Origin of the sequence: Paraburkholderia phenoliruptrix (genome assembly GCF_902859825.1) — a bacterium.
GTDB lineage: Bacteria > Pseudomonadota > Gammaproteobacteria > Burkholderiales > Burkholderiaceae > Paraburkholderia > Paraburkholderia phenoliruptrix.
Map to the genome: position 1 here is coordinate 56579 of NZ_CADIKB010000013.1, position 55974 is coordinate 112552.

Genomic DNA, 55974 nt, shown 5'->3' on the forward strand with positions numbered 1-55974 from the left:
ACCGCGACGCGCTGCGGCTCGATCCGATATCGGCGGAAGCGCACTTCAACGCGGGCAATGCGCACAACGCGCAGGGCGAGCACGAGGCGGCGGTCGCCAGTTTCGAGCGCGCGCTCGCGCTGCGGCCGGATTACGCCGAGGCGCACGTCAACCTGGGCAGTGCGATCGGCAAGCGCGGCGACTATGCCGGGGCCGAGGCGCATTACCGGCGCGCCGTTGCGCTCAAGGCTAATCCGACGAACCTGGTGTGCCTCGGCGGTTCGCTCGGCGCGCAGGGGCGCCTCGACGAAGAAGAGAAGTTCTATCGCGAGGCGCTGGCGCAAGACCCCGGTTACGCGGACGCGCATCAGAACCTCGCGTGGCTGCTGCTCAAGCGCGGCGACTATACAGAAGGATGGGCCGAGTTTGCGCTGCGCTGGCGCAAGAGCGACTACGACGCATTGGCCGTCGCGGGCGTGGCCGAATGGCGCGGCGAGCCGCTCGACGGGCGGCGCCTGCTGATCGTCGGCGAGCAGGGTTTCGGCGATCACTTCCAGTTTCTGCGCTACGCGCGCGTGTTGCACGAACGCGGCGCGCGAGTGGATGTGTGCGTGCGCGAGCCTTTGCTGCGGCTCGTCCAACGCATGCCGGGCGTGCATCGCGCGTTCGCCGGCAAACCGGACGCGCCATACGACTTCTGGGTCCCGATGATGAGCGTGCCGTCCTGCGTCGGCACCGAACTGGCCACGATTCCGGCTGAGCTGCCCTACCTGTTCGCGGACGAGACAAAGATCGAAGCGTGGCGCAGCAAACTCGCCGCGAGCAGCGGCGCAAACCGCAAGGTCGGCCTGGTGTGGGCGGGCAGTCCGACATTCGGCAACGACCGCTACCGGTCGATGGCGCTCGCCGATCTGCACCCGCTTGCGGATGTCGCCAACGTGAGCTGGTATCCGCTGCAACAAGGCCCGGCGCACGCGCAGCTGGCCGGCGCACCGCAAGCGTTGCGCGGGCACGATTTCACCGGCGAACTGGGCGACTTCGAGGACACCGCCGCGCTCATCATGAACCTCGACCTGGTGATTGCCGTCGACACCGCCGTCGCGCATCTCGCGGGCGCGCTCGGCAAGCCGGTGTGGCTGCTGCTGCCGGCCAATTCCGACTGGCGCTGGCTGCAAGCGCGCAGCGACTCGCCGTGGTATCCGGGAATGCGGCTTTTCAGGCAGCAGGTGTTGGGGGAATGGGCGGGCGTGGTGGGAGACGTGCTACACGCTCTCCAAACGGAGGAGCGGGAATGAAAACACCCCGCTTCAAAGCTTGATGTACCGCACGGCCGGCTGTCGCGTCGCAGTAATGTGCTACATTTGTTGCACATTCACGGCTCGGCAGCGAGCGGAGAAGAGACCATGGCCGTTACATCGAAAATTCGCAGGCAGGGCGGAGCACTTGTCATGACGATCCCGCCAGCGCTTCTCAAGTTGCTGCACGTAGACGCCGGAGATCACATGTCCTTGGAGGTCCAGGACGGACAGTTGATCGCCCGGCCCGCGTCGTCGGCGACAAAACGCTATACGCTCGCCGAACTGCTGGAGGGCTCTGAAAGTATCGCGGAGTTGACCGCAGAGACCGCCTGGGCACGAGACGGCGGCCCTATGGGAAGCGAGCTGACATGATGGTCGAGCGGAATACGCCACGGCGCGGCGACGTCTACTGGATCCACCCGAACCCCGTAGCGGGCAAGGAGATGAAGGACCGGCACCGCTTCGTCGTGATCACGCCCGCCGAGATCAATGCGCTGGGTGTATGTATGACGGTGCCTATCACCACCGGCGGCAACTTCATCCGTCACGCCGGCCTTGCCGTCCACATTTCCGGACACGATACGACCGGCATAGCGGTATGCAATCAGGTTCGCACTTTCGACATCAATGCTCGCGTAGAGCACGGTTCTGCTCGCTACGTAGAGACGCTCGACAAGCAAACAGCCGACGAGATCGTTGCGCGAGTAGTCAGCGCAATCGACCCCGCGCCGTGACTCGGCATTTCACACCCGCTATCAACCCGCCTCCACGACAAACCCATGCTGCCGCAGCAACTGCAGCACACCTTTGCGTCCGCCCAGATGCAACGCGCCGATTGCCACGAACACCGGCTTATTCGGCGCGGCGATCAGCAGCATGCGCGAGACGAAGCGCCGGTTGCGCGCGTAGACGATTCTGTCGTCGATCGAATCCGATACGCGCTTGTCACGCGCGAGTTTCTCCGTTTTCGCGGCTTCCCACGCGGCGATTGCGTCGGCGTCGCCAACCCGCCATAGGCGATGCAAGGTGCGCACGTCCTCGACATTTTGCGCGGGCGTCTGCACCAGATCCTGCGCGAGCATCTCGCGTTGCTGCGCGAGCGAGAGGCCGGTGAACGCGCGCATCTGCTGCGGCAGCGTCTCCAGTCCGACAATCTTGCCGCGCGTGCGCAAATAAACGTTCTGCAATTGCGCCTCGGTGCCGTATTCGGTCTGCAAACCGGCGCTGAGCGAATCGTAGGTTTCCACCAGCAGCGAGGCGAGCCACGGCCGCGTCTTCTTGATCTCATCCAGCGCGGCGGGATTGCCGCGCAGACGGAACGCGAGCTTGCGCCACAGCGGCTCGGGCAGCAAGCCAGGCAGGCAGTCGCGGCGGCATACGCCGTATTTCGAGACGTCGTCTTGCGAGACCAGCAGCTCGTCCGGCGAGAGTTCCAGCGCCAGTGTCGGCGACGCCGCCAGCGCGCCCATGATCGGAGGACGGAACGGCTGAGCCGCCGGGTAATCGGCGGGATCGCCGACGTGCAGCGTGCCGAGCACGTAGAGCGTGGTGGTGCCGCGCGTCGCGACATAGAACGGCATGTGCGCCGGTTGCAGCCGCACAGGACCGCTCGCGGTCGTGCCGGGTGTGGCGGGCGGCGGATTGAAGCCGGGCAGCGCGGCGCGCGGCGGCGCCGGCGTCTGCGGCACCGGAACGCTCGGGTGCGCGCCTTTGGCGCTTGCCTCGGTGGATACGGCGGGCGTATTGGCCGCGGCACCAGCGGCATACGCGGCGCCGGGCAGTCCGACATAAAAACAAAAAACGCCGACAAGCGCGGCACCCGTCAGTGCACGCGCCCGCAAGCGTCGCGTGAAGGCGGCGTGGCGGCCGCCATCACGCGAGCGGCGCGCAAGACGACGCGCCGCCAGCGCATCAGGCATCCACGTCCCCCACCTCCTCGGCACGGTGACACGACACCAGACGGCCATCCACTTCACGCAGCTTCGGTTCCTCGCTGCGGCAGCGGTCGATCACATACGGGCAGCGCTGATGAAACGTGCAGCCCGACGGCGGATTCAGCGGTGACGGCATTTCACCCTGCAGCTTGATTTTGATGGTGCGATCCGCCTCGAAGATCGACGGCGTCGCCGACATCAACGCACGCGTGTACGGATGACGCGGCTTCGAGAAAATCCGCTTCTTGTCACCGAGTTCGGCCACGCCGCCGAAGTACATCACCATCACGTCGTCGGCAATATGCTCGACGACTGACAGATTGTGCGAAATGAACACGTAGCTGGTCTTGAACTGCTGCTGCAGATCCATGAACAGATTCAGAATTTGCGCCTGGATCGACACGTCGAGCGCCGACACCGGTTCGTCGGCCACGACGATCTGCGGATCGAGAATCATCGCGCGCGCAATCGCCACACGCTGACGCTGGCCGCCCGAGAACATATGCGGATAGCGCTTCGCGTGTTCGGGACGCAGGCCGACGGTGCGCATCATCTGGGCAATGCGCTCGGCGCGTTCCGTCGCGCTCAGCTGCGTGTTGATCGCGAGCGGCTCGCCGAGCGTCTGCTCGACCGTCTTGCGCGGATTGAGCGACGCGAACGGATTCTGGAACACCATCTGCACGCGCCGCCGCAGCGCGGCAATCTTCGCGTGATCGGCGCCGGCGACGTCTTCACCGTTGATCAGCAAGCGGCCCGCACTGGGCGACTCGATCATGGTGAGCTGGCGCGCCAGCGTCGATTTGCCGCAGCCGGACTCGCCGACCACCGCGAGCGTCTTGCCGCGCTCGAGTGCGAACGACACGCCGTTCAGCGCTTTCACCGTGCCCGTTGCGAACATGCCGCGCTTGACGGTGTAGTAACGTGCGAGCTTGTCGGCGACCAGCACGTGATCGCCCGCATGGTCCGACTGGCGCCGCGTTTCGGGTACTGCATTCATCGTGCGCCTCCATGGGTATGAACGTTCGCGTCGCCGGCGAGGTTCAGGGGTTTGATGCAACGCACGCGCGCCACGTCGGCGTGGCCTGGCATGGGCGCGAGCGCGGGGCGTCCCTTGTTGCAGTCGTCGACCATGTACTTGCAGCGCGGCGCGAAGAGGCAACCCTTCGGACGATCGTCGCGGCCCGGCACCATGCCCGGCAACGCGGCGAGCCGCACGGCGCCCACGTTGTGCTCGGGAATCGCCGCGAGCAGCGCTTCCGTGTACGGATGATGTGGCGCGGCGAAGATATCCGGCACCTTGTTGGTCTCGATCACTTCGCCAGCGTACATGACCGCGACGCGCTGCGCGACCTCGGACACCACCGCGAGGTCGTGCGAGATCAACACGAGCGCCATGCCGCGCTCCTTCTGCAGGCGCATCAGCAGCTCCATGATCTGCGCCTGGATGGTCACGTCAAGCGCGGTGGTCGGCTCGTCGGCGATCAGCAGCTTCGGGTTGCAGGCAATCGCCATCGCGATCATCACGCGCTGGTTCATGCCGCCCGACATCTGATGCGGAAACGCGCCAATGCGATTCTTCGCGTCCGGAATGCCGACCTGGTCGAGCAGTTCGAGCGCGCGTTTGTCGAGCGCGCTGCCGCGCAAGCCTTCGTGCAGCTTCAGCACTTCCTTGATCTGATAGCCGACGGTGTAGCTCGGGTTCAGGCTGGTCAGCGCGTCCTGGAACACCATCGCGATCTCTTTGCCGATGATCTTGCGGCGTTCCTTCGCCGATGCCTTCAGCAGATCGCGTCCGTTGAAGGTGATTTCGTCCGCCGTGACCTTGCCCGGCGCGTCGATCAGACCCATCAGCGCCATCATCGTCACGCTCTTGCCCGAGCCCGATTCGCCGACGACGCCCAGCACTTCGCCCGGCGCGACGTCGAGGTTGATACGGTCGACGGCCGGCAAGCCGTTGAAGTTCACCGCGAGATTGCGGATGGTCAGTAGGTTGTTGCTCATTTATGCCATCCGTTTGAGTTTCGGATCGAGTGCGTCGCGCAGCCCGTCGCCGAGCAGGTTGATGGCGAGCACCGAGATCAGGATGGACAAGCCAGGCATGGTGACGATCCACCACGCACTGTCGATATAGTCGCGCGCCGAGGCGAGCATCGCGCCCCACTCCGCCGACGGCGGCTGCACGCCGAGGCCGAGAAAGCCGAGCGCGGCCGCGTCCAGAATCGCCGACGAAAAGCCGAGCGTGGCCTGCACGATCAGCGGCGCCGTGCAGTTGGGCAGCACTTGCGAGAACATCAGGCGCAGCGTGCCGGCACCCGCTACGCGCGAAGCCGTCACGTATTCCTTCTGCAGCTCGCCTTGTGCCGACGCGCGCGTCAAACGCACGTAGCCCGGCAGCGCGACGATCGCAATCGCCAGCATCGTATTGACGAGGCCCGGACCGATGATGGCCACGACCGCCACCGCGAGCAGCAGCGAGGGCAGCGCGAGCAGCACGTCCATGATGCGCATGATCGGCGTGTCGGCCCACTTGTCGAAGAACGCGGCGATCAGCCCGAGCACGATGCCCGGAATCAGCGCGAGCACGACGGAGATGAAGCCGATCCAGAACGACAGCCGCGCGCCGTACATCAGGCGCGAGAGGATGTCGCGGCCCGCTTCGTCGGTGCCGAGAATGAACTTCCAGTTGCCGCCTTCGAGCCAGGCGGGCGGAATCTTCACGAAGTCGCGGTATTGCTCGATCGGGCTATGCGGCGCGATGAGCGGCGCGAATATCGCCACGACGATCAACAGCAGCACGACGATGCCGGCGCCGACCGCGCCGCGATTGCGCGAAAAATTGGCCCAGAACTCGCGGGCCGCGATGGCGCGGCCGCTCGGCGGAGTCACCGACTGGGGAACGGTGTTTTGAATGTCTGCCATGTCCAGTTACCTCGTATGGCGGATGCGCGGGTTGAGCACGCCGTACAACAGATCGACGACGAGGTTCACGAAGATCACGAGCGTGGCGATCATCAGAATGCCGCCTTGCACGACCGGATAGTCGCGGCGGCCGATTGCGTCGATGAGCCACTTGCCGATGCCTGGCCACGAAAACAGCGTCTCAGTCAGCACCGCGCCGGCCAGCAGCGTGCCGACCTGCAGGCCGATCACGGTCACGACCGGAATCAGCGCATTGCGCAATGCATGCACGACGATCACCCGCGCCGGCGACAAACCCTTCGCGCGCGCGGTGCGGATGTAGTCCTCACGCAGCACTTCGAGCATCGACGAACGCGTCATGCGCGCGACGACGGCGAGCGGAATGGTGCCGAGCACGATGGCCGGCAGGATCAAATGGCTCAATGCGGACTTGAATGCGCCTTCGTCGGTGGACATCATCGCGTCGATCAGCATGAAGCCGGTCACGTGCGGAATGTCGTATTCGACGGCGATGCGGCCCGACACCGGCGTCCAGCCGAGCTTGACCGAAAACACCATGATGAGGATCAAGCCCCACCAGAAGATCGGCATCGAATAACCGGTGAGCGCCGTGCCCATCACGCCGTGATCCACCGCCGTGCCGCGCCTGAGCGCCGCGAACACGCCCGCCGGCAGGCCGACGATCAGCGCAAAGAGCATCGCGCAGATCGACAGCTCGACGGTGGCGGGGAAGCGGGCGAGGAATTCGCCCATGACGCTGGTGTTGGTGATGATCGAGGTGCCGAGGTCGCCATGCAGCGCGCGGCCAATGTAATGGACGTACTGCATCGGCAGAGCTTCGTCGAGTCCGAGCCGGTGCATTGCCGCGGCATGCATGGCCGGATCGACGCCGCGCTCGCCCATCATCACTTCGATGGGATCGCCCGGTATCAGGTGAATCAGCGCGAATGCAAGGATCGTGATGCCGATGAAGGTCGGTATCACCATGCCGATGCGGCGCAAAACAAAGCGGAACATGGTTCGTCCCTATGGTCTTGATGAAGAAAAAACGCAACCGGCGACGAGGGCTCGTGACCCCGGTCGCCGGACCATTTCGACCAGTTTTCTAACCGTGCGAAAAGCGTACTGCGCGAATTTTACGACTTGCCCGACACGTGGCCGGGTGCCTTACTTGACGCTGACGCCGTCGAAGCGGGCATAGCCGAGCGGCTCGATGCGCATGTCGACCACCTTCTTGCTGACAGGCTGATAGACGGTCGAGTGAGCGATCGGCGAGAACGGCAGTTGCTGCGCGAAAATCTGCTGCGCCTGCATGTAGGCCGTGGTGCGCGCGCCCTGATCGGACGTGGAGCGGCCCTTCTGGATCAGGTCGTCGAACGGCTTGTAGCACCACTTCGAGAAGTTGTTGCCGTTCACCGCTTCGCAGCCGAGCAGCGTGCCGAGCCAGTTGTCCGGATCGCCATTGTCGCCCGTCCAGCCGATCAGCATCGTGTCGTCCTCACCAGCGTGGGCGCGCTTGATGTACTCACCCCACTCGTACGTGACGATCTTCGCCTTCACGCCGATCTTGGCCCAGTCGGCCTGGATCATTTCCGCCATCAGGCGGGCGTTCGGGTTGTACGCGCGCTGCACCGGCATGGCCCACAGCGTGATGTCGAAGCCGTTTGGATAGCCGGCCTTCGCGAGCAGCGACTTGGCCTTTTCCGGATCGTACGAGGCGGCCTTCAGGTTCTTGTCATAGGACCATTGGGTCGGCGGCATCGGGTTCGTGGCGGCCTGGCCGGCGCCCTGATACACCGATTCGATGATCGCCTTCTTGTTGATCGCCATGTCGAGCGCCTGACGCACTTCGACCTTGTCGACCGGCTTGTGCGACACGTTGTACGCCAGATAGCCGAGGTTGAAGCCCGGTTGCGACGGCATCGCAATGTTGGCTTCCGACTTCAGCGGCGCGATGTCGGCCGGACGCGGATAGCTCATCACCTGGCATTCGTCGCGCTTGATCTTCTGCACGCGCACGCCGGCGTCCGGCGTGATCGAGAAGATCAGCTTCGAGATCTTGACGGTGTTCGGCTTCCAGTAATCAGGATTGCCGTCGAAGCGGATGGTCGCGTCTTTCGTATAGCTGCGGAAGATGAACGGCCCCGTGCCGACCGGGAACTGGTTGATGTCGGCGGCCTTGCCGGCCTTCAGCAGTTGGTCGCCGTATTCCGCGGACAGGATCGACGCGTATTCCATCGCCATGTTCTGGATGAACGGCGCGTTGACTTCCTTCAGCGTGAATTTGACCGTGTACGGATCGACTTTTTCGACCTTCGTGATCAGCTTGTCGAGGCCCATGTCCGTGAAGTACGGAAACTGCACGGGGTAAGCCTTGCGGAACGGCTGATTGGTGTCGAGCATGCGCTCGAACGTGAACACGACGTCGTCCGCGTTGAATTCGCGCGTCGGCTTGAAGAACGACGTGGTCTGGAACTTCACGCCGTGACGCAGATGGAACGTGTAGGTCTTGCCGTCGGCAGAGACATCCCACTTTTCGGCGAGGCCCGGCTCGACCTTGGTGCCGCCGCGCTCGAATTCGACCAGACGGTTATAAACCGTGAACGTGTTGGCCGTGAAATCGGTGCCCGTGGTGTATTGGGCCGGATCGAAACCCGCGGGGCTGCCTTCTGAGCAGTAGACGAGGGTCTTGTTCGGAATCTCAGCACGGGCGACGCTCGCGCCCAGCATCGATGCCGCTGCAGCAGCGACGAGCGTCGTAACACGCGCGGCGCGCAACAGATTGTTTTGCTTCATGTTTCCTCCAGGTTCGGGGCCGGCTGTCGCCAGCGTAGCGCGATATTACTGAGCTTTCCCCGGTGTCACAAGCAGAGGAAATTATCCGCGACGCCGCATCCGGCGCGCCTCCGCGGTTATTTAGAGGGCTCTTTCGAATGACTTTCAGGGTCGGGCAGTTGGGGGAGAGGGGGGAGTTGGCAGGACGCGCCGGTTGTGAACCCGGCAAGAAGACGGTTGAGGGAACAGCCGCCAGACTCGCCGCACATGTGCCGCACGGCGAGTCTGGCGAGAACCGACAAAAGGCATGACAGCCAGCGCTTCGGCCGGTCAGCCCTTCAACCGCTCACAAATCGCTCTCGTCGCCGCCGCGCCATTAAGCGTGTAGAAGTGCAGACCGGGCACCTTCGCGTCGATCAGACGAGCGCACAAATCCGTGACCACATCCAGCCCGAAGGCGCGGATCGACTCGCGGTCGTCGCCGAAACTCTCCAGCCGGCGCGCGATCCAGCGCGGCACTTCGGCGCCGCACATCTCCGAAAAGCGCATGAGTTGAGAGAAGTTCGTGATCGGCATGATGCCCGGCACGATCGGCACGTCGACGCCGAGCTTGCGTGCCTCGTCGACGAAACGGAAGTAGGCGTCCGCATTGAAGAAGTACTGCGTGATCGCGGAGTTGGCGCCCGCCTTCACCTTGCGGGCGAAGTTTTCCAGATCGTGACGCGGCGAGCGCGACTGCGGGTGGTATTCCGGATAGCCGGCCACCTCGATCCAGAACCAGTCGCCAAACTCGGCGCGGATAAAGCTCACCAGCTCCGACGCATAGCGCAGCTCGCCGACTTCGCCCATGCCGGACGGCAGGTCGCCGCGCAGCGCGACGATATGGCGGATGCCGTGCGCGCGGTACTGGTTGAGAATCGCGCGCAAGCTCTCCTTGGACGAGCCGATGCACGACAGGTGCGGCGCGGCCTCAAGCCCTTCCTTCGCCATTTCGACGACGGTATCGAGCGTGCCCTGTTGCGTCGAGCCGCCAGCGCCGAACGTGACGGACACGAATTTGGGCTTGAGCAGCGCGAGCTGCGCGCGCGTGGCCCGCAGCTTGTCGACGCCTTCCTGCGTCTTCGGCGGGAAGAATTCGAATGAAAGTTCGATCGGGTTCATGATTCAGTATGTCAACCGAGACTGCGGTTGCCGAAAATGAGCGCGGACAGCAGCCATGAAACGATGCTGTACAGGATCGAGCCGAAGAACGCCGACCAGAACCCCGACACCTCGAAACCCTTCAGCAGCGACGCGCACAGCCAGAAGCACAGCGCGTTGACCACCAGAATGAAGAGCCCGAGCGTCAGAATCGTGACGGGCAGCGTCAGCAGAATCAGCACCGGCCGCAGGATCGTATTGATCAGGCCGAGCACGACCGCGACGATCAGCGCCGTCCCGAAGCTGCGGATGTGAATCGACGGAACGAGGTAGGTGATGATCAGGAGCGCCAGCGCATTGATCAGCCAGGTCAGCAGCACGGTCATGTCAAGCTCCTTGCAGGCAGAATGTCCGTTAGACAATGGGAAGCGGACATGGCGAAGAAAGCGGCGCCTGCGCGCCGCCACGTCGTCATGCCGTCATGCTTGCCGGCCGCCCGCGCGCTTGCGCGCAAGCGGGCGTGCCGCAACGCATGGGCTTAGTAGCGGTAGTGATTCGGCTTGAACGGACCGTTCTTTTCGACGCCGATGTAGCTCGCCTGCGCGTCCGACAATTCGGTCAGCTGTGCACCGATGCGCGCCAGATGCAGGCGCGCGACCTTCTCGTCCAGATGCTTCGGCAGCACGTACACGCGGTTCTCGTACTTGTCGCCTTGCGTAAACAGTTCGATCTGCGCGAGCGTCTGGTTCGTGAACGAGTTCGACATCACGAACGACGGGTGGCCCGTCGCGCAGCCGAGGTTCACAAGGCGGCCTTCGGCCAGCAGGATCACGCGCTTGCCGTCCGGGAAAATGATGTGGTCGACTTGCGGCTTGATGTTTTCCCACTGGTACTGGCGCGTCGACGCCACGTCGATTTCCGAATCGAAGTGACCGATGTTGCAGACAATCGCGTTGTGGCGCATTGCCTTCATGTGATCGTGGTCGATCACGTGGTAGTTGCCGGTGGCCGTCACGAAGATGTCGGCCTTGTCGGCCGCATATTCCATCGTCACCACGCGGTAGCCTTCCATGGCCGCCTGCAGCGCGCAGATCGGGTCGATTTCCGTGACCCACACGGTCGCGCCCAGACCGCGCAGCGATTGCGCGCAGCCCTTGCCCACGTCGCCGTAACCGGCCACCACCGCGATCTTGCCCGCGATCATCACGTCGGTCGCGCGCTTGATGCCGTCCACGAGCGACTCGCGGCAGCCATACAGGTTGTCGAACTTCGACTTGGTGACCGAGTCGTTCACGTTGATCGCCGGGAACGGCAGGCGCCCTTCCTTTTCCATCTGATACAGGCGATGCACGCCGGTCGTGGTTTCTTCCGTCACGCCCTTGATGTGCGAAAGGCGCGTGGAATACCACGTCGGGTCGGCGTCGAGATGACGCTCGATCGACTTGTACAGCGCGACTTCTTCCTCATTGGTCGGCTTGGCGATGACCGAGCGGTCCTTTTCCGCCTTCGAGCCCAGAATGAGCAGGAGCGTCGCGTCGCCGCCATCGTCGAGAATCATGTTGGCGAATTCACCGTTCGGCCATTCGAAGATGCGGTGCGAGAACTCCCAGTATTCGTCGAGCGACTCGCCCTTGAACGCGAACACCGGCGTGCCGGCCTTGGCGATGGCCGCGGCCGCGTGGTCCTGCGTCGAGAAGATGTTGCACGAAGCCCAGCGCACGTCCGCGCCGAGCGCGGTCAGCGTCTCGATCAGCACGCCGGTCTGGATGGTCATGTGCAGCGAACCGGCGATGCGCGCGCCTTTCAACGGCTGCTGCGCCTTGTATTCGTCGCGCGTTTGCATGAGACCGGGCATTTCGGTCTCGGCAATGGTGAGTTCCTTGCGGCCCCAGTCGGCAAGCGACATGTCGGCAACGAGGTAGTCCTGGGAATTTTGGGAATCGATAACTGCGGCGTTCATCACGCCCTCCTTTCTAAGTAGTGACTAGAAATTTGACGTGAGCGCGGTTCGATGCGGTGGCTGGGACAGCGCGATTGCGCATCCGGGTCCTCCGATTGAAGCCTTCGAGCCTGGCGGGCGGCCGGCGAATATGCGGAATTCGCGGTACCCGTCGCAACGCTCCTCGAAGACGAACGGCGATTGTAGCAAATCGGGATGACTGTGGGGCGCGGGGATTGGGCGGCGCGGAGGCTTGGGATTAGCGCGGTGGGGGCCGTTGGGGCTGTTTCGCCCGCAGCCTCCGGCGCGCGGTGCGGCGCGGCGCGGCGGGTGCTACGGCGCTGCTTTTACATCGCGCTTAGCTCATCAGCGCGTCACGGCTGGGCGTGTTGAGTTTGCCGCTTCTGCCTCGGCCAGCCACGCGTGGCGCAATTGGCCGATGCCCGCTCGCGCCGACTCCACAAACCGCTGCGAGAAGCGAAAAGCGTCGGCGACATCGGTGGGATCGGGCGTTTGCCAGCCGAACGCGATGCGAAAGTAGCGCTCAGCGTGTATGCCGGCGTGGTAATGCATGCGCACGCGCCTCGCGTCGTGCAGACGCGGATTGCCGAAAACTTCGCGCAACGCCCACGAAAATGCGCCATCTTCTCCGCCGATGCGTCGAAAGGCGTCGTCCATTGGAAAGCCGCCGAGCGCGGTGTAAGCCGCCCGTCGCACGACGAGACTGCTCGGCACCGTGTTGCTCAGCGTCGCCGCATGCCGCGCGAAGTCAGGGTGCGCGGTGATGTCGGCCGGGAAGCCGGCATAGTCGACGTCGAGCCGCACCGACATTTGCGCCGGGTTCCGCGCGAGGAATGCGCTCGCCGCCGCCAATGCGCCGGGCAGGTATTCGTCGTCGGCGTCGAGAAAGGCGAGCACATCGTGCGATGCATGCAGCGCGCCCCAGTTGCGCGCGCGCGCCGCGCCGCCGTTGCACGGCATACGCAGCAACTGGACGCGCGGGTCGGAGCGGGCGCTTTCAAGCACGAGCTCCGCGGACGAATCGCCCGAGCCGTCGTCCACCACGATGATCTGCGCCGCCTCGGGCTGGCAGCGGCAGCTATCCAGCGCGCGAACGAGTGTTGACGCGGCGTTGTAACAGGGAATCACGATGCAGATGCCGGAAAGAGGCGTCATAAGACAGTGCGGACGAGCAAAGCGCCGATGGTAGCGCCCGCCGCGAAGCGCTCGTCTTGATAAAGCGCGGCACGTGGACCTGTGTCGACAGGCCGGCGCCCCGCCCTCGCCGCCATAAATCGCATGACTTACAATCGTCCGATTCATTCCAATCTGGAATCCGGAGCCGACTGTGGAACTGCGTGCGCTGCGCTATTTCGTCGAAGTCGTTCGTCAGCAGAGCTTCACCGTCGCCGCCGAGCAGATGTTCGTCACCCAACCCACCATCAGCAAGATGGTGAAGTCGCTCGAAGACGAGATCGGCTCGCCGCTGCTCCTGCGCGACGGGCGGCAGATGGTGCTCACCGACGCGGGCCGCATCGTCTATCAGCGCGGCCAGGAGGTGCTCGCCGCGCACGCGCAGTTGCAAGCCGAGCTGAACGACCTTGACGCGCTCGGCCGGGGCGAACTGACTATCGGTATTCCGCCGATGGGCGGCTCGCTCTTCACGCCGGCCATCGCCACATTCCGGCAGCGCTATCCGAAAATCGAGCTGAAGCTGTTCGAACAGGGCTCCCGAGCCATCGAAACGGCGCTCATCAATGGCGAACTCGAGCTCGGTGGAGTGCTGCAACCGGTGGATCCGCACAATATCGACGTGCTGCCGATCACGCGCCAGCTGCTGTGGCTCGTCGCGCGCACCGGCTCGCGTTGGGACGACTTGCGCGAGGTGCCGCTCGCGCAGCTTGCGGACGAGCCGTTCGTGTTCTACGGCGAAAGCCTCGCGCTCAACGACGTCGTGCTGAGCGCCTGCCGGGCTGCGGGCTTTGCGCCGACTATTGTCGGACGCAGCGGGCATTGGGACTTCATGGCGGCGCTCGTGCTCGCCGGGGTCGGCATTGCGCTGTTGCCCGCGCCCTACTGCCGGCGGCTCGATGCCGCGCAGTTCACATGCCGGCCGGTGGTCGAACCGGAGATTCCGTGGGAAATGGCGATCGGCTGGCGCCGCGACGGTTATCTGTCGCATGCCGCGCGCGCCTGGCTGGAGGTCGCTCGCGAGACGCTGCCCGGCCGCGCCGGCGACGATCTGATGCTCGGCCTGACCGGCATCGCCGCGCCGCTCCGGGTGCCGCGGCAGGAATGAGGCGCTGCCCGTCTCTCATGCCGCACTGGCAGTGGCCGCCGCCGCACCAGGCCATTCCACCGCTTGCGGCTCGCGCCGGCTTGCCGCGATCAGATCGGCCGCGCGTTCCCCGATCATGACAGTCGGCGAATTCGTATTGCCGCCGATCAGCGTCGGCATCACCGACGCATCCACAATCCGCAGCCCCGCGACACCGCGCACCCGCAATTGCGGATCCACCACCGACCGCGCGTCGCCGCCCATCCTGCAAGTGGCGACCGGGTGATAGATCGTGTCCGCGTGCCCGGCAATGGTCTGGCGCAGTTGTTCGTCGGTCTGCCCCGGCCGCGTGTACAACTCGCGCCCGCCGCACAGCGCAAGCGACGGCGCGTCGAGAATCCGCCGCGCCATCTGCACGCCTTCCACCAGCAGATCGAGATCGCGCGCATCACTGAAAAAACGCGGATCGATCACGGGCGCCTCGCGCGCGTCCGCGCTCGCGAGCGTCACGGTGCCGCGGCTGAACGGCCGCAGCACGCACACATGCAGCGAATAACCATGGCCCCAATGCATGTGACGGTTATGGTCGTCGACGAGCGCTGCGCAAAAATGCAACTGCAGATCGGGGCGCGCGAGCGTCGGTTTGCTCTTCAGAAAGCCGCCGGCCTCCGCGACATTGCTCGACAGCATGCCGCGGCCATGGCGCATGAACGTGATGAACTGCGGCACCATCCGCGCGATGCCGCGCACCGAAAAGCCCGTCGGCTCGATCGACGACACGCGCTTGTTGATCGTGAAATCGACGTGGTCGATCAGGTTCCGGCCGACGTCCGGCGCATCGTGCAGCACCTCGATGCCGTGCGCCTGCAGGTGCGCGGCCGGCCCGATGCCGGAGCACATCAGCAGTTGCGGCGAATTGAAGGCGCCTGCCGCGAGCACGACTTCGGCGCGCGCCGTCAGCGTCTCGCGACGGCCGCCGCGCACCACGTCCACGCCGCACGCGCGCTTGTCCCTGAAAAGCACGCGCAACACCGTAGCGTCCGCGATGGTGTGCAGATTGGCGCGCTCACAGTCGTAGATATAGGCGCGCGCGACGCTGCAGCGCCGGCCGTGGCGCTGCGTCACCTGATAAAAGCCGATGCCTTCCTGATCCGCGCCGTTGAAGTCGTCGTTCGGTTTGTAGCCGGCTTCCATCGCGGCCTGCACAAAACGCTTCGAAAACGGGTTCCGGTAGCGTAAGTCCGACACGGTCAGCGGCCCGCTGTCGCCGTGCCACGCGTCAGCGCCGCGCTCGTTGCCCTCGGCGCGGCGGAAATACGGCAGGACCTCCTGCCAGGACCAGCCCTCGCAGCCCAGTTGCGCCCACTCGTCGTAATCCAGCGGATGACCGCGCGTATAGATCATCGCGTTGATCGCACTCGATCCGCCGAAGCCGCGCCCGCGCGGCTGATAGCCACGCCGCCCGGCGAGGCCCGGCTGCGGCGTCGTCAGATAGCCATAATTCGTCCTGAGCTTGTTCGGCACCACCGCCGCCACGCCCACCGGCATATTGACCAGCAGGTTGCGGTTCGTGTGCGGGCCGGCTTCGATCAGCGCAATCGCCGCGTCGGGACAGCTGTCCGCGAGACGGCTCGCGAGCGCGCAGCCGCCCGAGCCGGCACCTACGATGATGTAGTCGTATTCCATCGCTCCTCCTGATGGGCCGCGTTGTCGGCGGGCCCTGTCTCGTGCACACTTGTCTACGTGTGTTGTCCACGCATTGTAGGGAGCGTTCGCAGGCCGCGGCGGCCCGACGTCAGAGCGATTACTCTAAACGTAAGCGCTCCCGCGCCCCTATGATGAAAGACCCGCGCGCGCCCGCCGGACGGCCGCTCGCCGGCATTCAAACAGCGGCCGCGCGGCGCGCGCCTTCTAGCCGTGGCGCACACGCGGCGATCAAACAGCGCCGCGCGAATTCGTGCCGACGAGCCGGGATGAAGGGTTAACGAAGAGCGCAGGAAGGACCCGGAAAAGCGCCCGCACACGCAGGCAGGGCGCGAAAAGGAGCCTACGCCGCGCGCCGAAAACGCGCCGGCGAGCGTGCCGCGAACACGCGGCGAAGGGAGACAGCAGATGCAACGCCATAGCTTCGGCCAGACTCACGAGGTCACCAATCAGGTGCCGCCGCTCGCGGATTACAACCTTTTTTCCACCGATGCCGCGTTGTCCGCCGCCGTGGAGCGCGAAGGCGCCGCATGGCACCGCGACGCGCTGCTGCGCCACGGCGCCGCGCTCACCCCACCCGAGACTCTCGCGCTCGCCGAGTTGGCCAATCGTCACACGCCCGAACTCGTCACTCACAGCCCGCGCGGCGAAAGGATCGACGCGCTCGAATTTCATCCCGCGTGGCATACGTTGCTTGCGCTGCTGCGCCGCGAGGGGCTGCATGCGCTGCCGTTCTCCGATCCGCGGCCCGGCGCGATGGCCGCGCGCTGCGCCGGCTACTTCCTGCATGCGCAGATCGAATCCGGCTCGCTGTGCCCGTTGACCATGACCTTCGCGAGCATTCCGGTGTTGCAGCGCGAGCCGCAGCTCTTCGACACGTTGCGCGACAAGCTGTACGCGCGCGAGCACGATCCGCGCGACCTGCCGCTTGCGCACAAGACTTCCGCGATGATCGGCATGGGCATGACCGAGAAACAGGGCGGCTCCGATGTGCGCAGCAATCAGACGCAGGCGCGCGCGATCGCCGCCGGCGGTCGCGGTGGCGCCTATGAGCTGGTCGGCCACAAATGGTTTTTCTCGGCCCCGCAATGCGACGCTCATCTGGTGCTCGCCCGCACGCACGATCACGTCGGCCTGTCGTGCTTCTTCGTGCCGCGCTTCACGCCCGACGGCAGCAAGAACGCCGTGCAGATCCAGCGTCTGAAAGACAAGCTCGGCAACCGCTCGAACGCGAGCAGCGAAGTCGAATTCCTTGACGCGTTCGGCATCATGATCGGCGACGAAGGGCGCGGCGTGCCGACCATCATCGAAATGGCGAACTACACGCGGCTCGATTGCGTGATCGGCAGCGCGGCGCTGATGCGCGCGGCGCTCGTGCAGGCCATTCACCACGCACGCCATCGCAGCGCGTTTGGCCGCAATCTCGTCGACCAACCGTTGATGCGCAATGTGCTCGCCGACCTCGCGCTCGAATCCGAAGCGGCGACCGTGCTGTTCATGCGGCTTGCGCACGCATTCGAGCAATCCGCCGATGCCGCCGCGACGTCCGCTGCAACTTCGTCCGCGGCACTGGCCGAGCGCGCGTGGCGGCGCATCGTCACGCCGGCCGCGAAATACTGGGTGTGCAAACGCACGCTCGAATTCACCGGCGAGGCGATGGAAGTCTGGGGCGGCAACGGTTATGTCGAGACCGGCCCGATGGCGCGCTTCTATCGCGAGGCGCCCGTCAATTCGATCTGGGAAGGCTCGGGCAACGTCATGTGCCTCGACGTGTTGCGCGCGATGGAACGCGAACCCGAAGCCGCGCAGGCGCTCTTCGCCCAATGGCAGGCCGATGCCGCCGCACATCCGGCTCTGCGCGCCGCGCTCGGCAAACTCGCCGCGACGTTGCACGAACCCGCCGAGCATCGCGAGGGCTCGGCGCGGCGCATCGCGCAGCAGATCGTGCTGATCGCGCAGGCCACGCTGCTCGTGAAGCACGCGCCCGCCGCTGTAGCGGACCCGTTCATTGCGACGCGTCTCGCGGAAGGCTGCGGCGAAAGCGGCCGCGTCTACGGCACGCTGCCCGCGACGTTCGATCATGCGGCGATCATCGAGCGGGCTTTTCCGGCTTGAGCGGCGCCAACGTGGCATTGCAAGCGGCAACACCCAACAACATCGATAAGCGCGGCCTGACCGCGCGTCCATCATCAGGGAGTGGTGAACCATGAAGAACGATTTGCCCGAGGTCGCGGCGCTCGCCGCGCTGCTTCGCGATCAGCGGCATGCGTATCTGCGCGCGCCGTATCCGTCGTGGGACACGCGCGCGGCGCACCTGAAAGCGCTGCGCACGGTGCTGCTGGATAACCGCGACGCGCTCGCGGACGCACTGAGCGCCGACTTCGGCAATCGCGCGAAAGAGGAAGTGCTGCTCGCCGAATTCCTGCTGGTGAAGGAGGAAATCGACGCGGCGCTGCGCCACGGCAAACGCTGGATGAAAGCGCAGCGCCGCAGCACCAACAAGTGGCTGCTGCCGGCGCGGGCGAAAGTCGTGCCGCAGCCGCTCGGCGTGGTCGGGATTATCGTGCCGTGGAATTATCCGGTGCTGCTCGCCGCCGGGCCGCTGATCAGCGCGCTCACGGCAGGCAACCGCGCGATCATCAAGATGTCCGAACTGACGCCGCGCACATCCGCGTTGTTCGAGCGGCTGATCGGCGAGACGTTTGCGCGCGACCACGTCGCGGTCGTGAACGGCGACGCCGCGCTCGCCGCCGCGTTTAGCGCGCAGCCGTTCGATCACCTGCTGTTTACCGGATCGACGAAAGTCGGCCACGAAGTGATGCGCGCCGCCGCCGCGAATCTCACGCCCGTCACGCTCGAACTCGGGGGCAAGTCGCCCGCGATCATCGGCGAGCACGCGCGCTTTGACAACGCCGTGGAGAATCTCATGGCCGGCAAGACGCTCAACGCCGGGCAGACCTGCGTCGCGCCCGACTACGTGCTTGTGCCGCGCGGCAAGGAACAGGCCTTTATTGAGCGGGCGCGCGTGCGCATGGCGAAGATGTATCCAGGCATCGCGCGCAATCCCGACTACACGTCGATCATTTCGCCGCGGCACTTCGAGCGCCTTCAGCGTCTCGCGGACGAAGCGCAGGCCGCCGGCGCGCAGCTGCATCCGCTCACCGACAGCGCGCCCGATGCGGCCAGCCGCTGCTTTCCGCCTGTCGCGGTGACGAATGTCCCGCCCGAATGCGCGCTGATGGAGGAGGAAATCTTTGGGCCGCTCCTGCCCATCGTGCCGTACGACACGCTCGACGACGCTATCGCCTGGATCAACGCGCGGCCGCGCCCGCTCGCGCTGTATCTGTATGCGGACGACGCCGCGACCATCGACCGCGTCACGCATGAAACCATCGCCGGGGGCATGGCGATCAACGAAACGCTGATGCATCTCGCCTGCGAGAGCCTGCCGTTCGGCGGAGTGGGCGCGAGCGGCATGGGCGCCTATCACGGCTACGAAGGCTTCGTGACGTTTTCGAAAATGAAGCCGGTGCTGACGCAGTCGCGCCTGAACGCGCGCGGCTGGATCGCGCCGCCGTACGGCAAGCGCGTCAATGCGTTGCTCAAGCTGATGATGCGGTTCTGAGGGGACGCTGGGCCGACGGTGGGATGCCGTGAGGCGGGTTGGGTGATTCGGCGGTCGCATCGTCTGCGGCCCTCGCCGGCAGCGCCTTCACGGACTGCCGGTCAACGCCCGCCCGCGCCTCCATCGACATCCACCGCCACGACGTCGATGACATCGCCGGCCCGTCTCTTCGCACCGCCCGGCGCGGCCTGCGGCTCCTGCTCCGCCCCGCTTTCCAGCCGATGCAGCCACGCCAGCAATTCCGCCACCGCCTGATAGAGCTGCGGCGGAATGCGCGCGTCGAGGTCCACCTGCATCAGCAGCGAAACCATTTCGGGCGCTTCGTGCACGTAGAGGCCGGCTTCCTTCGCGCGCTGCACGATCATCTCGGCGAGCATGCCGTAGCCCTTCGCGATCACGCGCGGCGCGGGATCGCTGCCGTGGGCGTCGTAGACGAGCGCTGCCGCACTGCGGCGATGTTTGCGGCTCATCACATGTCCCAGTCGAAGTCGTCGAGCGGCGCGCGGCGGCCCTTTCCAGCCGCGCCGCCTGGTGCCGTGGCGGACGCACCGGCCGCTGCCGCCGCCGAAGCTGCGGCGCCCCCGCCTGCCGAAGCCGAGCGCGCATACGCCGACGCCGCCGCCTGAGCGGCCGCCGCGCCCGCTGCGGCCGTGCCGGTGGCCGGCGCCCCGCCGCCAATCTCGCGGATCGTCAAACCATGCAACTGGATGCCGGCCGCCGCAAGCCGCTGGCGAAAGCTCTCGCCCTGCATCGCCAGGCGCGCCGCGCCGCCGGGGCTCGCCTGCACGCACGCGACGAGGCGCATGCCGGTCAACGTCAATTCGGCGTCGACGGTGCCGAGCGTCGGCAGCGACAGCGTGAGGCGCGTGCGCCACGGTTGGTCTTCTTCGCTTGCCGTGCCGCCGCCGCTGCGGTCCCACTCGTCGCCTTCCTGTTCGATGGTCCAGTCAAGTTTCGCGCCGGGCCACGCCTCGCCGGTCCAGCGGAACTGGCCGGTGGCGAGCAGATCGAGCTGCTGGCGCACGAGCGGCACCGTCGCGGGATGAACCGCCGCGGCCTGCGCCGTCTGCGACGCGCCGTTGTCGGCCGCCGTCGAAGCCGCGTTGTGCAGCCCCGCATGTGCCGGCTGACCGTTCAGGTCCGACAGCGAACTGGCCAGCACTTCACCGGCGACGAAACGCGCGGCGTGCGCGGTGTCGATCGACGGCATGGCGCGGCCGGCGCCCATGCCGGCATTCGCACTATTCGCGGCGTTTGGATTGCCGCCGTCGGCGGCCGCGCCGGACTGACCGTTCTGCGCGGCGCCCGTGCCCTGTCTGGCCGCGCCGGCGGCAGACGCAGTCGACGCCTCGCCGGCAGTCCCGCTCCAGTTCAGCGGCAATTGCGCGGCTGCGGCTACGAGCTTGTTCTGGGTCTCACCAGCGAGCGTCTCCGGCGAGCGCTGGCCGCTCAGCCATTGCGCGAGATGCGCTTCGTAAAAGAGACCGCTGTCGCCGACGGTCCGCGCAAGCGCGGCCGCCAGCGCCGCCACGGGCACCTGGGCCGCCGCCACATTGGCCGTGGCTGCGGCGGCGGCGGTGTTCGAAGCAGGATTGGACGCAGAATTCGCAGCGGCGGGTGCGTCGAAGAGCGGCAACGCGCCGACTTCGACGTCGAGCGCAGGCGCGGCGGGCCAGATCGGCGTCTGGCCGACAATCGCGGGCGTCGCCTCGCCGCCCGAGCGCACGATCGCGTTCAACGTGAGCGCGACGGCGGACAAGGCCGTCTGCGCGGAGGGTTGCGGCGCGGGCGGGGCGACGGCAGGCGCCATGGTCGGCGCCTCTTCGACGTCCGCCGCGCCGGTCTGAGTGGTGGCGGCGCTGCCGGGACCAATATTCAGCAGGCTGTCGATGCGGGTCGCAAGCAGCGATGCGAGAGCCGTGTCGATTCCGTTCATGCCGATTCCTTGGTCACATTGGCGGCAGCGCGCTCAAATTCGTTCAGTCGGACGCCTCGCGGCTACCTCGGGGCTTCAGTCAGCGCGCCCCGTACAGCTCCTTGAGCACCCGCGACGGCCGCCCGCCGAACAACGCCGACAGCTTGGCGAGGCTGGGATTGGCCAGATCGCGGATCGCGGCGTCGTCGGCGAGAATCTGCCGGATCAGCGCGTATTTGCGCAGGCGCTCCGTCTCGTCGAGCTTGACGCCCGTCTCCGCCTCCTTGAGCGCGTCCACGAGCAGCCGGTATTCGTCCTGCAGGTGGACCAGATCGTTCCACAGGGCGCGTCGGGCAGCCATCAGCATGCGGCAGGACAACGCTGCGATGGCCTCGTAGCGGGCAAAGTATTCTGCGTTCGATGTCATCTCATGCTTTCCGCGGCCGGCTGTGCAGCCATCCGCGCTATCTCCGGGGCAATCCCGATCCATGCCTCTTCGAGCGTCGCCAGCAGACCGTCGACCTCGACCAGCATTGCCTCGCTCGCTTTTATATTGGCTTCCAGCAGCCGGCGCGACATATACCCATATAGCGCGTTCAGCCGCTGCGCAATCTCGCCGCCCACCTCAAGGTTGAGCGACTGTTGCAGCCCGCTTTCGACGATTTGAATCGCCTTGCCGATCGCCTCTCCACGACCGGACACATTGCCCTGCTGCACGTGCATTCGCGCTTGAGCGATTGCCTGCCGGGCCCCCTGATACAACATCACGATCAGACGATGCGGACTCGCGCCCATCACCCCTGTCTCGACGCCCACGCGTGCGTACGCATTGGCTCCAGAGTGTCCTGGGGAAAACATCGGCGCTCCTCCTCAATTGCAACTACGGTTGGTCGTGGCAGCCCATCGGGAAGCGTTGCCGCACCCAGATTCATGCCTGTATCTGGTTATCGGATACGCAGCGAAAAAGCTTTAGGCCAGTGTAAGGAGGATTAAGGCGTCAGGCTGCGCGCACCCGCCAGGCGAGCGTGTACGCGCGCGCGGGCGGTTTGCGGCCGCAGCGGGCGGAACATTCTTGCCGCTGCGGCCGCAGTCTGGTTCAGACCTGCATCTGCATGATGTCGTTGTAGGCGGTCACCAGCTTGTTGCGCACCTGCAGGCCGAACTGGAAGCCGACATTGGCCTTCTGCATGTCGACCATCACGTCATTCAGCGACACGTTCGACGCGCCCAGCTCGAACGCCTTGGATTCGCCGACTGCCTTGTTCTGATCGCCGCTGATCTTGTCCAGCGAGGCCTTCAGCGCCGACGCAAAGCCGCCGGCCGTGGCCGCGCCGGATTCCCCTGCGGCCGAAGCGCCGGTTGCCGCGGTGCTGCCGCCGGCGGCCGCTGCCGCCATCGAGTGCAACTGTTGCAGCGCCGACGAAATCGCGTTCACGGGCAAAGTCATGTTCTCTCCAGTAATGACGAGCGGCACGACCAAACCGTACCGATCTGGACGAAAGCATAGCAGTGGCCCTCGCGGGAAAGCCCCGAAACTAGGGGGGAAACCCGGCTCTATTCAAGCAATCGGGCGGGGCTTGCGTGCGGATAATTTCAGTCGTGAAAGTATCTGTCCATACCCCCGCCGGCCCTCGGCGCGGTGCAGCGGCAGAACGCAAAGGCATCCCGGAGAAACCCGACGCATGGATTCGTCAGCCAACTCTTTGATCAACCCCGACGCCCGCATGGGCCTCGCCGGCGCGCAGCCCGGCGCGGCCGCGGCGGGCGCCGGCCAGCCAGGCGGCAACGCGGACCTGGGCGGCCTCGGTGGCGGCCTCGGCGGCAATTTCGGCCAGCGCCTGTCGGGCCTCGCGCAGATGCGCGGCAACCCGCGCGCCCCGCTGATCTTCGCGGTGGCGGTACTCGTCGCCGTGGTGGCGGGTCTGTTCCTGTGGTCGCGGGCGCCGGACTACAAGGTGCTCTACAGCAACCTGTCCGACCGCGACGGCGGCGCCATCATCACGGCGCTGCAGCAGGCGAACATTCCGTACAAATTCTCCGATGCCGGCGGCGCCATCCTCGTGCCGGCCGAACAGGTGCATGAGATGCGGCTGCGCCTCGCCTCGCAGGGCCTGCCGAAGAGCGGCTCGGTCGGCTTCGAACTGATGGACAACCAGAAGTTCGGCATCAGCCAGTTCGCCGAGCAGATCAACTATCAGCGCGCGCTGGAAGGCGAGCTGGAACGCACGATCGAATCCATTTCGTCGGTCAAGTCGGCGCGCGTGCATCTGGCGATTCCGAAGCCTTCCGTGTTCGTGCGCGACAAAGAGGCGCCGTCGGCCTCCGTGCTCGTCAATCTGTTCCCGGGCCGCGCGCTCGACGAAGGCCAGGTGCTCGCGATCACCCATATGGTGTCGTCGGCGGTGCCGGAAATGCCGGTCAAGGGCGTGACCATTCTCGACCAGGACGGCAACCTGCTGACGCAGCCGTCGACGGGCGGCGGACTCGACGCCTCGCAACTGAAGTATCGCCAGCAGATCGAGCGCAACACGCAGCAGCGCATCGACGCAATCCTCGCGCCGCTCTTCGGCGCCGGCAACGCGCATTCGCAGGTGAGCGCCGACATCGACTTCTCGCGCAGCGAACAGACCTCGGAAAACTACAGCCCGAACGGCAACCCGCAACAGGCCGCCATCCGCAGCCAGCAATCGAGCACCGCGACCGAAATGTCGCAAGGCGGCGCCTCGGGCGTGCCGGGCGCGCTGTCGAACCAGCCGCCGCAGCCGGCCTCCGCGCCGATCAACGCGCCGAACGGCGCGAGCAGCAGCGTCACGACGACGCCGGTCAGCGACCGCAAGGACATGACGACCAACTACGAGCTCGACAAGACCGTGCGCCACCTCGAGCAGCCGATGGGCGGCATCCGGCGCCTGTCGGTGGCGGTGGTGGTCAACTATCTGCGGGTGGTCGACGGCAAGGGTCACGCGACCATGCAGCCGGTCAGCGCCGACAAGCTCGCGCAGGTCAACCAGCTCGTGAAGGACGCGATGGGCTTCGACGCGCAGCGCGGCGACTCGGTCAACGTGGTCAACAGCCCGTTCACCGCCGAGCTCGACCCGAACGCCGACCTGCCGTGGTGGCGCACGCCCGACATGCTGGCGCTCTACAAGCAGATCGCCACGTATCTCGGCATCGGCGCGGTGGCTCTGTTCCTCTACTTCGTGATGGTGAAGCCGGCGCTGCGCCGCGCCTTCCCGCCGCCGGAGCCGGTCGTGGCCGCGGCGCTCCCGTCTCCGGACGAGCCGATCCTGCTCGACGGCATTCCGGCCGCCGAGCGCGCCGGCAACGGCAATGTCGAAATCGACAACAGCGACAGCGAGCTGCTGGCGCTGGAAAACGCGAAGCACAAATATGAGCGGAACCTGGAGTTCGCGCGCAACATCGCGCGCCAGGATCCGAAGATCGTTGCAACAGTCGTCAAGAATTGGGTGACCGATGAGCGCTGAAGGCGTAATGAAGAGCGCGCTTCTGCTGATGTCGATCGGCGAGGAAGAAGCGGCGCAGGTGTTCAAGTTCCTTGGACCGCGCGAAGTCCAGAAGATCGGCGTTGCGATGGCCGCCATGAAGGCCGTGACGCGCGAGGAGATCGACGTCGTGCTGCACGAGTTCGTGCGCGAGGCGGAAAAGCACACCGGAATGTCGCTCGACTCCAACGAGTACATCCGGTCCGTGCTGACGAAGGCGCTCGGCGACGACAAGGCCGGCGCGATCATCGACCGGATTCTGCAGGGCAGCGATACCAGCGGTATCGAGGGCCTCAAGTGGATGGACTCGCCCGCCGTCGCGGAACTGATCAAGAACGAGCACCCGCAGATCATCGCGACGATTCTTGTGCACCTCGACCGCGACCAGGCGTCGGAAATCGTCTCGTGCTTCACGGACCGTCTGCGTAACGACGTGCTGCTGCGCATCGCGACGCTCGACGGCATTCAGCCGGCCGCGCTGCGCGAGCTCGACGACGTCCTCACGCACCTGCTGTCCGGCAGCGACAACCTGAAGCGCAGCCCGATGGGCGGCATTCGCACGGCGGCGGAAATCCTCAACTTCATGTCGAGCAATCACGAGGAAGGCGTCATCGAGAACGTCCGCCAGTACGACGCGGAGCTCGCGCAGAAGATCGTCGACCAGATGTTCGTGTTCGAGAACCTGCTCGACCTGGAAGACCGCGCGATCCAGCTGCTGCTGAAGGAAGTGGAATCCGAGGCGCTGATCATCTCGCTGAAGGGCGCCGCGCCCGCGCTGCGTCAGAAGTTCCTGTCGAACATGTCGCAGCGCGCGGCCGAACTGCTCGCCGAAGACCTCGACGCACGCGGCCCGGTCCGCGTCTCCGAAGTGGAGACGCAGCAGCGCCGCATCCTGCAGATCGTGCGCAACCTGGCGGAAAGCGGCCAGATCGTGATTGGCGGCAAGGCGGAAGATGCGTATGTCTAATCGCAACTCCACGGCAAAGGAATGCCTCTCGGCCTACCAGCGCTGGGAGATGGCCTCGTTCGACCCGGTGCCGCCCGCGCCGCCTTCAACCGAGGCCGACGAAGCCGCGCTCGAAGCCGAACTCGAGCGCCTGCGCGAAGCCGCGCACGCGCAGGGCATCGCGTCGGGCCATGTGGCCGGTCAGGCGCTCGGCTATCAGGCCGGCTACGACCAGGGCCATGCGCAAGGCTTCGAACAGGGCCGAAGCGAAGCGCGCGAGGAAGCCGCAAGGCTCGCCGCGCTCGCCGAGACGTTCAAGGCCGCGCTCGACGGCGCGCAAGGCGCGATTTCGGAGACGCTCGTCTCGCTCGCGCTCGACATCGCGCAACAGGTGGTGCGCCAGCACGTGCAGCACGACCCGACCGCGCTCATCGCCGCCGCGCGCGAAGTGCTGGCCGCCGAACCGGCGCTCACGGGCGCGCCCGCGCTGATCGTGAGTCCGGCCGACCTGCCGGTGGTCGAAGCCTATCTGATGGAAGAACTGCAAACGCGCGGCTGGACCGTGCGCACCGATCCGGCTGTCGAGCGCGGCGGCTGCCGCGCGCAGGCCGGCAGCGGCGAAGTGGATGCGGGCATCGATACACGCTGGGAACGCGTCGCCGCGGCGCTCGGCAAAGTGAGTACATGGTGAAGCCGACGCTCGAGGAAATCCGCGCAAGCGACCTCACGCCGCTCGAACGCGAGCTGGCGCTGGCCTCGTTCGGCGCCGAGGCGCTCGCAGACACGCCGTTCGCGGATGGTCTTTCGGCCGGCGAATTGCTGGCCGGGCCGGCGGCGTCTGCCGCGGGCGGTGCGGCTCAGAGTCACGTGCATCCGCTGACCGGCTCGGCGGCGAGCCGCGAGTCGGCGCCGGCCGCTCACGTCGACGCAAATGCAGCGGCTGGAGCCGGGGCCGCGCGCACCGCCGCCAAGGCAGCGGCACCTTACGATCCCGCGCTCGACAGCAATCCGCACATGCAAGCCTGGCGCGGCCAGCTCGACGCGCTGCGCGCCCGCAATGCGCTCGCTAAGCCGATGCGCGCCTGCGGACGCCTGACACGCGCCGCCGGTCTCGTGCTCGAAGCCGTCGGCCTGCGTCTTTCCGTGGGCGCCGAAGTGATGATCGAACTGCCGCCCGGCAGTTCGCTGCCGATGGCCGAAGCCGAAGTGGTCGGCTTTTCCGGCGACAAACTGTTTCTGATGCCGACCACCGAAGTGATCGGCTTGCTGCCCGGCGCGCGCGTCTTTCCGCTGGAAAGCGCGCCGATCGCGGACCCCATGGCGGGCGCGAAGCGCCTGCCGGTCGGCTGGGAGCTGCTCGGCCGCGTGCTCGACGCGTCCGGCCGTCCGCTGGACGGTCTCGGCCCGCTCGGCGCGCAGACCGATGCGCCGCTTTCCGCGCCGGTCATCAATCCGCTGAACCGCGAGCCGATTCACAAGGTGCTCGACGTCGGCGTGCGCGCGATCAATGCCCTCCTCACGGTGGGACGCGGGCAGCGCATGGGCCTCTTCGCCGGCTCGGGCGTCGGTAAATCCGTGCTGCTCGGCACGATGGCGCGCTACACCAGCGCCGAAGTGATCGTGATCGGGCTGATCGGCGAACGCGGCCGCGAAGTGAAGGAGTTCATCGAACAGATTCTCGGCGAGGAAGGTCTCGCGCGCTCGGTGGTGATCGCCGCGCCGGCCGACGTGTCGCCGCTTTTGCGGATGCAGGCGGCGGCCTACTCGACCTCGCTCGCCGAATATTTCCGCGACCAGGGCAAGCACGTGCTGCTGCTGATGGATTCGCTGACCCGCTACGCGATGGCGCAGCGCGAGATCGCGCTCGCCGTGGGCGAGCCGCCCGCCACCAAGGGTTACCCGCCTTCGGTGTTCGCGAAGCTGCCGGCGCTCGTCGAGCGGACCGGCAACGGACCGGCGGGCGGCGGCTCGATCACCGCGTTCTACACGGTCTTGACAGAAGGCGACGACCAGCAGGACCCGATCGCCGACTCCGCGCGGGCGATTCTCGACGGCCATATCGTGCTGTCGCGCTCGCTCGCGGAAGCCGGCCACTATCCGGCGATCGACATCGAAGCGTCGATTAGCCGGGCAATGACCGCGCTGATCGACGATAACCATCTGGACAAAACGCGTATGTTCAAGCAGATGCTGTCGCGCTATCAGCGCAACCGCGATCTCATCAACGTGGGCGCGTATTCGAGCGGGCGCGACGCGCTGCTCGACCGCGCCATCGCGCTGTATCCGCGGATGGAAGCCTTTCTGCAACAAGGCTTTCGCGAGTGCGCGAACTTTGAACCGAGTATCGAGATGCTGGACGCGCTGTTTGCCCAAGGAGGCTGACGATGGCGAAACACTTTCCGATCAAGACGCTGATCGGTCTCGCGCAGGACGACGTGGACGCCGCCGCGCAGCGACTGGGCCGCGCGCAGCGCGAGCGCAACGACGTCGAGGCGCAGCTGAACGCCCTCGTGCAGTACCGCGACGAATATCACGCGCGTTTCACGGCGACCGCCCAGGCGGGCATGCCCGCCGGCAACATGCGCAATTTCCAGGCGTTCATCGACACGCTCGACGCCGCCATCGAACAGCAGCGCAAGCTGCTCGCCGCCGCGACCGCGCGGCTCGAGGCGGCCAAGCCCGACTGGCAGCGTCAGAAGCAGAAGCTCGGCTCTTACGAAGTGCTGCAGGCGCGCGGCGAGGCAGCCGAGGCAAAGACCGTGGCGCGGCGCGATCAACGCGACGCCGATGAACATGCAGCAAGAATTCTGAGGATGCGCGCGGAAGGCGCCTGACGCCCGCGCGGCCTCGACTCACAGACTCGATACCGTACCCTTTGACGGATTGACAGGACACTTATGTCGTTTCTCTCACAGATCGGTTCGCTGCTCGGCTCGGCCGGCAGCAACACCACCAGCAATGCCAGCAGCGCAGCGGCGCTTGCCGCTGCGAATGCGAAGCCGTTTTCGCAGACCTTGCAGCAGAGCATCGACTGGCAAAACAGTGCGGCAAGCGCGTCGCCCGATAACGCGGCCGGCGTGAACGCTGGCGCAAGCCGGCCGGCCGCCGCGCCGGCGCCGTCGTCGACGGATGTTTCGCACGGGTCGAGCGTGCACGACGCGCCGCCGTCCGACGATTCCACGACCCAAAGTGCCGACGACACGAAGAGCAGCGGCACGGACAGCAGCGCCGCGAACGCGGCGTCATCCGCGGCGCCGGCGGACAAGCCGCAGCAGGCATCGACGGGTAAGACCGGCGACACACCGCCGAAGCCGGCCAACGCGGCGAGCGCAAACGACGCCGCCACCGCCGCCGCGGCAGCCGCCGCTCAGGCCCAGGCTCAAGCGCAAGCCGACGCGAGCGCGCCCGCCGATCCCGCCGGCGCGAACCTCGCGGCATTGACGAATGGCGACCCGACCGCAACCGGCGCCGCCACCGACGCGACGCCGGCCGGCACGCTCGGCAAGAAGACGCCGACCGATCCGAAGTCGCTGCAGGACTCGTTGCAGGCGGCGCTCGCCGCGCTGGCGAACGGCCAGGCGGTGGTTCCGTCGCAGGCATTGGCGAGCGGCGCGGCAGCCGCCGCGGCGGCGAACGGTGTTGCGAGCGCGAATGCTTCGCTGAACGACACGACGAGCAAGACGCTGGAAGCCGGGCTGGCCGGCGGCGGCAAGGGTGGTTCGGCCACCGCGCGCGGCGCATTGACCACGGCCGCGACGGCGGTCGCCGATCCGACTGCGGCGGCTTCGGCAGCGGTGGCGGGCGGGTTGACATCGACGGGTACGACGGGCGCGCAAACGAGCGATCTGGCGTCGTTCAAGAACACAGCCGACGCGGCAGCGGCGGCGCTGGCCGCGAGCCAGGCGGCCGCGAGCGCGGCGAGCACGACCGCAGCAGTGCAGACGACGGGCAACGCGAGCGCAGCGGAAGCAGCCAATGCATTGGGGCCGCACGTCGGCACGACCGATTGGGAAGACGCGTTGAGCCAGAAGGTGGTGTTCCTGTCGAACGCGCATTCGCAGAGCGCCGAGCTGACGTTGAATCCGAAGGACCTGGGGCCGCTGCAGGTGGTGCTGCAGGTCGCCGACAACCATGCGCACGCGTTGTTCGTGTCGCAGCATCAGCAGGTGCGGGAAGCGGTCGAGGCCGCTTTGCCGAAGCTGCGCGAGGCGATGGAGGCGAACGGCATCGGGCTCGGCAGCGCGAGCGTGAGCGATGGGTTTGGGCGCCAGGGCGGGCAGCAGCAGAACGCCGGTTCGGGAAGGTCAGGGGGGCGCTCCGCGGCCGGCGGTGATGGGTTTGGGGCGGGCGCCTCCGGCGCGGTCGTTGCTTCTGTTGATGGCGCTGCGCGGCGCAGTGTTGGGCTGGTGGATACGTTTGCCTGATTTTTTTGTTGTTCTGGATAGGGTCTTTCTGACGTTTTTGCTTGATACCTTTGGCCTTTCCTTGAGGCCACGGTGGTCTATTAGCGTTGCCCCTGTGCGGGGCGGCACTTACTTTCTTTGCATGCCGCAAAGAAAGTAAGCAAAGAAAGCGGCTTCACACCGCCAGCTCAAAAGTGGGTCCCCTGGCTCGGAGGGGGCAGTGGTGCATCTCGAATCCGTGCCCTCGCGCACTCCGCGCTTGTGACAAGGCAGTCATGCTTCCGGCGGCGCTTCGCGCGCCGCGGCGGTCGTTCTGCAACCGTCGCACGTCGAAGCGCCCGGGGCGCTCCGCCGCAAGTCCCGAGTGCACTGGAGGCTCCCCCCGAACTCGCCGCCGTACGCCTCGCCGAGGCGCAGCCGACGGCCCCCGCCGCGCCAGCCGCGAGCAGGCGGTGTTGGGCCCGCCCCTTCCGGCGAGCACGCAGTGCGAGGCGGGAAGCATGACGGCCTTGTCACTGAGGCCGAAGGTGCGGGAACACCGATTCCAGATGCACCACTACCCCCTCCAAGCCAGGGGACCCACTTTTGAGCTGGCGGTGTGAGCCCGCTTTCTTTGCTTACTTTCTTTGCCGCGGCAAAGAAAGTAAGTGCCGCCCCGCACAGGGGCAACGCTAATAGACCACCGTGACAACAAGGAAAGGCCAAGGGTTTTAAAAAACAGCCATCCAGAACAACAAAAAAAGCCCCGCCCGCCGGGCCACCAAAAACCAGGAATAGCCCGCATTAACCCTTCTGTTCGACCCATCGCGCCGCAGGCAAATCAACAACAATCACTATCACCAGCACTAACGGCAAGCACAGCACACCTCATGGCTACCACTCCTGCAAATCAGCAAGTCGCGCCCGCTTCCCCGGGCCCCTTGAAGCGCATCATCCTGATCGCCCTCATCGCTATCGTCGCCGCGGCCGTCGCCGGTGCCGGGGTGTGGTTCTTCATGTCGAAGCGCGCGCCCGCCCCCGCGGCCGCGGCGCCCGCCCCGGTTCCCGCGCCCACGTTTTTCCCGCTCGATTCGATGACGGTCAACCTCCAATCGGACGACGGCCAGCAGCATTTCCTGCGCATCGGCCTCACGCTCAAGCTCACCGACCCGAAGACGCCGCAGGAACTCACCGAACACATGCCGGAAATCCGCAGCCGCATTCTGCTCGCGCTGTCGAATCATCATCCCGATGAACTCGCGCCGCTCGAAGGCAAGCACGCGCTTGCGACCGAGTTGCGCACGCTGATCGAACAGCCGACCGACAAGGGCGCCGCGCCGATCCACGTCCAGGACGTGCTGTTCACCGAATTCGTCGTGCAGTGACGCGCTTGCGCACTGCCCTCATCAAACGCCACGGTATGCACGAGGAATAGGAAATGGGCCACGAAGAGTTCATGTCCCAGGAGGAGGTCGATGCCCTCCTCAAGGGCGTAACCGGCGAGTCCGACTCTGAAGCCGAGCAAAGCGAGCGTGTAGGCGTACGTCCCTACAACATCGCGACGCAGGAACGCATCGTCCGCGGCCGGATGCCCGGCCTCGAAATCATCAACGACCGCTTCGCGCGCCTGTTGCGCGTGGGCATCTTCAACTTCATGCGGCGTTCGGCGGAAATCTCCGTCGGCCCGGTGAAGGTGCAGAAGTACAGCGAGTTCACCCGCAACCTGCCGATCCCGACCAATCTGAACCTGGTCCACGTGAAGCCGTTGCGCGGCACGTCGCTGTTCGTGTTCGATCCGAACCTGGTGTTCTTCGTGGTCGACAACCTGTTCGGCGGCGACGGTCGGTTTCACACGCGCGTCGAAGGCCGCGATTTCACGCAGACCGAGCAGCGCATCATCATGAAGCTGCTGAACCTGACGTTCGAACACTACGCGGCGTCGTGGAAAAGCGTGCGTCCGCTGCAGTTCGAATACATGCGCTCGGAAATGCACACGCAGTTCGCCAACGTGGCGACGCCGAACGAAATTGTCATCGTCACCCAGTTCTCGATCGAGTTCGGCACGACGGGCGGCACGCTGCACATCTGCATGCCGTATTCGATGATCGAACCGATCCGCGACATTCTGTCGTCGCCGATCCAGGGCGAGGCGCTCGAAGTCGACCGCCGCTGGGTCCGCGTGCTGTCGCAGCAGGTGCAGGCCGCGGAAGTCGAACTGACCGCCGACCTCGCGCAGGTGCCGATCACGTTCGAACAGATCCTGAACATGCGCAAGGGCGATGTTCTGCCGATCAACATTCCCGAGCAGATCACGGCCAAAGTCGACGGCGTGCCGGTGATGGAATGCGGCTACGGAATTTTCAATGGTCAATACGCGTTGCGCGTGCAGAAGATGATCAGCGCAGCCGACACAATGAAGGAAGGTGGATATGAGTGATCTGAACGCAAAGCCCGAGGAAGAGCTGAGCTCCGCCGCGGCGCAGGTTGCCGCCGACGCGGCGAGCGCCGAGGACGAAGCGGCGCTCGCCGACTGGGCAAGCGCGCTCGCCGAGCAGAACGATAACAGCAGTGAAGTCAGCGCCAGCACGGCCGGCGTATTCCAGCCGCTGTCGAAAGTCGCGCCGACTTCGACGCGCAACGACATCGACATGATTCTGGACATTCCGGTTCAGATGACCGTCGAACTGGGCCGCACCAAGCTCGCGATCCGCAACCTGCTGCAACTCGCGCAAGGTTCGGTCGTGGAGCTGGACGGCATGGCCGGCGAGCCGATGGACGTGCTCGTCAACGGCTGTCTGATCGCACAAGGCGAAGTCGTGGTGGTGAACGACAAGTTCGGTATTCGCCTGACCGACATCATCACGCCGTCAGAACGTATCCGGAAGTTGAATCGATGAAACCCGTCGTTCGCCGCGCCGTGTTCCCTGCACCGCGTCATCTGTCCGCCCGCGCGGTGAGCGTCGCACGGCCTGCCGCCGCGCTCTTCTGCGCACTGTGCGCGCCGCTCGCCGCACACGCGGCCGACATGAACGCGGTCAACAACGCAGCGAAGATGGCGTCGAGCGTCGGTGCCGGCACGGCCGTTCCGGCGCTCGGCGTCGGCGCGGTATTGCAAACGATCGTCGGCCTCGCCGTCGTGATCGGCCTGGTGTTCGGATGCGCGTGGCTCGCGCGCCGCTTCGGCTTGCAGCCGGGCAGCCGCAGCGGGCTCGTGAAGACGGTCGGCGGCGCATCGCTCGGCGGCAAGGAGCGCGTCGCCGTGGTCGAAATCGGCGATACGTGGCTCGTGCTCGGTGCAGCGCCGGGCAACGTGCGTCTGCTTCACACCATGCCGGCCGGCTCCGTCGCAATCGACGCCGTCGGCACTGTCCAGGCGGGCACGCCAGGCGCAGAGGCTAACAGCGGCGCGGGCGGCACGACAGGTAGCGGCACATTGTCTGGCAGCTTCGGCCAGCGCTTTCGCGACGCCTTGAAGGGCGAAGTGAGCAAACGTTTCAACGGGCAAGGCAACGGGGTTCGGTAATGCAGTTCAGTCTTCAATCGGCGCATGACGCATATTCCACCCGCACCTCGCGCGTCGCCTCGACCGTACTTCGCGGTGTGCGCCGCGCCGCGCCTGTCGCCGCAGTGGCATTGCCTGCGCTGATGTTCGCGCTGCCCTCGCTCTCGTTCGCGCAAACCGCCGGCTTGCCGGCCTTCAACACGAGCCCGGGCCCGAACGGCGGCACCACGTATTCGCTGAGCGTGCAGACGATGCTGCTGCTCACGATGCTGTCGTTCCTGCCGGCCATGGTGCTGATGATGACGAGCTTCACGCGCATCATCATCGTGTTGTCGCTGCTGCGTCAGGCCCTCGGCACGACGACCACGCCGCCTAACCAGGTGCTCGTCGGCCTCGCGCTCTTTCTCACGCTGTTCGTGATGTCGCCGGTGCTGGACAAGGCTTACACGGACGGCTACAAGCCCTTCTCCGAAGGCACCGTTCCGATGGAAACCGCCGTGAGCCGCGGCCTCGCGCCCTTCAAGACGTTCATGCTGCGTCAGACGCGCGAAAGCGACCTCGCGCTCTTTGCGCGCATTTCGCACGCCGCGCCGATGCAAGGCCCCGAGGATGTGCCGCTGTCGCTGCTCGTGCCTTCGTTCGTCACGAGTGAGTTGAAGACCGGTTTCCAGATCGGCTTCACCATCTTCATTCCGTTTCTCATCATCGACATGGTGGTGGCGAGCGTGCTGATGTCGATGGGCATGATGATGGTTTCGCCCGCAACGATTTCACTGCCGTTCAAGCTGATGCTGTTCGTGCTCGTCGACGGCTGGCAGTTGCTGCTCGGCTCGCTTGCGCAAAGTTTTGTCTGAGTGCGCGGCGCGCTGCCCCGCGCGCTCGCGCTCTGCTGCTGTCCCTGTCTTTTACGTTGTTCACGCTTCCGGTTGAATTGCCATGAATTCAGAATCCGTCATGACACTCGCGCACCAGGCCATGTACGTCGGCCTGCTGCTCGCCGCGCCGCTGCTGCTGGTCGCGCTGGTCGTCGGTCTGGTGGTGAGCCTCTTCCAGGCCGCCACGCAAATCAACGAATCGACGCTGTCATTCATTCCGAAGCTGCTCGCCATCGCAGTCACGATGGTGATCGCCGGTCCGTGGATGCTCACCACCATGCTCGATTATCTGCGCCAGACGCTCACCAACATTCCGACGCTCGTCAACTGAGCGCCGCGTTTTTCTTCCTGCAGCAAGCCTCGCCGCCGCCATGTTTTCCGTCACTTATGCGCAACTGAACGCCTGGCTCACCGCGTTTCTGTGGCCGTTCGTGCGGATTCTCGCGCTGGTCGCGACCGCGCCCGTGCTCGGCAACCGCTCGCTGCCGCTGCGCGTGAAGATCGGCCTGTCGGCTTTCGTGACGATCATCGTCGCGCCGACGCTCGGCGCACTGCCGCAAGTCACGGTCTTTTCCGCCGAAGGCGTGTGGATCATCGTCAACCAGTTCCTGATCGGCATCGCGCTCGGCGTGACCATGCAGATCGTCTTTCAGGCGATCAGCGCAACCGGCGACTTCGTCGGCCTTGGCATGGGCCTCGGCTTTGCCACCTTCTTCGACGCGCAGGCGAGCAGCTCGAGCCAGGTGCTGTCGAGCTACATGTACACGATTGCGATGCTGGTGTTTCTCGTGATCGACGGCCATCTGCAGATGATCAGCGCGCTGCTTGCGTCGTTCAATTCGCTGCCTGTGTCCGCCAATATTCTCGGGTCGCCCGGCTGGCGCACGCTGGCCAACTTCGGCAGCACGATTTTTTCAGCGGGACTTTTGCTGTCGCTGCCCGTGGTTGCGGCATTGCTGATCACCAACCTCGCGCTCGGCATCCTGAACCGCGCGGCCCCGCAGATCGGCGTGTTCCAGATCGGCTTTCCGCTCACCATGCTGATTGGTCTGTTGCTCCTGCAACTGATGATCCCGAACATGATTCCGTTCTTTGCGCGTCTGTTTGCGGTCGGGATCGATCAGATGGGGCGCGTGGCACTGGGGTTCAGGTAGGCCACCTTTCTTCCTGACGAAGATTGGGGAAACCCGCGCAAACACACACGTCCGAATGCAGAAAGGGCGGAGCCGGCTTCACCGGTCTCCGCCCTTTCTTCTTGAGCGACCAGTAGTCGCTCGCCGTCAGTTCAGATACTGAAACAACGACATGTTCTGAATCTTCACAAACGCCTGCTGTGCCGCCTGCAACGCATTCTGCGCCAGCGTGTATTTGCCGACGGTCTTGATCATGTCAGTCTGCGTCAGATCCGACAGATTGCTCGACGTCTGCAGCGTATTCGCCTGGGTGACCGTCTGCAGTGCCTGGATCTCCTGCTCGCGGCCACCGACAGTCGCCTGCGCGGTCACGACGTTGTTCATCGTATTCTCGAGCTGGGTCATGCTGGTGACGAGCGCGCTCTGCAAGCTCGCCGTCGACGCGCCGCCCGAAACCGGCGACTGCAGCGTGCTGATCAGCTGGCTCAGGTTCGCGAACACGTCCATGCTGCCTTGCGTGGCGGGCGTCACCGAGAAGCTGTCGCCCGCATTCGGCGCGCCGCTGATCGAAATGGACTGGCCGCCGAGCGTGATCGCGGAGCCGGCCGTGAACGCCTGCGGACCGCTCGTCGTCACGGCGCCCGTGGCCGGGTCGGTCTGGCTCACGGTGTAAGTCGTCGACGACGTGAAGTCGATCGAGTACGTGTCCGCGTTGGCCGGGTTGGTCGGATTGTTCAGGCTCACCGTGCTGATGACGCCCGTGCCCGTGTTCCCCGCGGCGGCCGCCGGCACCGCGCTCGTGCCGATCGGCGCGACGCTGCCGAAAATCGCCAGGCCATTGTCGCCGGTCTGCACGACGTGCGAGCCGGTGATCTGCACGGCAGGTGTGCCGGTGTCGCCGGAATACGTGACGACGCCGGCCGAGTTCGTGTTGTACGGCTGCGCGCTGCTTTGATAGCCGGCGAACAGATAGTTGCCTTGCGGATCGGTCGCGTTGGCGAGCGTCATCAACTGGCTGCGCAGGCTTTGCAGCTCGGTTGCGATCGAGCCGCGGTCGCCGTTGTTGAGCGACCCGTCGCCGGCGCGCAGCACGAGCGTGTGAATGCTTTGCAGCACGTTGTTGACGCTGCCGAGCGTCGAGTCTTCGAGTTGCAGCGACGCGAGCGCCGTGTTCTGGTTGCTCGTGTACTGCGCGAGGCTCGTCGCGGTCGAGCTCAACTGCACGGCCTGCGCCGCGCCGAGCGGATTGTCCGACGGCGTGGACAGGCTCACGCCGCTCGAAATCTCCGCGTAAAGCTGCGACAACTGAGCTTGCTGATCGCTCATCGTCGCCACGTTCATGGTGAAGTACTGGGTGCTGGAGATGCGCATGTTCAACGCCTCACTGGAAGATGCCAAGCAGCGTCTGGAACAGGGTCTGCGCGGTCTGGATCACCTTGCTGTTCGCCTGATAGAGCTGCTGATACTGAAGCAGATTGGCTGCTTCTTCGTTGATGTTGACGCCCGAGACGGACTGCTGCGCGGTCGTGATCTGCGTCACGAGCGAAGCCTGCGCCGTGCTCGCGGTCTGAATCTGATTCGTCTGGTTGCCGATTTCGTTGACGTAGTTCGCATACGCGCCCGTCAGCGTGACCGTGCCGCCGTTCATCGATTTGGCCGTCGACAGGTTCGACAGGGCCAGCGCATTGCGGCCGTCGTTGTTCGCGCCGGTGTTCGGGCCGATGGTGAACTTGTCGCCGGCAGCGGGCACGCCGCTGATCGTCACCGACACGTTGTTCATCTGGCCGGCGCTCGTGTTGTTGATCGTGAGACTTGCGCCGGTGCTCGACGAGTACGGCACGACAGTGGTCGCGCTCGTGATGGAGTAAGTGGTCGCGGGCGAGCCGGCCACGGTCACCGTCGAGCCGACCGGGAAGCCGGTGAGTCCGGTGCCGTTGTAGGTCAGCGTGGTGGTCGAGCTCGGCATCGTGTAGCCCGCCGTCACCGTGCCCGGCGAGATCGCGCCGGTGCCGGTGTTGGTCGTGGCGGCCGCGCCCAGAACCGGCGACGCAGCGGCGATTGCGGAGGCGTCCGTGGTGGCGGTCGCGAAGCTGTTCAACGCACCGCGGGTCGGTTCGACTGTGAACGAGTCGCCGGCATTCATCGTGCCGGTCATCGAAAAATTCAGGCCGTTGATCGGCTGGCTCAGGTTGCTGGCGGAGCCGACCACGGTGCCCGTCGAGTTGTCGGTGAGCGTGTAGCTGCTGCCGTTGAAGGCGAGCGTGTAGTCGCCGGTGGTCGGCTGTGCGGCGTTCGCGAACGATACGGAGAGCGACGCATTGCCGGTGTTCTGCGTGTTCGCATAAACCGTCGGGCTGCCGACCGAGAACAGCGCGCCGCCCTGCACGCCTGCGAGCGTGATGCCGAGCGCGTTCTGCGCGTTGACCTGCGAAGCGAAGCTGACGGCGATCGCGCCGAGTTGCGCTTCTGCGGGATCGAGCGTCTGGCTGCGGAACGCAACCAGGCCGCCGAGCGTGCCGCCTTCAATCTTGCTGGCCGGCAGGTCCTGCGGCGCCGCCGCGGGATTGGCGCCGGCCTGGCCGAGGTACTGCACCGACAGTTCGCTCGAATCGCCCGTGGAAGGCGCCGTGCCGAGGTTAAAGCTGTTGCCGCCCGACACGAGCGGCTGGCCGTTGCTCATGAACACGCTGTAGGCGCCGTTGCTGTTGACGACCTGCACGCCGATCAGTTGCGACAGATTCGACACGGCGAGATCGCGCTGATCCAGCAGCTGATTCGGCGGCTGCCCTTGCGTGCTTGCAGCGTTAATCTGGCCGTTCAGCTGCGCGATCTGCTGCGTGTAGCTGTTGATCTGCGAAACGGTGTTGCTCAACTGCGTGTTGACGCTTTCGCGCAGCGCGTCGTATTGCTGACCGGCGGCGTTGATCTGGTTCGCGAGCGTCTGCGCGCCGCTCATCGCCGTCTGGCGCGTGGCGAGGCTCGACGCATTGTTCGCGACGTTCTGCATGCCCGTGAAATAGCTCGTGATCGCGCTGGCAATGCCGGCAGTCGGGCTGCCGACCAGGTTGTTCAGTTGCGAGATCAACGAGTTGTAGGTGGACAGCGAGCTGCTCGACGACTGCGCGTTGTTGAGCTGCGTCGTCAGATACTGGCTGTACTGACGCGTGACGGTGACGGTCGAGACGCCCTGCGGCAGATAGCCGGAACCGGTGTACTGACCGCCCGTTTCCGCGAAGACCGGCGTTTCAATGGTGTAGCCGGGCGTCGACGCGTTGCTGATGTTCTGGCCGGTCGTCGTGAGTCCCCATTGGGCTGCGTTGAGTCCGCTGAGACCGAGATTGATGAGATTGGACATGCGTCATCCTGAAGGGCGACACCGTACACATGCCGCCGCGTTACTTGAACTGACTGTTTAACGGCTTTAGCGACGGAAAATTGAGGCCATTCACGACGCTTCCGCAAGCTTGCTTCAACGTTTGCGAGGCCAATGCGCCAAGGCCGGCGGGAGCATGCTGGCTAGTCCCGGCGCGGCGCGTGCGGCCTCTGCGCTGTTCGCTCTGTACGCCCGTTAGCGAACGAGCGAGCGGCGCTTCATTTCGAGTTGCGTGATAAGACGCTGCAGCGTGTTTTCCGCGCTGCCCGGCAGCGTCAGAAAACGGAAGCCGAGCTGGTAACGCTGCGTGCCGTTCGGCAGCGCGAGCGAGCGGTGCGACACGAGTTGCAGATCGAGCGACAGGCGGCCCAAGCCGCCGAGCGCGAGCTCGCAATCGTCCAGACGCGTGCCCATCGGCAGTTCGGCCACACGTTCGTCGGACGTGCGCATGCCGACGCCGCCCAGCGACAGATCGTGCACCTCGAAGCGGAACGAATCGCCTTCCGGCAAACGGCCGCTGCACGTGTACGGATCGAGAATGGGGGCGTCGACGCGGAAATACTCGCGACGTTGCACATAGAACAGCACTTGCGGAAAATCGGCTTCGAATGCGGGCAGTCCCTCGAAACGCGTTTCGCGCGGCGTGCCGGTGACGAACTCGACGCGCACGCCCTCAGGCGCCGCGTGGAACTGACAGCCCGCCGCGGCGAGCAGACCGCGGTTCTGGTCGGACAGTGCGCCCCAGTCGAACGTGAAAGTGCGCCCGCGCACGTCGACATCGAGTAGCCGTGTGACGAGCTGCCCACCCGGATACTGAACGGTGAGGAAATCGCCCCGATTGACGAGATTGCGCAACTGAACGCCGATTTCCAGCGGATTACGACGGCCAAAATCGTGTGCGCTGTCGTCTGGCGGAACGTGCGGCTGGATCTGCGTGTCGGTTTGGCCGTTCGACTGATTGGTTTCCATGGGCTTGCCGGTATGCATGTTCTTGCGGGCACGTGCCACCGCTGCTGCCGGGGCTTTCACGCGGTCTTTTTCATGCAGACCGTGGCACGCGCATTCAACCGGACATTAACGCTTCCGGTATGGGGTCTAACGGATTAGCGGCAGTATCCCGCTAAAATTTAGGGGCGCCCAATGAATTATTTGGAAAGACCGCGCGCAAACGTTAAAGCTCCGTTAAAGCGCCATCAAGTCACCATTAAATTGCCGACTGTCGCGCATACCGCGCCGGTGATTCGTCAGCGGCAAACGGCGCGCGCCGGTGTTCGCACAGCGTTTCGCGGGGGGGCCGGCCGCCGTCGGGCAGCCGGCCTCGTCCGTCTTGTCATGCACCTGGCCCCGTCGCGTGCATGGTTTCTTTTGCGTTGACTCACTACGCAAGCGCTGTTTGCCGATTCGAATTACCGGCGTTTTAGCCCATTTTTTCCATAATCGACATCAGCTTCTTCGCGTAATGCGGATCGGTTGCGTAACCGGCGCGCTGCATGCCGGTCGCAAAGCCCTTCACGTCATGCGCGGAATTGATGACCTGTGCATAGCGCGGGTTGCCCTTGAGCAGGCTCGCGTAATCGGTCATGGCTTCCTGATACGAGTCGTACGCGCGGAATTTCTCGACCACGCGTTGCGGCTTGCCGTTCACATACTCGGTGGTGAGCGTGGACACCGTCTTGCCGGTCCAGTCCTTGGTCGCCTTGATGCCGAACACGTTGTGGCTCGTCGTGCCGTCCGCCTTCTTGATCTCGCTCTTGCCCCAGCCGGACTCAAGCGCGGCCTGGCCGATGATGAAGCGCGCCGGAATGCCGGTCGCGGCGCTTGCTGCCTGGGCCGGCGCCGCGAGCTTGTCGACGAAAGCGTCGACCTTGGGCGAGCTACCGTCGCCCTTCAACGGCGGCGTGAGCGCGCTGTTGGCCGAGTAGCCCTTGCCCATGGCCAGCTGGCCGTTGGCCTGCGCGTTGCCGTAGGCCTTGGCGAGCGCGTTGAGCGCCGCGGTCTGACCTTCGTCGCCGCCGCTGCCGCCGCCAAGCGCATTGGCCATGCCGACGAGACCGCCCGCGCCGCTGCCGCCATTGGCGCCGCCCGTCTGCATGCCCTGGTTGCGCATCAACTGCTTGAGCATGGCGTCGGCGACGCCGATGCCCTTCTGCGACAGCTGTTGCGACAACTGCTGGTCCATCATCGACGTGAAGGTGGCGCTGTCGTGCGAATCGAACGGGCCGTCCTGCGGCGTCGCGTCACGCATGCTCTTCAACATCATCTGCGTGAAGACCGCGTCGAACTGCTGCGCGGCCATCTTCATGCCGGCTTGCGGCGATGCCTTCGCCTGCGCGCTCAGCTTGGCGAAACCCTGCACGTCGAGCGCGAAGCGCTGGGTCAGATCGTTCGCCGCCGTGGCGGAATTGGTCGTATCCGAATTCATCTGCTGTCTTCCTTAGATGATTTCCAAGTCGGCGCGCAGAGCGCCCGCCGCCTTCATCGCCTGCAGGATCGACATGAGATCCGCGGGCGTCGCACCCAATGCGTTGAGCGCCTTCACCACTTCGGCGAGGTTCGCGCCGGCCGTCACCATCTTCAGTGCGCCGTTGTCCTGCTTCATCTGAATCTGCGACTGCTTGGCCACCACCGTCTGGCCGTTCGAGAACGCGCCCGGCTGGCTCACCACCGGCTGCGTATTGATCACCACCGACAGATTGCCGTGCGCGACCGCGCAGTTCTGCAGCGTGACCATCTGGTTCATCACGATCGAGCCGGTGCGCGCGTTCAGGATCACCTTCGCGGCGGCCTGCGCCGGCTTCACGTCGAGGTTCTGCAACTGCGCCATGAAGGCGACCTGCTGCTCCGGATCGGCCGGCGCGCGCAGCTGGATCGTGCGGCCGTCGAGCGCGGTCGCCGTGCCGCCGCCGAATGCGTTGTTCACCGCGGCCACCACGCGCTGCGTGGTGTCGTAGTCCATGTCGTTCAGGTTCAACTGCATCGTGCCCGCTTGCGACACCGAGGTCGGCACCGCCCGTTCGACGATTGCGCCGCCGGCAATGCGGCCGGCCGCGAGCGTATTGACCTGCACCTTGCTGCCGTTCGCGCTCGCGCCCGCACCGCCGACCGCCAGATTGCCCTGGCCGAGCGCGTACACCTGGCCGTCCGCGCCCTTGAGCGGCGTGAGTAGCAGCGTGCCGCCGCGCAGGCTCTTCGCATTGCCGAGCGACGACACGGTGACGTCGAGCTGCTCGCCCGGCCGCGCGAACGGCGGCAGCACTGCCGTCACCATCACCGCGGCGACGTTCTTCAACTGGATGTTCGAGAGCGACGACTGCGAGTTGCTCGAGCCGGCCGCCTGGTTGTTGATCGAGATGCCGAGGTTCGCCAGCATGTTGGCGAGCGTCTGCGTGGTGAATGGCGTCTGCGTGGTCTGGTCGCCGGTGCCGTCGAGACCGACGACGAGGCCGTAGCCGATCAGCGGATTGTCGCGCACGCCCTGGATCTGCGCGAGGTCCTTCAGGCGCTCCGCGTGAGCAGGGCTCGCCGCAGGCAGCGCCGCGCACGCGAGCGCGACGAAGGCGAGCGCCCGGCCGATCTTGCCGGCGCGCGCGAGGAGGCGGAATGAAACAGTACCCATGATCACCACGGCGACACGTTGAGGAAGAAGCGTTGCAGCCAGCCCATGTTCTCCGCCTCGTCGACGTAGCCTTTCGCGGAGTATTCGATTTTCGCGTCGGCGACCTGCGTGGAGTACACCGCGTTCAGATTCGAAATGGTGTTCGGATTGACGACGCCCGAGAAACGCACGAATTCGTTGCCTTGATTGATCAGCATCTGCTTTTCGCCGCTGACCATCAGGTTGCCGTTCGGCAGCACGCCGGTCACGGTCACGGTGATGGTGCCGTTGAACGTGTTCGACGCATTCGCGCCGCCCGTCGACGCGAACTTGTTGGCACCGCTCGCGCTCAGGTTCGCTTTGCCGAACAGGCCGCCGAGGAAGCCGGCCGTCGGCACGTCGAAGCTCGTGTTGCCGCTGCGGTTCACGCCTGCGCCGGACGACTTCGTCGCGTTGACGTTTTCCTGAATCACGATGGTCAGGATGTCCCCCACATTGCGCGGCCGTTGGTCTTCGAACAACGGCCGGCCCGCGTAACCCGGGTTGTAGATCGAGCCGGGCGCCTGCGCTTGCGGCGGCATCGGCGGCATCGCCGTCATGGGCTGCTGCGTGATCGGCTGCTTCGGCACGAGGCCGCAACCGCCGAGCGCGGCGAGCAGCGTGAGCTGCACGAGCGCGACGGCAGTGCGCGAGTGGACCGGATTACGAGTGAAGTACGACATCTTGATTACCGCCTGTCAATTCCCGCTGGCTTCAGCGTTAAACCTGCATCTGGCTGAGCGTCTGCAGCATCTGGTCGGACGTCGTCACGGCCTTGCTGTTGATTTCGTAAGCGCGTTGCGTCTGGATCATGTTCACCAGTTCCTGCACCACGTTCACGTTCGATGCTTCCACGTAGCCCTGATTCAGCGTGCCGGCGCCATTCAGGCCAGGCTGCGCGACGTTGGGCGCGCCCGACGAGGCCGTTTCCGCAAACAGGTTTTCGCCCTTTGCGTCGAGACCGGCCGGGTTGATGAAGGTGGCGAGCTGCATCGTGCCGAGCTGCTGCGTGTTGGTCGAGCCGGCCACGGTGATGGATACTGCGCCGTCGCTGCCGATGGTGAGCGACGTCGCATTGGTCGGCACCGTGATGGCCGGAATCACCTGATAGCCGCTCGACGTGACGAGCTGGCCTTGCGCGTTGGTCTGGAACGAGCCGTCGCGCGTATAGGCGGTCGTGCCGTCGGGCATCTGCACCTGGAAAAAGCCCTGGCCGTTGATGGCGACGTCTTTCGAGTTGCCGGTCTGCTGCAGGTTGCCCTGCGTGTACAGACGCTCGGTGGCGACCTGCTGGACACCGGTGCCGAGCTGGATGCCGGACGGCAATTCGGTTTGCTGCGTCGAGTTCGCGCCCGGCTGACGGACGGTTTGATACAGCAGATCCTCGAACACCGCGCGCGAGCCCTTGAAGCCGTTGGTGCTGACGTTCGCGAGGTTGTTCGAGATCACGTCCATCTGCGCCTGCTGCGCATTCATGCCGGTAGCGGCGATGTAGAGTGAGCGATTCATAAATTTCTCCAATTTGAGCCGCACGTTGCGCTTTAGCGCTGAGTGCGGTCCCATGCAACTTGTTTGCGAGCCGTTGCACGGCCCGCTATGCCCGTCAGCTGAAATTCAGCAACTGATTGGCGGCCTGATCGTTCTTGTCCGCGCTTTCCAGCAGCTTCGTCTGCATCTGGAACTGGCGGGCGTTGGTGATCATCGAAACCATCGCGCTCACCGGATTCACGTTGCTGCCTTCAAGCGATGCAGGCGCGACCGCCACGGTCGGATCCGCGTCGGCGGGATTGCCGTCGGCGGTGCGGAACAGGCCGTCGTCGCCGCGCGTCAGCGTTTGCGGATCGGGATTGACCAGCTTCAGCTGATCGATCGTCACCACGGCTGTCGGCGGGTCGCCCGGCGTGAGCGCGGTCACCGTGCCGTCGCGGCCGATGGTGATCTGCGCGCCCGGCGGCACCGAAACCGGCCCACCGTTGCCGAGCACCACCTGATTGGTGGCGTTGACCAGTTGGCCGTTCTGGTCGATGTGCAGATTGCCCGCGCGCGTGTAGGCCTCGCCGCCGTCGGCGGTCTGCACGGACAGCCAGCCCGGGCCTTCGATCGCGACGTCGAGAGGATTGCCCGTCTGCTGGATCGGGCCGGGCGTGTAGTCCGCGCCCGGCGTCGACGACAGCACGAAGGTACGCGTGGTGTTGTCGTTGATCGAACTGCCGTCGCCGAACGACATCGGCACGGCGCGAAACGTCGCCAGCTGCGCGCGGAAACCGGTGGTCGACGCGTTCGCCAGATTGTTCGCAACGATGGCCTGCTGTTCGAGCGCTTGCGTGCTGCCCGACATCGCGGTGTAGATCAGGCGATCCATGATGGGTCCGTCCTGCTCGCTTACAGGTTGATGAGCGTCTGGTCGACGGTCTGCTGCGTCTTGATCGTCTGCGCGTTCGCCTGATAGTTGCGTTGCGCGGTGATCAGATCCACCAGTTCACTCGTCAGGTCGACGTTCGAGTTCTCGACCGCGCCGCCTTGCAGCACGCCGTGGTTCGTCGAGCCCGGCGCCGAAATCTGCGCGACGCCCGACTGCGACGTCTGCTGGAATTCGTTGTTGCCGAGGTTGACGAGACCGTTCTGGTTCGAGAAGTTGGCAAGCACGATCTGGCCGAGCGCCGCGGTCTGCTGGTTCGAGTAGTTGCCGGTTAGCGTGCCGTCGGCGCCGATCGTGAAGCTCGTCAGCGTGCCGGCCGCGTAGCCGTCGGGCTGCAGCGAGTTCACGCCGTTCTTGCCGCCGTACTGCGTCGTGCCCGAAATGTTCAGCGTTAGCGCCTGCGGGGTCGACGAACCGTCGGTGGTCGGCACCGAGAAGTTGAAGACATACGGCGTGGTGGTCGCGGTACCCGCAGCGTCGGTCGTGCCGAGCAGCGTGCCCGACGAGTTGAAGTTCGCGTGGCCCACGAGCGAGGCGGTGCCGGTCGATACGCCGGCGTACACGTCCCACGTGCCGGCCGAGGTCTTGGCGAAATACATGTTGACCGTCTGCGAGCCGCCGAGCGAGTCGTACACGGTCGTGCTGGTCGAGTAGTTATACGTCGACGAGCTGTTCTGGTTGAAGGCCACCGGCGTCGGCGCAATGGTGTAGCTGTCGCCGGTGCCAGGCACGCCGTTGAACGTGACGGTCTGACCGTTGCCGAGCGAGATCGGCGAGCCGGCCGTGTAGGTGCCGGTCGTCGAAGTGCCGAGCGTCGTGTCGGTCACCGTGTAGGCCGTCGCGCTGGTGAACGTGACGGTGTAGTTGTCCTTGTTCGTGCCGGAGGCGGTGTTGGTGATCGTCGCGCCCGGCGACGTGAGCGTGCCGGTATTCGACGCGCTGGCCGTCACGCTCGGCGTGCCGAGCATCAGCGGATCCTGCGCGTTCAGGTTGAGGCCGGCGGAAATGTTGGTGGTGGCCTTCGGCGCGATGTTCGCGGTCGGTACGCTCAACGGCACGGTCTGCGCGGTGTTGATGATGCCGGAGCTGTTCGCGGCATAACCCATCAGCTGCAAGCCTTGCGCGTTCGTGATGAAGCCGTTCTTGTCGAGCTGGAACACGCCGTTGCGCGAATACACGAGCGAACCGTTGTTCGACAGCTGGAAGAAGCCGTTGCCGTTGATCGCGACGTCGAGCGCCTGGTTCGTGCTCGTGATCGTGCCTTGCGAAAACTGCTGCTGCACTTCCGAGAGCTTCGTGCCGATGCCGACCTGGTTGCCCACGGCGGTCGCCACCGAATTCGCGTACATGTCGGCGAATTGTGCCGCGCCGCTCTTGAAGCCAACCGTATTCGCGTTGGCAATGTTGTTGCCGATCACGTCGAGATCGCTCGACGATGCCGACAAACCACTCAAACCTTGTTGGTAACCCATGACGGTCTCCGTGTCTGGAAAGTCGTAACTGACTTGATCTGAATTAGAGGATGGCGGCGACGCTCGTCAGCGAGACGGTCGAGCCGTTCGACAGCACGAGGCCCGGCGTCCCGCTCGACTGCGTCACGACGCTTTGCACCGTTGCGCCCGCGAGCGTGCTGGCCGTGGCCTGCTGGCCGTTGATCGTGCCGACCGCGCTGATGGTGTAGGTGCCGTCGGGCAGCGTGTTGCCGGCCGAGTCGGTCGGCGTCCAGCCCACCGGAATCGTGCCCGCCGACTGCTTGCCGAGGTCGATCGTGTTGACGATCTGGCCTGCCGAGTTCTTCACGACGACCTGCAGGTCGTTCACCGAGTTCGCGAGCTGCACGCCGAACGAGCTGGCCTTGCCGCCTGCAACCGAAATCGAGCTGCCCGGCGCGAGCACGGTCGAGCCGATCAGCAGCGCCGCCTGCGACTGCTGGCCGGCGGACATCTGCGTCGCGAGCGAGCTCAACGTCGTGTTCAACTGGCTGATGCCCGACACGGTGTTGATCTGGGCGAGCTGCGAAGTCATCTGCGAGCTGTCCATCGGATTGGTCGGATCCTGGTTCTTCAACTGCGCCACGAGCAGGCTCAGGAAGGTGTTCTGCAGATCGGTCGCCGAGGTGCCGGAGGTGCCGGTCGTCGAACTGGTCGAACTGCCCGTGCTCGACGAGCTCTTCGTGCCGTTCATCGTGTCGAGCAGCGTTTGCGACACGTTCGTGCCGTTGCTGCCGATGGTGGTGCTGGTGGTCAAGGGGCTCTCCTCAGGTTCCGATCGTGAGCGTTTTCAGCATCAGGGTCTTGGCGGTGTTCAGCGTTTCGACGTTGGCCTGATACGAGCGCGACGCCGAAATCATGTTCACCATTTCCTGCACCGGGTCGACGTTCGGCAAGGTGACATAGCCGTCCGCGTTCGCCGCCGGGTTGCCGGGGTCGTAGGCGGTCTTCATCGGCGTCGGGTCGTCGACCACGCCGGTAACCTGCACGCCACCAACCTGCTGGCCGGACGCCGTGCGCGCACCGCCGAGCGGCGCGACCGCGAACACGACCTGCTTGGCCTTGTACGGCTGGCCGTCCGGGCCGGTCGTGCTGTCCGCATTGGCGAGGTTCGAGGCCGTCACGTTGAGCCGTTGCGACTGCGCGGACATCGCCGAGCCTGCAACACCGAATATGTTCATCAAAGAAGGCATGTTTGCTGACCTTTCTTGCCGGTTCGAGCCGGCTTCAAGTTAGTTCCCGTAGCGATCTGTTCTACCTGCCGCGCATGTCTTGCGGCGCTGCTCAGGAGCCCGACTGGATCGCCGACAGCATCGTCTTGATCTGGTTCGAGAGCACCGTCATGCCGGATTCGAAGTGCAGCGTGTTGTCCGCGAACTGCACGCGCTCCGTGTCGATGTCGACGGTATTGCCGTCGAGCGCCGGTTGCGTCGGCACGCGGTATTGCAGATTGCCGTAGTCGTCCGAGGTGCCGCCTGCCGCGCTCAGCGTCGATTTGCCGGACATGTGGCCCGGCGCCGTCGCCGCCATCGACATGCCGCTCGTCACGCCGGCCGGCTGCGCCATCGGCAGCGCGGCGGTGTTCGACGCCGCGTGGCCGGTCGCGCCGGTCTTTTTCAGCGCGCCCGCAAGCGACGAAGCGAAGTCGACGTCGCGCGCCTTGTAGCCGGGCGTGTCGGCATTGGCGATATTCGACGAAAGAAGCTCCTGGCGGTAAGCGCGCACGTCGAGCGCTTCACGTCCAAAAGCGAATTCGGCATCGAGTTTGTCCAGCATAAGAATCTCCGGAGAGCGGTCCCGAGGCTTCCCGTGCGCCTCTTGTCAGAAAGCTGCATGAGACGGGAAGGCCTTTTTGCATGAGGAGCATCTTATGGGCGCCGCGCAAGCAGCAATCGGACGAATAACCGGGAAAGGGGGCTTCTATTCAACGTTTGCGCAAAGGGGGCGCTCAATAGAATGCAAGGCGTACCGAATGCATTCGATGGAGAACCGCGATGGACCAGCCCACTTCCGATCCGACGCCCCGCGCACGACGCGCGGCGGCGCATCGCATGAGTGCGGTCGCCCTGCGCGTCGCGGCCAGGCTTCTGTTGAGTTCGACGCTCGGCGTGGCCGCGTCGGGCGGCGCTGCGCTGCTGTTGGCCGCCGGCGCGCATGCCGGCGAAGCCGACGGCCCGATCGTGATTGCCGGCCCGAACGAACAGAATCCCGCCGCGCTCGCGGAACTTGCCGAGCATATGCAGACGGCGCCCGCCAAACGGACCGGCTCGGCCGCAACACTCGCCGCCGCCACCGCGCAATCGCTGACGCGGGGTTCGTCCACGCGCGACGCCGATGCGTTTACCCGCGCCGCCAATGCCAGCGGCTCGATCGTCATCGCGGGCGCGGGCGACACGCCGGTCGCGCCGCAAATGATTCGCACCAATTTCAAGCCGGACGCCAACGGTGTCGTCACCATTCCCGCGCCGGGGCGCGCCGGCTCGAGCGCCACCAGCACACCGAACTCCGCCAACCCGGCCGATACGGCCAGCACAGCCGGCACCGCCGGCCGCCTCAACACGATGCCGGCTTCGCGCCGCGTCGTGCCGGTTGTCGTGACCCCGGCGCCGCAAACCAACGGCGCGCGCGGCAGCGCGGGTGTTCAGCCGGTCGCGGCCAACGCGCCTTCGGGCGTGGCAGGCCGCGCAGCGGCTGGCGTGTCGGAGTCGACGGCAGCTGCAGGTTCTTCGGCAACAGACAGTTTCGATCCGCTGGCCGCACGCGGCGAGCCGCCGCAGTTCGGCGCGGACGGCAAACCGGTTGCCACGCGCGCGAGCGCGCCCGCCCATTCGGCGATGAGCGCCGGCGTCGCGCCGACGGCCAGCATGCCTGTCACGCGGCCTGCCGCAGCCGCGGCGGCCGTCGCCCAACCGAATGCGCGCACGGCAGCCCCGGCGCAGTCTGCGCCGCTACCCGGCCAGCAGGACCCGGAAGCGATTCGCGCCGTCGCGCTGGCGTTTTTGCAACAGCAATCGGCGGGCTTGCCGGGCAAGGTGGAAATCACCGTCGCGCCCGCGTTTCCGCGCGGTCTCGCGGCGTGCATGATGCTCGAGCCGTTCATGCCGAGCGGCGCGCGCCTGTGGGGCCGCGTGACCGTCGGCGTGCGTTGCGCCGGCCAGCGTCCGTGGACCATCTATCTGCAGACGCGCGTTTCGCTGCATGCCACCTACTACCTCGCGGGCCGCGCCATGTCGGTCGGCGAAGTGCTCACCGCCGCCGACCTCGTCGCGCGCGATGGCGATCTGACGGGCTTGCCGCAGGCCATCGTGACGGATCCGGCGCAGGCGGTCGGCTCGGTCACGCTCACGCGCGTCTCCGCCGGCATGCCGCTGCGCCGCGACATGCTCAAAAGCGCGTCGGCGGTGTCCATCGGACAGACGGTGCGCGTGGTGGCTGCCGGCGACGGTTTCGCGATTTCTTCGGAAGGCAGCGCGATGAACAATGCGTCGCCGGGTCAGCAGGTTCGGGTGAAGACCGCCAACGGCCAGGTCATCTCGGGCATCGTCAAGGATGGCGCCACGGTGGAGATTCAACTGTGAATGCGGACGACCCGCGCGTCGCGCAGGCTCTGGCGGCGCCGGCCGTTTCAGGGCCGGATCGTCTTGATAGACAAGGAAAAAGCTGCAGCGATTGCGCTAAAGTTTTGATGAACGCTTGCCGTTATCAGAATCAAATCGTTCAGGAAGCCAATCGTGAAAGTCGATTCCCAAACCAATTCGAACCTGCCGACGTTGAAAGATGCCGTGTCCCGCTCGCAGCAAAGCGAAGCGGCGACCGCGAACACCGGCGCGCAGACGGCGGGCACTGCCTCGCAACCCACTTCCAGCGGCTCGGGCGACGCGAGCGTCAGCCTGTCGGGCCTGTCGCAGCATTTGCGCAGCCTCGCGGCGTCCGGTTCCGCCGACATCGACACGGCGCACGTCGAGTCGATCAAGCAGGCCATCAAGGACGGCACGCTCACGATCGACTCCGGCAAGATCGCCGACGGTGTGCTGAGCACCGCGCGCGAACTGTTGCAGAACAAATCCTCGTCGACCGGCAACTAATCGACGCATCGAAGTACGGTGAATGGCCGGGCGGCGTTCGACAAACACGGCTCGCAACTCCTCTGCGAGCCGACGTTTTCAGCGAGTTGTTGAGATGAAAGACGCCCTGCTTGCCACCCTCATCGAAGAATATTCCGCCGTCGAGGCCTTCGCGTCGGTCCTGACGCTCGAGACCAAGGCGCTCACCGCGTTGTCGCCGGTCGAATTGCTGCCTTCGGTGATCGAGAAAAAGACCGCACTGATCGGCGAGCTCGCGCAGCTCGAAACCCGCCGCGACGAGCTGCTCGCCGGCATGGGTTTTCCCGGCGGCTGGGCCGGCATGGAACTCGCCGCCAGCACCGACGAGCGCCTCGGCGCCCAATGGTCGCTGCTGCAAAAGGCCGCCGAGCGCGCGCGCCGCTCGAACACCAGCAACGGCGAGCTGATTCGCGTGCGCATGGACTACAACCAGCGGGCGCTGGCCGCGTTACAGGTGGTGATGCCGCAAAAGGCCGGTTTCTACGGTCCGGACGGACGCATTCCGGCACGCGCGGCGGTGTAAAACCGCGATCAGACAGAACATTTCCATCAAGGGCTCGTCGCTGCGACGGGCCCTTTTTGTTTTTACCGTCTCGCTCACTCGCACTTCCCTCCTCCCCTCACACGTTGGCCATCCGGCCAGGTGGCGCTCAGGGTGCCGCCCGCGTTCAAATCTCCTCTTCCCCCAACGAGGTTTTCCGCCGCCGGCACGCCTAGGCACGCCGCCTTTCCCGTGTCATCCGACAGCAGCGAAAACTGACTCTAGCGAGGTTGTGTAATCGTGTGTATAGTACGAGGAGTGCAGTATGAACAGTGCCGAGGTCGTCAAACTGATTCACGCGGATGGCTGGCGGCTTGTCCGGATATCGGGCAGCCATCATCACTTCCGGCACGCATTGAAAGCCGGGCTCGTGACCATCCCCCATCCCAAAAGGGACCTTCCGCCCGGCACGCTGAACAGCATCTTGAAACAGGCAGGGCTGAAATGAAAAACTTGATCTTTCCGGTCGCCATCGAGCCAGGTGACGCAGAGCACGCGTTCGGCGTCATCGTGCCGGATATTCCGGGCTGTCATTCGGCGGGAGATACGCTGGAGGAGGCTTACGCGAACGCGAAAGAGGCGATCGAGGCGCATCTGGACACGCTGCTCGACGAAGGCTTGCCGATTCCCGAAAGGCGGACGCTAGACGAGCATCGGCGCAATCCTGACTACGCGGGTTTCACGTGGGGCTTCGTGACCACCCGGAATATTCCCGCGCTCAAGAAGGCGGTTCGCATCAACATCTCGTTACCCGAGGCGCTGGTGCATGAAATCGACGAATACGCGCAGGCGCGTGGCATGTCGCGTTCTGCTTTTCTCGCGCTCGCCGCCGAGCATGAAATGGCGGAGGCTTGACACGCATGCGTTGGCGCGCGAGGCAGAGCGCTCAGGTGGTCTCGGCATTCGCCCAGGCCATTTCGCGCAGACGTGTGCGCAAACGCGCCACCGCCTGGCTGTGCAGCTGGCATACGCGCGACTCGCTGACTTCCATCACCGCGCCGATTTCACGCAGGTTCATGCCGCGCTCGTAGTAGAGCGACATCAGCAGCTTTTCGCGTTCCGGCAAGCGGTCGATGGCTTCCACCAGCGCGGAGCGCAGGCTCTCGTCGAGCAACGCCGAGAGCGGATCCGAGTGATCCACGCAGTAACGGTCCAGAAACGGTTCGTCGTCGGCGGAACGGTCGAAGTCTTCGTAGTAGATGAGCTGGCTGCCATGCAGATCCTGCAGCATCGACTGATACTCGTCGAGCGGCATTTGCAGGTGCTCGGCAATCTCCGTTTCGCTCGCCGAGCGGCCCAGGTTCTGCTCCACCTTGTGCACGGCTGTTTCCACTTCTCGCGAAGTGCGCCGCAAGCTGCGCGGCAGCCAGTCGTTACTGCGCAATTCGTCCAGCATCGCGCCGCGAATCCGCTGGCTCGCGTAGGTCTCGAACTGCGCGCCCTGATCTTCCTTGTAGCGGCTCGCGGCATCCAGCAGGCCGATCATGCCGGCCTGAATCAGATCGTCGAGGTCGACGCTGGCCGGCATTTTGGCGACGAGCTGCAAGCCGAGTCGACGCACGAGCGGTGCGTACTTCGTTAAAACATCGGCTTGGGAAATCTTTCCCTGAGCGTTATACATCGTGCTCCCCTTGTCCTTGTGCCGCCCCTCAGGCGTGCTGCGCAGACGGTTGGTCGGCGTGTTGCGCCGCTGAAACTGTCGCAGGCGCCATCCATGGCGTTTGCGACGACATCGCTGGCCGCATCGGCCAGTACTGCAGTTCGGCCGCGAGGTGCCGGAAATCGCGCGCTGCCGGTGTCGACGGGAATGCGTCGACGACACAACGCGACAACTCTTCGGCTCGCGCCATCCGCGCATCCGCGGCAATGCAACCGGCGTCTTCCAGCGCCACCGCGAGGTAGCGCCCGGCCACGCCGGCCAGGTTTGCAAAAGCAGTGCGAGCGTCTTCCACGCTCTGCACGTGGTTCACCAGCACGCGAAACTGCGCGATGGCGTGGGCGTAATGCAGGCGCTTCATGCATGCGTAGGCGTCCGTGATCGCCTGCGCGGCCATGCGCGTGACGATCATCACGTCGTGCGCCTGCATCGCGAGCGCCGAGAGGTGTCCTTGCTGATCCAGTTGCGCGTCGATCAGCACGACGTCGGCGGAGCCGTGCAGCAGCACGCCCAATTGCGCCGCGCTATAGCCCTCGCGATGCGCACGCGAGGCGGCCAGCACCGAGAAGCCGAGCGGATGCCGCGAAGCCGCGTCGTCGAGCGTCATCTCGCCGCGCATCACCGCCGTAAAGTTGCCCGCGCCGCGCACGCTGCCGGCAAGCGCACTCACCGACTTGTCGCCGAGCCACTCGTCGATCACGAGCACGTCCTTGCCTTGCTGCGCGAGCGCCGCCGCGAGGTTGATCACCGTGGCTGTGCAGCCCGCGCCCAGCGACCCGCCCGTTACCGAAATCACGCGCGAGCCGCTGCGCGCGAGGAGGCGCCGCAGTCCTTCTGCCTGATCGGAGACGAGCTTATCCAAAGCGGACCTCGTGCAATTCAGCGGTGGAGCGCGCGGACAGCGCGGAGAGCAGCGCGGGCACATCGTCGTCGTGCGGAACGAACGGCGAGTGATCGCGCGGAATGCAGAACGCGCTCTTCAGCAGGAAACGTTTGGTCGCGACGTAGAGGTTTTCCGGCACTTTCTGGCCGGTCGACACGTAGTGCACCGGCAGCTTGTAGCGGATCACCGTATCGAGCACGCCGCCCAGGTTGGTGGCTTCGTCGAGCTTGGTCAGAATGCAGCCGGCGAGCGGCTGTTGGTCCGGTCCGCGCTGGTAGGCCTGCACGACTTCGTTGAGCGTGTCGCCGTGGCTCGTTGCGTTGAGCAGCAACAGACGCTGCACCGGCTGGCCCGCGCGGCTTAACATCGCGATCTGGTCGGACACGAGCCGGTCGCGCTGGCTCATGCCGATCGTGTCGATCAGCACGATGTGCTTGTTGCGCAATTCGGAGAGCGCGAGTTGCAGGTCGGCGCTGTCTTTCACCGCGTGAACCGACACGCCGAGAATCTTGCCGAAGATGCGCAGTTGCTCGTGACCGCCGATCCGGTAGCTGTCGGTGGTGAGCAGCGCGACTTTGCTGGCGCCGAAGCGCATCACGCAGCGCGCCGCGAGCTTGGCCGTGGTCGTGGTCTTGCCGACGCCCGTCGGGCCCATCAGCGCGAATACGCCGCCGCGCTCCATGAGCGTGTCTTCGTCTTCCATCACCGGCAGGTTCGAGGCGAGCACCGAGCGCACCCAGTCCATGCCGTCGTCCATGTTGTCGACGTCCTCGGGCAGGTTGTCGACCATCATCTGCACGAGCTGCGCGGAAAAGCCGGCCGCGAACAGATGCTTGGTCAGCGCGCCGTGCGCCGGATTGCGGCGTTGACGGTCGCCCCACATGAGGCCCGCGAACTGTTCTTCCATCATGCCGCGCAGCGACGACAGCTCGCTCATCACGGTTTCCTTGACGACCTGCTCCATGCGCGCCTTGATGGCTTCAGCGACAGCAGCAGGCGTGCGCGTGTCGTCGGCGGCGGGCGCCGGCGCGAATTTCTGCGCGGCGCGGCGCGCGGCGACTTGCGCGGCTTCGCGAGCCCAATCCGGCGTGTTGTCCGCTTGCGTTGCGGCGGCGTTGCCCGGCTCGACGGCGCCGCCGAGGCCCTTGGCCATCGCGTCGGCGGGCGTCATCGCGTGAGGACGCGCGCTGTATTCACCGTGCTGCTGTTGCTCGGCGGCAATGCGTCGCGCGTGATCGATCAGCCACGGATTGGAGTCGGCCAGCGTGCGCGGCGCCTGAGCGTCGGCGGACGAAGCCGCGGAGCCGGACGGCACACCGGCGGCCTTCAGCAGGTCGGCGCGGATGTCTTCGTTCAGGCGCGCGGCCGCGGCGCGGGCGCTCGGCTGACCGACGTTGATCTGTTGCGATTGCGGTGCAGGCGCGTGCTTCGCGCGCTCGGGGGCCGCGGGGGCCGCATTGGCGGCAGCGGCGGAAGCGCCATGCAATGCGCCTTTGCGCGCGGCGGCCAGCGGGTCGGCCAGCGCCGCGGACGGCGTGGCGGCTTGCTTCGCCGCTTGCATCGCTGCATTCATCGCCGCACTCGGCATGACCTTTGCGGCCGGCTGCGCGTCGTGACCGCCTGCGAGCGACGAATCAGCGAAGCTGCCCGCCGTCTCGGTGCCGGCTTCGGGGCTCGCGCCGAACACCGACGAGAACACGTCCGGCATGCCGCTCGCATACGGATTGGCTTGCATCGCCTGAGGCGCGGACATCGCGCGCGGTGCGGCCGACACGCCCAGTGCGGGTTGCGCAGCCGCCAGATTCGTCGATGCGGATGGTGCTGCGCTCGCTTCGGCGCGCGGTGCCTTCGGCGTGATCGCCGCAAGGTCGCTGTCGGCCAATGCGACGATCTCGACACTGCCGTCATCCATTGTCCGATTGGACAGCACGACCGCGTCGGCGCCCAGCGCTTCGCGCACGAGACGCAGTGCGTCGCGACTGTTGGCACCGATAAATTTACGAATGTTCAAGCTGGACCCCCGATGA

General features: G+C 65.5%; 55 protein-coding genes and 1 riboswitch (1 of these 56 running past the window's edge). Of the genes, 24 read left to right on the forward strand and 31 right to left on the reverse strand.

The window, feature by feature from the left end; translation table 11 throughout:
* The 3 genes from HV711_RS15555 to mazF form a co-directional block, all read left to right on the forward strand.
* Positions 1-1274 carry the 3' portion of a tetratricopeptide repeat protein gene (locus HV711_RS15555; RefSeq protein WP_035484052.1) on the forward strand. Its footprint begins 535 nt before the window's first position, so 1274 of the gene's 1809 nt are visible here — the last part of the coding sequence; its start codon lies off the left edge, out of view; the stop codon is at positions 1272-1274.
* Positions 1275-1382: 108 nt separating this feature from the next.
* Positions 1383-1649 (forward strand): AbrB/MazE/SpoVT family DNA-binding domain-containing protein, encoded by a 267-nt coding sequence (locus tag HV711_RS15560; protein ID WP_028362250.1) that lies wholly within the window; start codon positions 1383-1385, stop codon positions 1647-1649.
* Positions 1646-2011 carry a type II toxin-antitoxin system toxin MazF gene (gene mazF / locus HV711_RS15565; RefSeq protein WP_082201563.1) on the forward strand — a complete coding sequence of 122 codons (366 nt, stop codon included), beginning with the start codon at positions 1646-1648 and terminating at the stop codon, positions 2009-2011. Before HV711_RS15560 ends, mazF begins: the two co-directional genes overlap by 4 nt.
* Positions 2012-2032: 21 nt before the next feature.
* Here the strand turns inward: mazF and HV711_RS15570 are convergent, their stop codons facing one another.
* The 10 genes from HV711_RS15570 to HV711_RS15615 all read right to left on the reverse strand — a co-directional run bounded on the left by HV711_RS15570 (position 2033) and on the right by HV711_RS15615 (position 13160).
* Complete coding sequence (locus HV711_RS15570) at positions 2033-3196, reverse strand: TraB/GumN family protein (protein WP_035484054.1); 1164 nt, start codon at positions 3194-3196, stop codon at positions 2033-2035.
* Positions 3189-4208: a peptide ABC transporter ATP-binding protein gene (locus tag HV711_RS15575; RefSeq protein ID WP_013589895.1), complete on the reverse strand. Its 1020-nt coding sequence runs from the start codon at positions 4206-4208 to the stop codon at positions 3189-3191. Before HV711_RS15575 ends, HV711_RS15570 begins: the two co-directional genes overlap by 8 nt.
* Positions 4205-5212 (reverse strand): ABC transporter ATP-binding protein, encoded by a 1008-nt coding sequence (locus HV711_RS15580; protein WP_028362254.1) that lies wholly within the window; start codon positions 5210-5212, stop codon positions 4205-4207. Before HV711_RS15580 ends, HV711_RS15575 begins: the two co-directional genes overlap by 4 nt.
* The gene (locus HV711_RS15585; RefSeq protein ID WP_013589897.1) at positions 5213-6130 is read right to left on the reverse strand and encodes an ABC transporter permease subunit; all 918 of its coding nucleotides are present in this window, start codon (positions 6128-6130) and stop codon (positions 5213-5215) included.
* Positions 6131-6136: 6 nt separating this feature from the next.
* Positions 6137-7147, reverse strand: coding sequence for an ABC transporter permease subunit (locus tag HV711_RS15590; protein WP_015003974.1), 1011 nt, complete (start codon positions 7145-7147; stop codon positions 6137-6139).
* A 150-nt stretch (positions 7148-7297) separates the two neighbouring features.
* Positions 7298-8926: an ABC transporter substrate-binding protein gene (locus HV711_RS15595; RefSeq protein WP_013589899.1), complete on the reverse strand. Its 1629-nt coding sequence runs from the start codon at positions 8924-8926 to the stop codon at positions 7298-7300.
* A gap of 309 nt (positions 8927-9235) precedes the next feature.
* On the reverse strand, positions 9236-10066 hold the full coding sequence (gene metF, locus HV711_RS15600) for a methylenetetrahydrofolate reductase [NAD(P)H] (protein ID WP_013589901.1): 831 nt from the start codon (positions 10064-10066) through the stop codon (positions 9236-9238).
* Positions 10067-10077: 11 nt separating this feature from the next.
* Positions 10078-10431, reverse strand: coding sequence for a phage holin family protein (locus HV711_RS15605; RefSeq protein ID WP_013340808.1), 354 nt, complete (start codon positions 10429-10431; stop codon positions 10078-10080).
* A gap of 152 nt (positions 10432-10583) precedes the next feature.
* Entirely contained in the window at positions 10584-12005 is a 1422-nt protein-coding gene (ahcY, locus tag HV711_RS15610; protein WP_035484056.1) for an adenosylhomocysteinase, read from the reverse strand.
* A gap of 32 nt (positions 12006-12037) precedes the next feature.
* Positions 12038-12176: riboswitch (S-adenosyl-L-homocysteine riboswitch) on the reverse strand.
* A 174-nt stretch (positions 12177-12350) separates the two neighbouring features.
* Positions 12351-13160, reverse strand: coding sequence for a glycosyltransferase family 2 protein (locus tag HV711_RS15615; RefSeq protein ID WP_035484058.1), 810 nt, complete (start codon positions 13158-13160; stop codon positions 12351-12353).
* Between the two features lie 172 nt (positions 13161-13332).
* Here HV711_RS15615 and HV711_RS15620 point away from each other — a divergent pair, with 172 nt between their 5' ends.
* Complete coding sequence (locus HV711_RS15620) at positions 13333-14283, forward strand: LysR family transcriptional regulator (RefSeq protein ID WP_013589904.1); 951 nt, start codon at positions 13333-13335, stop codon at positions 14281-14283.
* Positions 14284-14298: 15 nt separating this feature from the next.
* Here the strand turns inward: HV711_RS15620 and HV711_RS15625 are convergent, their stop codons facing one another.
* Positions 14299-15948: a GMC family oxidoreductase gene (locus HV711_RS15625; protein WP_035484060.1), complete on the reverse strand. Its 1650-nt coding sequence runs from the start codon at positions 15946-15948 to the stop codon at positions 14299-14301.
* 426 nt (positions 15949-16374) lie between these two features.
* On the opposite strand from HV711_RS15625, the gene HV711_RS15630 reads away from it, so the two are divergent.
* Positions 16375-18081, forward strand: a complete 1707-nt coding sequence (locus HV711_RS15630) for an isovaleryl-CoA dehydrogenase (RefSeq protein WP_035484061.1) — start codon at positions 16375-16377, stop codon at positions 18079-18081.
* A gap of 91 nt (positions 18082-18172) precedes the next feature.
* Positions 18173-19591, forward strand: coding sequence for a coniferyl aldehyde dehydrogenase (locus HV711_RS15635; protein ID WP_035484063.1), 1419 nt, complete (start codon positions 18173-18175; stop codon positions 19589-19591).
* 101 nt (positions 19592-19692) lie between these two features.
* Here the strand turns inward: HV711_RS15635 and HV711_RS15640 are convergent, their stop codons facing one another.
* From HV711_RS15640 to fliE, 5 genes are all read right to left on the reverse strand, one after another.
* Positions 19693-20061 (reverse strand): EscU/YscU/HrcU family type III secretion system export apparatus switch protein, encoded by a 369-nt coding sequence (locus HV711_RS15640; RefSeq protein WP_013589908.1) that lies wholly within the window; start codon positions 20059-20061, stop codon positions 19693-19695.
* Complete coding sequence (fliK, locus tag HV711_RS15645) at positions 20061-21527, reverse strand: flagellar hook-length control protein FliK (protein WP_035484065.1); 1467 nt, start codon at positions 21525-21527, stop codon at positions 20061-20063. The genes HV711_RS15640 and fliK overlap by 1 nt, the downstream gene beginning before the upstream one ends.
* Positions 21528-21606: 79 nt before the next feature.
* Positions 21607-21933: a flagellar protein FliT gene (locus tag HV711_RS15650; protein WP_013589910.1), complete on the reverse strand. Its 327-nt coding sequence runs from the start codon at positions 21931-21933 to the stop codon at positions 21607-21609.
* Positions 21930-22364: a flagellar export chaperone FliS gene (fliS, locus tag HV711_RS15655; protein WP_013589911.1), complete on the reverse strand. Its 435-nt coding sequence runs from the start codon at positions 22362-22364 to the stop codon at positions 21930-21932. Before fliS ends, HV711_RS15650 begins: the two co-directional genes overlap by 4 nt.
* A 238-nt stretch (positions 22365-22602) precedes the next feature.
* On the reverse strand, positions 22603-22953 hold the full coding sequence (gene fliE / locus HV711_RS15660; protein ID WP_013589912.1) for a flagellar hook-basal body complex protein FliE: 351 nt from the start codon (positions 22951-22953) through the stop codon (positions 22603-22605).
* A gap of 235 nt (positions 22954-23188) precedes the next feature.
* Between fliE and fliF the strand changes: the two genes are divergently transcribed.
* The 13 genes from fliF (at position 23189) to fliR (ending at position 35868) form a co-directional block, all read left to right on the forward strand.
* Positions 23189-24991, forward strand: a complete 1803-nt coding sequence (gene fliF / locus HV711_RS15665) for a flagellar basal-body MS-ring/collar protein FliF (protein ID WP_175145141.1) — start codon at positions 23189-23191, stop codon at positions 24989-24991.
* Positions 24981-25976 (forward strand): flagellar motor switch protein FliG, encoded by a 996-nt coding sequence (fliG, locus tag HV711_RS15670; RefSeq protein ID WP_013589914.1) that lies wholly within the window; start codon positions 24981-24983, stop codon positions 25974-25976. The genes fliF and fliG overlap by 11 nt, the downstream gene beginning before the upstream one ends.
* The gene (gene fliH / locus HV711_RS15675) at positions 25963-26646 is read left to right on the forward strand and encodes a flagellar assembly protein FliH (protein WP_175145143.1); all 684 of its coding nucleotides are present in this window, start codon (positions 25963-25965) and stop codon (positions 26644-26646) included. Before fliG ends, fliH begins: the two co-directional genes overlap by 14 nt.
* Positions 26640-28337 carry a flagellar protein export ATPase FliI gene (gene fliI / locus HV711_RS15680; RefSeq protein WP_035476295.1) on the forward strand — a complete coding sequence of 566 codons (1698 nt, stop codon included), beginning with the start codon at positions 26640-26642 and terminating at the stop codon, positions 28335-28337. Before fliH ends, fliI begins: the two co-directional genes overlap by 7 nt.
* A 2-nt stretch (positions 28338-28339) precedes the next feature.
* Positions 28340-28789 (forward strand): flagellar export protein FliJ, encoded by a 450-nt coding sequence (gene fliJ, locus HV711_RS15685; RefSeq protein WP_013589917.1) that lies wholly within the window; start codon positions 28340-28342, stop codon positions 28787-28789.
* A 63-nt stretch (positions 28790-28852) separates the two neighbouring features.
* Entirely contained in the window at positions 28853-30379 is a 1527-nt protein-coding gene (locus HV711_RS15690; protein ID WP_035476292.1) for a flagellar hook-length control protein FliK, read from the forward strand.
* An 848-nt stretch (positions 30380-31227) separates the two neighbouring features.
* Entirely contained in the window at positions 31228-31722 is a 495-nt protein-coding gene (gene fliL, locus HV711_RS15695) for a flagellar basal body-associated protein FliL (protein WP_035476289.1), read from the forward strand.
* A gap of 53 nt (positions 31723-31775) precedes the next feature.
* Positions 31776-32774: a flagellar motor switch protein FliM gene (gene fliM, locus HV711_RS15700; RefSeq protein ID WP_013589920.1), complete on the forward strand. Its 999-nt coding sequence runs from the start codon at positions 31776-31778 to the stop codon at positions 32772-32774.
* Complete coding sequence (gene fliN, locus HV711_RS15705) at positions 32767-33234, forward strand: flagellar motor switch protein FliN (protein ID WP_015003992.1); 468 nt, start codon at positions 32767-32769, stop codon at positions 33232-33234. The genes fliM and fliN overlap by 8 nt, the downstream gene beginning before the upstream one ends.
* Positions 33231-33860 carry a flagellar biosynthetic protein FliO gene (fliO, locus tag HV711_RS15710; protein WP_035476286.1) on the forward strand — a complete coding sequence of 210 codons (630 nt, stop codon included), beginning with the start codon at positions 33231-33233 and terminating at the stop codon, positions 33858-33860. The genes fliN and fliO overlap by 4 nt, the downstream gene beginning before the upstream one ends.
* A complete protein-coding gene (gene fliP / locus HV711_RS15715; protein WP_035476283.1) occupies positions 33860-34693 on the forward strand; it encodes a flagellar type III secretion system pore protein FliP in 834 nt (277 codons plus the stop codon). Before fliO ends, fliP begins: the two co-directional genes overlap by 1 nt.
* An 82-nt stretch (positions 34694-34775) precedes the next feature.
* On the forward strand, positions 34776-35045 hold the full coding sequence (gene fliQ / locus HV711_RS15720; RefSeq protein WP_013340831.1) for a flagellar biosynthesis protein FliQ: 270 nt from the start codon (positions 34776-34778) through the stop codon (positions 35043-35045).
* 40 nt (positions 35046-35085) lie between these two features.
* On the forward strand, positions 35086-35868 hold the full coding sequence (gene fliR / locus HV711_RS15725) for a flagellar biosynthetic protein FliR (protein ID WP_013589924.1): 783 nt from the start codon (positions 35086-35088) through the stop codon (positions 35866-35868).
* 126 nt (positions 35869-35994) lie between these two features.
* Here the strand turns inward: fliR and flgL are convergent, their stop codons facing one another.
* From flgL to flgB, 12 genes are all read right to left on the reverse strand, one after another.
* Positions 35995-37218, reverse strand: coding sequence for a flagellar hook-associated protein FlgL (gene flgL, locus HV711_RS15730; protein ID WP_028361476.1), 1224 nt, complete (start codon positions 37216-37218; stop codon positions 35995-35997).
* Positions 37219-37228: 10 nt separating this feature from the next.
* Entirely contained in the window at positions 37229-39202 is a 1974-nt protein-coding gene (flgK, locus tag HV711_RS15735; protein WP_035476279.1) for a flagellar hook-associated protein FlgK, read from the reverse strand.
* A gap of 213 nt (positions 39203-39415) precedes the next feature.
* Positions 39416-40189 carry a flagellar brake protein gene (locus tag HV711_RS15740; RefSeq protein WP_175145147.1) on the reverse strand — a complete coding sequence of 258 codons (774 nt, stop codon included), beginning with the start codon at positions 40187-40189 and terminating at the stop codon, positions 39416-39418.
* A gap of 448 nt (positions 40190-40637) precedes the next feature.
* Positions 40638-41642, reverse strand: a complete 1005-nt coding sequence (gene flgJ, locus HV711_RS15745; protein WP_015003998.1) for a flagellar assembly peptidoglycan hydrolase FlgJ — start codon at positions 41640-41642, stop codon at positions 40638-40640.
* Positions 41643-41654: 12 nt separating this feature from the next.
* Entirely contained in the window at positions 41655-42836 is a 1182-nt protein-coding gene (locus tag HV711_RS15750; RefSeq protein ID WP_035476276.1) for a flagellar basal body P-ring protein FlgI, read from the reverse strand.
* A 2-nt stretch (positions 42837-42838) separates the two neighbouring features.
* Positions 42839-43537 (reverse strand): flagellar basal body L-ring protein FlgH, encoded by a 699-nt coding sequence (flgH, locus tag HV711_RS15755; RefSeq protein ID WP_015004000.1) that lies wholly within the window; start codon positions 43535-43537, stop codon positions 42839-42841.
* Between the two features lie 37 nt (positions 43538-43574).
* Positions 43575-44363 carry a flagellar basal-body rod protein FlgG gene (gene flgG / locus HV711_RS15760; RefSeq protein ID WP_013589931.1) on the reverse strand — a complete coding sequence of 263 codons (789 nt, stop codon included), beginning with the start codon at positions 44361-44363 and terminating at the stop codon, positions 43575-43577.
* A gap of 94 nt (positions 44364-44457) precedes the next feature.
* The gene (flgF, locus tag HV711_RS15765) at positions 44458-45216 is read right to left on the reverse strand and encodes a flagellar basal-body rod protein FlgF (RefSeq protein WP_013589932.1); all 759 of its coding nucleotides are present in this window, start codon (positions 45214-45216) and stop codon (positions 44458-44460) included.
* Positions 45217-45236: 20 nt separating this feature from the next.
* Positions 45237-46745, reverse strand: a complete 1509-nt coding sequence (locus HV711_RS15770) for a flagellar hook protein FlgE (protein WP_013589933.1) — start codon at positions 46743-46745, stop codon at positions 45237-45239.
* Between the two features lie 43 nt (positions 46746-46788).
* Positions 46789-47520: a flagellar hook assembly protein FlgD gene (locus tag HV711_RS15775; protein ID WP_028361471.1), complete on the reverse strand. Its 732-nt coding sequence runs from the start codon at positions 47518-47520 to the stop codon at positions 46789-46791.
* Between the two features lie 10 nt (positions 47521-47530).
* Positions 47531-47956, reverse strand: a complete 426-nt coding sequence (flgC, locus tag HV711_RS15780; protein WP_028361470.1) for a flagellar basal body rod protein FlgC — start codon at positions 47954-47956, stop codon at positions 47531-47533.
* 91 nt (positions 47957-48047) lie between these two features.
* Entirely contained in the window at positions 48048-48539 is a 492-nt protein-coding gene (gene flgB, locus HV711_RS15785) for a flagellar basal body rod protein FlgB (protein ID WP_013589936.1), read from the reverse strand.
* A 218-nt stretch (positions 48540-48757) separates the two neighbouring features.
* On the opposite strand from flgB, the gene flgA reads away from it, so the two are divergent.
* The 5 genes from flgA (at position 48758) to HV711_RS15810 (ending at position 52262) form a co-directional block, all read left to right on the forward strand.
* The gene (gene flgA, locus HV711_RS15790) at positions 48758-50341 is read left to right on the forward strand and encodes a flagellar basal body P-ring formation chaperone FlgA (protein ID WP_035476275.1); all 1584 of its coding nucleotides are present in this window, start codon (positions 48758-48760) and stop codon (positions 50339-50341) included.
* Between the two features lie 153 nt (positions 50342-50494).
* Positions 50495-50848: a flagellar biosynthesis anti-sigma factor FlgM gene (gene flgM, locus HV711_RS15795; protein ID WP_028361468.1), complete on the forward strand. Its 354-nt coding sequence runs from the start codon at positions 50495-50497 to the stop codon at positions 50846-50848.
* 94 nt (positions 50849-50942) lie between these two features.
* On the forward strand, positions 50943-51389 hold the full coding sequence (locus tag HV711_RS15800) for a flagella synthesis protein FlgN (RefSeq protein ID WP_015004006.1): 447 nt from the start codon (positions 50943-50945) through the stop codon (positions 51387-51389).
* Between the two features lie 283 nt (positions 51390-51672).
* Positions 51673-51855, forward strand: a complete 183-nt coding sequence (locus HV711_RS15805) for a type II toxin-antitoxin system HicA family toxin (RefSeq protein WP_013589940.1) — start codon at positions 51673-51675, stop codon at positions 51853-51855.
* The gene (locus tag HV711_RS15810; protein ID WP_028361467.1) at positions 51852-52262 is read left to right on the forward strand and encodes a type II toxin-antitoxin system HicB family antitoxin; all 411 of its coding nucleotides are present in this window, start codon (positions 51852-51854) and stop codon (positions 52260-52262) included. The genes HV711_RS15805 and HV711_RS15810 overlap by 4 nt, the downstream gene beginning before the upstream one ends.
* A gap of 31 nt (positions 52263-52293) precedes the next feature.
* Here HV711_RS15810 and HV711_RS15815 read toward each other — a convergent pair whose 3' ends face one another.
* The 3 genes from HV711_RS15815 to flhF are packed head-to-tail and all read right to left on the reverse strand — an operon-like array spanning position 52294 to position 55958.
* Positions 52294-53028: an RNA polymerase sigma factor FliA gene (locus tag HV711_RS15815; protein ID WP_013589942.1), complete on the reverse strand. Its 735-nt coding sequence runs from the start codon at positions 53026-53028 to the stop codon at positions 52294-52296.
* Positions 53029-53056: 28 nt separating this feature from the next.
* A complete protein-coding gene (locus HV711_RS15820; RefSeq protein WP_013589943.1) occupies positions 53057-53926 on the reverse strand; it encodes a P-loop NTPase family protein in 870 nt (289 codons plus the stop codon).
* On the reverse strand, positions 53919-55958 hold the full coding sequence (gene flhF / locus HV711_RS15825) for a flagellar biosynthesis GTPase FlhF (RefSeq protein ID WP_035476274.1): 2040 nt from the start codon (positions 55956-55958) through the stop codon (positions 53919-53921). Before flhF ends, HV711_RS15820 begins: the two co-directional genes overlap by 8 nt.
* Positions 55959-55974: the final 16 nt, after the last annotated feature.

What these genes read in the sequence shown, in the direction of transcription:
- mazF (WP_082201563.1), top strand. Translation starts at nt 1,646, where the DNA reads ATGATGGTCGAGCGGAATACGCCACGGCGCGGCGACGTCTACTGGATC.
- HV711_RS15770 (WP_013589933.1), bottom strand. Translation starts at nt 46,745, where the DNA reads ATGGGTTACCAACAAGGTTTGAGTGGTTTGTCGGCATCGTCGAGCGAT.
- flgH (WP_015004000.1), bottom strand. Translation starts at nt 43,537, where the DNA reads ATGTCGTACTTCACTCGTAATCCGGTCCACTCGCGCACTGCCGTCGCG.
- fliF (WP_175145141.1), top strand. Translation starts at nt 23,189, where the DNA reads ATGGATTCGTCAGCCAACTCTTTGATCAACCCCGACGCCCGCATGGGC.
- HV711_RS15595 (WP_013589899.1), bottom strand. Translation starts at nt 8,926, where the DNA reads ATGAAGCAAAACAATCTGTTGCGCGCCGCGCGTGTTACGACGCTCGTC.
- HV711_RS15570 (WP_035484054.1), bottom strand. Translation starts at nt 3,196, where the DNA reads ATGCCTGATGCGCTGGCGGCGCGTCGTCTTGCGCGCCGCTCGCGTGAT.
- HV711_RS15575 (WP_013589895.1), bottom strand. Translation starts at nt 4,208, where the DNA reads ATGAATGCAGTACCCGAAACGCGGCGCCAGTCGGACCATGCGGGCGAT.
- HV711_RS15640 (WP_013589908.1), bottom strand. Translation starts at nt 20,061, where the DNA reads ATGAGCCGCAAACATCGCCGCAGTGCGGCAGCGCTCGTCTACGACGCC.
- fliL (WP_035476289.1), top strand. Translation starts at nt 31,228, where the DNA reads ATGGCTACCACTCCTGCAAATCAGCAAGTCGCGCCCGCTTCCCCGGGC.
- HV711_RS15740 (WP_175145147.1), bottom strand. Translation starts at nt 40,189, where the DNA reads ATGGAAACCAATCAGTCGAACGGCCAAACCGACACGCAGATCCAGCCG.
- HV711_RS15690 (WP_035476292.1), top strand. Translation starts at nt 28,853, where the DNA reads ATGTCGTTTCTCTCACAGATCGGTTCGCTGCTCGGCTCGGCCGGCAGC.
- fliJ (WP_013589917.1), top strand. Translation starts at nt 28,340, where the DNA reads ATGGCGAAACACTTTCCGATCAAGACGCTGATCGGTCTCGCGCAGGAC.
- flgK (WP_035476279.1), bottom strand. Translation starts at nt 39,202, where the DNA reads ATGTCCAATCTCATCAATCTCGGTCTCAGCGGACTCAACGCAGCCCAA.
- fliS (WP_013589911.1), bottom strand. Translation starts at nt 22,364, where the DNA reads ATGTTTTCCCCAGGACACTCTGGAGCCAATGCGTACGCACGCGTGGGC.
- HV711_RS15605 (WP_013340808.1), bottom strand. Translation starts at nt 10,431, where the DNA reads ATGACCGTGCTGCTGACCTGGCTGATCAATGCGCTGGCGCTCCTGATC.
- HV711_RS15800 (WP_015004006.1), top strand. Translation starts at nt 50,943, where the DNA reads ATGAAAGACGCCCTGCTTGCCACCCTCATCGAAGAATATTCCGCCGTC.
- fliO (WP_035476286.1), top strand. Translation starts at nt 33,231, where the DNA reads ATGAAACCCGTCGTTCGCCGCGCCGTGTTCCCTGCACCGCGTCATCTG.
- HV711_RS15815 (WP_013589942.1), bottom strand. Translation starts at nt 53,028, where the DNA reads ATGTATAACGCTCAGGGAAAGATTTCCCAAGCCGATGTTTTAACGAAG.
- HV711_RS15560 (WP_028362250.1), top strand. Translation starts at nt 1,383, where the DNA reads ATGGCCGTTACATCGAAAATTCGCAGGCAGGGCGGAGCACTTGTCATG.
- fliG (WP_013589914.1), top strand. Translation starts at nt 24,981, where the DNA reads ATGAGCGCTGAAGGCGTAATGAAGAGCGCGCTTCTGCTGATGTCGATC.
- HV711_RS15625 (WP_035484060.1), bottom strand. Translation starts at nt 15,948, where the DNA reads ATGGAATACGACTACATCATCGTAGGTGCCGGCTCGGGCGGCTGCGCG.
- HV711_RS15805 (WP_013589940.1), top strand. Translation starts at nt 51,673, where the DNA reads ATGAACAGTGCCGAGGTCGTCAAACTGATTCACGCGGATGGCTGGCGG.
- fliE (WP_013589912.1), bottom strand. Translation starts at nt 22,953, where the DNA reads ATGACTTTGCCCGTGAACGCGATTTCGTCGGCGCTGCAACAGTTGCAC.
- fliP (WP_035476283.1), top strand. Translation starts at nt 33,860, where the DNA reads ATGCAGTTCAGTCTTCAATCGGCGCATGACGCATATTCCACCCGCACC.
- flgB (WP_013589936.1), bottom strand. Translation starts at nt 48,539, where the DNA reads ATGCTGGACAAACTCGATGCCGAATTCGCTTTTGGACGTGAAGCGCTC.
- fliI (WP_035476295.1), top strand. Translation starts at nt 26,640, where the DNA reads ATGGTGAAGCCGACGCTCGAGGAAATCCGCGCAAGCGACCTCACGCCG.
- HV711_RS15590 (WP_015003974.1), bottom strand. Translation starts at nt 7,147, where the DNA reads ATGTTCCGCTTTGTTTTGCGCCGCATCGGCATGGTGATACCGACCTTC.
- HV711_RS15750 (WP_035476276.1), bottom strand. Translation starts at nt 42,836, where the DNA reads ATGGGTACTGTTTCATTCCGCCTCCTCGCGCGCGCCGGCAAGATCGGC.
- fliN (WP_015003992.1), top strand. Translation starts at nt 32,767, where the DNA reads ATGAGTGATCTGAACGCAAAGCCCGAGGAAGAGCTGAGCTCCGCCGCG.
- HV711_RS15615 (WP_035484058.1), bottom strand. Translation starts at nt 13,160, where the DNA reads ATGACGCCTCTTTCCGGCATCTGCATCGTGATTCCCTGTTACAACGCC.
- HV711_RS15580 (WP_028362254.1), bottom strand. Translation starts at nt 5,212, where the DNA reads ATGAGCAACAACCTACTGACCATCCGCAATCTCGCGGTGAACTTCAAC.
- fliH (WP_175145143.1), top strand. Translation starts at nt 25,963, where the DNA reads ATGCGTATGTCTAATCGCAACTCCACGGCAAAGGAATGCCTCTCGGCC.
- fliM (WP_013589920.1), top strand. Translation starts at nt 31,776, where the DNA reads ATGGGCCACGAAGAGTTCATGTCCCAGGAGGAGGTCGATGCCCTCCTC.
- flgA (WP_035476275.1), top strand. Translation starts at nt 48,758, where the DNA reads ATGGACCAGCCCACTTCCGATCCGACGCCCCGCGCACGACGCGCGGCG.
- HV711_RS15810 (WP_028361467.1), top strand. Translation starts at nt 51,852, where the DNA reads ATGAAAAACTTGATCTTTCCGGTCGCCATCGAGCCAGGTGACGCAGAG.
- HV711_RS15635 (WP_035484063.1), top strand. Translation starts at nt 18,173, where the DNA reads ATGAAGAACGATTTGCCCGAGGTCGCGGCGCTCGCCGCGCTGCTTCGC.
- flgC (WP_028361470.1), bottom strand. Translation starts at nt 47,956, where the DNA reads ATGCCTTCTTTGATGAACATATTCGGTGTTGCAGGCTCGGCGATGTCC.
- metF (WP_013589901.1), bottom strand. Translation starts at nt 10,066, where the DNA reads ATGAACCCGATCGAACTTTCATTCGAATTCTTCCCGCCGAAGACGCAG.
- flgJ (WP_015003998.1), bottom strand. Translation starts at nt 41,642, where the DNA reads ATGAATTCGGATACGACCAATTCCGCCACGGCGGCGAACGATCTGACC.
- flgG (WP_013589931.1), bottom strand. Translation starts at nt 44,363, where the DNA reads ATGAATCGCTCACTCTACATCGCCGCTACCGGCATGAATGCGCAGCAG.
- ahcY (WP_035484056.1), bottom strand. Translation starts at nt 12,005, where the DNA reads ATGAACGCCGCAGTTATCGATTCCCAAAATTCCCAGGACTACCTCGTT.
- flgL (WP_028361476.1), bottom strand. Translation starts at nt 37,218, where the DNA reads ATGCGCATCTCCAGCACCCAGTACTTCACCATGAACGTGGCGACGATG.
- HV711_RS15650 (WP_013589910.1), bottom strand. Translation starts at nt 21,933, where the DNA reads ATGACATCGAACGCAGAATACTTTGCCCGCTACGAGGCCATCGCAGCG.
- flgF (WP_013589932.1), bottom strand. Translation starts at nt 45,216, where the DNA reads ATGGATCGCCTGATCTACACCGCGATGTCGGGCAGCACGCAAGCGCTC.
- fliQ (WP_013340831.1), top strand. Translation starts at nt 34,776, where the DNA reads ATGAATTCAGAATCCGTCATGACACTCGCGCACCAGGCCATGTACGTC.
- HV711_RS15630 (WP_035484061.1), top strand. Translation starts at nt 16,375, where the DNA reads ATGCAACGCCATAGCTTCGGCCAGACTCACGAGGTCACCAATCAGGTG.
- HV711_RS15585 (WP_013589897.1), bottom strand. Translation starts at nt 6,130, where the DNA reads ATGGCAGACATTCAAAACACCGTTCCCCAGTCGGTGACTCCGCCGAGC.
- fliK (WP_035484065.1), bottom strand. Translation starts at nt 21,527, where the DNA reads ATGAACGGAATCGACACGGCTCTCGCATCGCTGCTTGCGACCCGCATC.
- fliR (WP_013589924.1), top strand. Translation starts at nt 35,086, where the DNA reads ATGTTTTCCGTCACTTATGCGCAACTGAACGCCTGGCTCACCGCGTTT.